This is a genomic window from Novilysobacter erysipheiresistens (assembly GCF_036663935.1).
GTDB lineage: Bacteria > Pseudomonadota > Gammaproteobacteria > Xanthomonadales > Xanthomonadaceae > Novilysobacter > Novilysobacter erysipheiresistens.
This window is the reverse complement of the sequence record NZ_JAXGFP010000002.1, coordinates 451,540-507,146: the sequence shown is the minus strand read 5'-3', so window position 1 is coordinate 507,146 and position 55,607 is coordinate 451,540. Positions and strand designations below refer to the sequence as shown.

56 protein-coding genes and 1 riboswitch (2 of these 57 only partly in view) are annotated in these 55,607 nt (G+C 67.8%); of the genes, 38 read left to right on the top strand and 18 right to left on the bottom strand.

Annotated elements, in window-relative coordinates; all coding sequences use genetic code 11:
- From SNE34_RS05490 to hutG, 3 genes are all read left to right on the top strand, one after another.
- On the top strand, positions 1 to 548 hold the end of the coding sequence (locus tag SNE34_RS05490; RefSeq protein WP_332615438.1) for an NAD(P)/FAD-dependent oxidoreductase. It extends 724 nt beyond the left edge of the window; the window shows 548 of its 1,272 coding nt (coding positions 725-1,272); its start codon lies beyond the left edge, outside the window; its stop codon occupies positions 546 to 548.
- A 78-nt stretch (positions 549 to 626) separates the two neighbouring features.
- Entirely contained in the window at positions 627 to 1,985 is a 1,359-nt protein-coding gene (gene gorA / locus SNE34_RS05485; protein ID WP_332615436.1) for a glutathione-disulfide reductase, read from the top strand.
- 131 nt (positions 1,986 to 2,116) lie between these two features.
- A complete protein-coding gene (gene hutG, locus SNE34_RS05480; RefSeq protein ID WP_332615434.1) occupies positions 2,117 to 2,920 on the top strand; it encodes an N-formylglutamate deformylase in 804 nt (267 codons plus the stop codon).
- 159 nt (positions 2,921 to 3,079) lie between these two features.
- Here the strand turns inward: hutG and parE are convergent, their stop codons facing one another.
- Positions 3,080 to 4,987 (bottom strand): DNA topoisomerase IV subunit B, encoded by a 1,908-nt coding sequence (parE, locus tag SNE34_RS05475; protein ID WP_332615432.1) that lies wholly within the window; start codon positions 4,985 to 4,987, stop codon positions 3,080 to 3,082.
- A 243-nt stretch (positions 4,988 to 5,230) separates the two neighbouring features.
- Between parE and SNE34_RS05470 the strand changes: the two genes are divergently transcribed.
- The 9 genes from SNE34_RS05470 (at position 5,231) to SNE34_RS05430 (ending at position 12,683) form a co-directional block, all read left to right on the top strand.
- Complete coding sequence (locus SNE34_RS05470) at positions 5,231 to 5,569, top strand: hypothetical protein (RefSeq protein WP_332615430.1); 339 nt, start codon at positions 5,231 to 5,233, stop codon at positions 5,567 to 5,569.
- 177 nt (positions 5,570 to 5,746) lie between these two features.
- Positions 5,747 to 7,417: a CTP synthase gene (gene pyrG / locus SNE34_RS05465; protein WP_332615428.1), complete on the top strand. Its 1,671-nt coding sequence runs from the start codon at positions 5,747 to 5,749 to the stop codon at positions 7,415 to 7,417.
- Positions 7,414 to 8,247: a 3-deoxy-8-phosphooctulonate synthase gene (kdsA, locus tag SNE34_RS05460; protein WP_332615426.1), complete on the top strand. Its 834-nt coding sequence runs from the start codon at positions 7,414 to 7,416 to the stop codon at positions 8,245 to 8,247. Before pyrG ends, kdsA begins: the two co-directional genes overlap by 4 nt.
- Positions 8,248 to 8,266: 19 nt before the next feature.
- Positions 8,267 to 9,553, top strand: a complete 1,287-nt coding sequence (gene eno, locus SNE34_RS05455; RefSeq protein ID WP_332615424.1) for a phosphopyruvate hydratase — start codon at positions 8,267 to 8,269, stop codon at positions 9,551 to 9,553.
- Between the two features lie 8 nt (positions 9,554 to 9,561).
- Positions 9,562 to 9,900 carry a cell division protein FtsB gene (gene ftsB / locus SNE34_RS05450; RefSeq protein ID WP_332615422.1) on the top strand — a complete coding sequence of 113 codons (339 nt, stop codon included), beginning with the start codon at positions 9,562 to 9,564 and terminating at the stop codon, positions 9,898 to 9,900.
- Positions 9,897 to 10,610, top strand: coding sequence for a 2-C-methyl-D-erythritol 4-phosphate cytidylyltransferase (gene ispD, locus SNE34_RS05445; RefSeq protein ID WP_332615420.1), 714 nt, complete (start codon positions 9,897 to 9,899; stop codon positions 10,608 to 10,610). Before ftsB ends, ispD begins: the two co-directional genes overlap by 4 nt.
- Before the next feature lie 168 nt (positions 10,611 to 10,778).
- Positions 10,779 to 11,258: a 2-C-methyl-D-erythritol 2,4-cyclodiphosphate synthase gene (ispF, locus tag SNE34_RS05440; protein ID WP_332615418.1), complete on the top strand. Its 480-nt coding sequence runs from the start codon at positions 10,779 to 10,781 to the stop codon at positions 11,256 to 11,258.
- On the top strand, positions 11,255 to 12,310 hold the full coding sequence (gene truD / locus SNE34_RS05435) for a tRNA pseudouridine(13) synthase TruD (RefSeq protein ID WP_332615416.1): 1,056 nt from the start codon (positions 11,255 to 11,257) through the stop codon (positions 12,308 to 12,310). Before ispF ends, truD begins: the two co-directional genes overlap by 4 nt.
- A gap of 148 nt (positions 12,311 to 12,458) precedes the next feature.
- Positions 12,459 to 12,683, top strand: a complete 225-nt coding sequence (locus tag SNE34_RS05430; protein ID WP_332615415.1) for a hypothetical protein — start codon at positions 12,459 to 12,461, stop codon at positions 12,681 to 12,683.
- A 2-nt stretch (positions 12,684 to 12,685) separates the two neighbouring features.
- Here the strand turns inward: SNE34_RS05430 and SNE34_RS05425 are convergent, their stop codons facing one another.
- A complete protein-coding gene (locus SNE34_RS05425) occupies positions 12,686 to 13,249 on the bottom strand; it encodes a Smr/MutS family protein (protein WP_332615412.1) in 564 nt (187 codons plus the stop codon).
- Between the two features lie 195 nt (positions 13,250 to 13,444).
- Here SNE34_RS05425 and surE point away from each other — a divergent pair, with 195 nt between their 5' ends.
- From surE to SNE34_RS05405, 4 genes are read left to right on the top strand one after another with little or no spacing between them, the layout of a single operon-like run.
- A complete protein-coding gene (surE, locus tag SNE34_RS05420; RefSeq protein WP_332615410.1) occupies positions 13,445 to 14,251 on the top strand; it encodes a 5'/3'-nucleotidase SurE in 807 nt (268 codons plus the stop codon).
- Positions 14,248 to 14,940, top strand: coding sequence for a protein-L-isoaspartate(D-aspartate) O-methyltransferase (locus tag SNE34_RS05415; protein ID WP_332615408.1), 693 nt, complete (start codon positions 14,248 to 14,250; stop codon positions 14,938 to 14,940). The genes surE and SNE34_RS05415 overlap by 4 nt, the downstream gene beginning before the upstream one ends.
- A gap of 5 nt (positions 14,941 to 14,945) precedes the next feature.
- Positions 14,946 to 15,623, top strand: a complete 678-nt coding sequence (locus SNE34_RS05410; protein ID WP_332615406.1) for an exopolysaccharide biosynthesis protein — start codon at positions 14,946 to 14,948, stop codon at positions 15,621 to 15,623.
- Between the two features lie 2 nt (positions 15,624 to 15,625).
- Positions 15,626 to 16,390, top strand: coding sequence for a peptidoglycan DD-metalloendopeptidase family protein (locus SNE34_RS05405; RefSeq protein ID WP_332615403.1), 765 nt, complete (start codon positions 15,626 to 15,628; stop codon positions 16,388 to 16,390).
- A gap of 167 nt (positions 16,391 to 16,557) precedes the next feature.
- Here SNE34_RS05405 and SNE34_RS05400 read toward each other — a convergent pair whose 3' ends face one another.
- Both SNE34_RS05400 and yhbY read right to left on the bottom strand, forming a co-directional pair.
- A complete protein-coding gene (locus tag SNE34_RS05400) occupies positions 16,558 to 16,932 on the bottom strand; it encodes an Mth938-like domain-containing protein (RefSeq protein WP_332615401.1) in 375 nt (124 codons plus the stop codon).
- Between the two features lie 78 nt (positions 16,933 to 17,010).
- Positions 17,011 to 17,316: a ribosome assembly RNA-binding protein YhbY gene (yhbY, locus tag SNE34_RS05395; RefSeq protein WP_332615399.1), complete on the bottom strand. Its 306-nt coding sequence runs from the start codon at positions 17,314 to 17,316 to the stop codon at positions 17,011 to 17,013.
- Positions 17,317 to 17,400: 84 nt separating this feature from the next.
- Between yhbY and rlmE the strand changes: the two genes are divergently transcribed.
- From rlmE to SNE34_RS05340, 11 genes are all read left to right on the top strand, one after another.
- A complete protein-coding gene (gene rlmE, locus SNE34_RS05390; RefSeq protein ID WP_332615397.1) occupies positions 17,401 to 18,033 on the top strand; it encodes a 23S rRNA (uridine(2552)-2'-O)-methyltransferase RlmE in 633 nt (210 codons plus the stop codon).
- 12 nt (positions 18,034 to 18,045) lie between these two features.
- Entirely contained in the window at positions 18,046 to 19,956 is a 1,911-nt protein-coding gene (gene ftsH / locus SNE34_RS05385) for an ATP-dependent zinc metalloprotease FtsH (RefSeq protein ID WP_332615395.1), read from the top strand.
- Positions 19,957 to 20,028: 72 nt separating this feature from the next.
- A complete protein-coding gene (folP, locus tag SNE34_RS05380) occupies positions 20,029 to 20,928 on the top strand; it encodes a dihydropteroate synthase (protein WP_332615393.1) in 900 nt (299 codons plus the stop codon).
- Between the two features lie 198 nt (positions 20,929 to 21,126).
- The gene (gene putP / locus SNE34_RS05375; protein WP_332615391.1) at positions 21,127 to 22,635 is read left to right on the top strand and encodes a sodium/proline symporter PutP; all 1,509 of its coding nucleotides are present in this window, start codon (positions 21,127 to 21,129) and stop codon (positions 22,633 to 22,635) included.
- Positions 22,636 to 22,709: 74 nt separating this feature from the next.
- Positions 22,710 to 23,663 (top strand): tRNA (adenosine(37)-N6)-dimethylallyltransferase MiaA, encoded by a 954-nt coding sequence (miaA, locus tag SNE34_RS05370; protein WP_332615389.1) that lies wholly within the window; start codon positions 22,710 to 22,712, stop codon positions 23,661 to 23,663.
- Positions 23,664 to 23,840: 177 nt separating this feature from the next.
- Positions 23,841 to 24,143: an RNA chaperone Hfq gene (gene hfq, locus SNE34_RS05365; protein ID WP_332615387.1), complete on the top strand. Its 303-nt coding sequence runs from the start codon at positions 23,841 to 23,843 to the stop codon at positions 24,141 to 24,143.
- A 108-nt stretch (positions 24,144 to 24,251) separates the two neighbouring features.
- A complete protein-coding gene (hflX, locus tag SNE34_RS05360) occupies positions 24,252 to 25,604 on the top strand; it encodes a ribosome rescue GTPase HflX (protein WP_332615385.1) in 1,353 nt (450 codons plus the stop codon).
- 117 nt (positions 25,605 to 25,721) lie between these two features.
- Entirely contained in the window at positions 25,722 to 26,849 is a 1,128-nt protein-coding gene (hflK, locus tag SNE34_RS05355; protein ID WP_332615383.1) for an FtsH protease activity modulator HflK, read from the top strand.
- Positions 26,846 to 27,709 carry a protease modulator HflC gene (hflC, locus tag SNE34_RS05350; protein ID WP_332615382.1) on the top strand — a complete coding sequence of 288 codons (864 nt, stop codon included), beginning with the start codon at positions 26,846 to 26,848 and terminating at the stop codon, positions 27,707 to 27,709. Before hflK ends, hflC begins: the two co-directional genes overlap by 4 nt.
- Before the next feature lie 28 nt (positions 27,710 to 27,737).
- Entirely contained in the window at positions 27,738 to 27,929 is a 192-nt protein-coding gene (locus SNE34_RS05345) for a DUF2065 domain-containing protein (RefSeq protein WP_332615379.1), read from the top strand.
- Positions 27,930 to 28,073: 144 nt separating this feature from the next.
- The gene (locus tag SNE34_RS05340) at positions 28,074 to 29,366 is read left to right on the top strand and encodes an adenylosuccinate synthase (RefSeq protein WP_332615377.1); all 1,293 of its coding nucleotides are present in this window, start codon (positions 28,074 to 28,076) and stop codon (positions 29,364 to 29,366) included.
- On the opposite strand, the gene SNE34_RS05335 is transcribed toward SNE34_RS05340, so the two are convergent.
- The 3 genes from SNE34_RS05335 to SNE34_RS05325 all read right to left on the bottom strand — a co-directional run bounded on the left by SNE34_RS05335 (position 29,363) and on the right by SNE34_RS05325 (position 32,458).
- A complete protein-coding gene (locus SNE34_RS05335) occupies positions 29,363 to 30,133 on the bottom strand; it encodes a transporter (RefSeq protein ID WP_332615376.1) in 771 nt (256 codons plus the stop codon). The two genes, SNE34_RS05340 and SNE34_RS05335, sit on opposite strands and share 4 nt — an antisense overlap.
- A 105-nt stretch (positions 30,134 to 30,238) precedes the next feature.
- Entirely contained in the window at positions 30,239 to 31,021 is a 783-nt protein-coding gene (locus SNE34_RS05330) for a hypothetical protein (protein ID WP_332615375.1), read from the bottom strand.
- A gap of 102 nt (positions 31,022 to 31,123) precedes the next feature.
- Positions 31,124 to 32,458, bottom strand: coding sequence for a S8 family serine peptidase (locus SNE34_RS05325; protein WP_332615374.1), 1,335 nt, complete (start codon positions 32,456 to 32,458; stop codon positions 31,124 to 31,126).
- Between the two features lie 111 nt (positions 32,459 to 32,569).
- Between SNE34_RS05325 and SNE34_RS05320 the strand changes: the two genes are divergently transcribed.
- The 3 genes from SNE34_RS05320 to SNE34_RS05310 are packed head-to-tail and all read left to right on the top strand — an operon-like array spanning position 32,570 to position 35,432.
- Positions 32,570 to 33,112, top strand: coding sequence for a sigma-70 family RNA polymerase sigma factor (locus tag SNE34_RS05320; RefSeq protein WP_332615373.1), 543 nt, complete (start codon positions 32,570 to 32,572; stop codon positions 33,110 to 33,112).
- Positions 33,109 to 33,861, top strand: a complete 753-nt coding sequence (locus SNE34_RS05315; RefSeq protein WP_332615371.1) for an anti-sigma factor family protein — start codon at positions 33,109 to 33,111, stop codon at positions 33,859 to 33,861. The genes SNE34_RS05320 and SNE34_RS05315 overlap by 4 nt, the downstream gene beginning before the upstream one ends.
- 50 nt (positions 33,862 to 33,911) lie before the next feature.
- Positions 33,912 to 35,432, top strand: coding sequence for a sensor histidine kinase (locus SNE34_RS05310; protein WP_425604455.1), 1,521 nt, complete (start codon positions 33,912 to 33,914; stop codon positions 35,430 to 35,432).
- A 3-nt stretch (positions 35,433 to 35,435) separates the two neighbouring features.
- Here SNE34_RS05310 and SNE34_RS05305 read toward each other — a convergent pair whose 3' ends face one another.
- A complete protein-coding gene (locus SNE34_RS05305; RefSeq protein ID WP_332615367.1) occupies positions 35,436 to 36,461 on the bottom strand; it encodes a magnesium transporter CorA family protein in 1,026 nt (341 codons plus the stop codon).
- A 93-nt stretch (positions 36,462 to 36,554) separates the two neighbouring features.
- Entirely contained in the window at positions 36,555 to 36,905 is a 351-nt protein-coding gene (locus tag SNE34_RS05300) for a nucleotide pyrophosphohydrolase (RefSeq protein WP_332615366.1), read from the bottom strand.
- Between the two features lie 36 nt (positions 36,906 to 36,941).
- On the opposite strand from SNE34_RS05300, the gene SNE34_RS05295 reads away from it, so the two are divergent.
- Positions 36,942 to 37,355: a VOC family protein gene (locus tag SNE34_RS05295; protein ID WP_332615364.1), complete on the top strand. Its 414-nt coding sequence runs from the start codon at positions 36,942 to 36,944 to the stop codon at positions 37,353 to 37,355.
- Here SNE34_RS05295 and SNE34_RS05290 read toward each other — a convergent pair.
- The 5 genes from SNE34_RS05290 to SNE34_RS05270 form a co-directional block, all read right to left on the bottom strand.
- Positions 37,336 to 38,364, bottom strand: coding sequence for a DJ-1/PfpI family protein (locus SNE34_RS05290; protein ID WP_332615363.1), 1,029 nt, complete (start codon positions 38,362 to 38,364; stop codon positions 37,336 to 37,338). The genes SNE34_RS05295 and SNE34_RS05290 overlap by 20 nt on opposite strands.
- Positions 38,365 to 38,466: 102 nt before the next feature.
- Positions 38,467 to 39,456, bottom strand: a complete 990-nt coding sequence (locus tag SNE34_RS05285) for a GlxA family transcriptional regulator (protein WP_332615362.1) — start codon at positions 39,454 to 39,456, stop codon at positions 38,467 to 38,469.
- 23 nt (positions 39,457 to 39,479) lie between these two features.
- Positions 39,480 to 40,940 (bottom strand): M64 family metallopeptidase, encoded by a 1,461-nt coding sequence (locus SNE34_RS05280; protein ID WP_332615360.1) that lies wholly within the window; start codon positions 40,938 to 40,940, stop codon positions 39,480 to 39,482.
- 62 nt (positions 40,941 to 41,002) lie between these two features.
- On the bottom strand, positions 41,003 to 41,797 hold the full coding sequence (locus tag SNE34_RS05275) for a dioxygenase family protein (protein ID WP_332615358.1): 795 nt from the start codon (positions 41,795 to 41,797) through the stop codon (positions 41,003 to 41,005).
- Positions 41,798 to 41,874: 77 nt separating this feature from the next.
- Positions 41,875 to 42,168, bottom strand: a complete 294-nt coding sequence (locus tag SNE34_RS05270) for a hypothetical protein (protein ID WP_332615357.1) — start codon at positions 42,166 to 42,168, stop codon at positions 41,875 to 41,877.
- Positions 42,169 to 42,253: 85 nt separating this feature from the next.
- On the opposite strand from SNE34_RS05270, the gene SNE34_RS05265 reads away from it, so the two are divergent.
- On the top strand, positions 42,254 to 43,162 hold the full coding sequence (locus SNE34_RS05265) for a LysR family transcriptional regulator (RefSeq protein WP_332615356.1): 909 nt from the start codon (positions 42,254 to 42,256) through the stop codon (positions 43,160 to 43,162).
- Positions 43,163 to 43,267: 105 nt separating this feature from the next.
- Complete coding sequence (locus SNE34_RS05260) at positions 43,268 to 43,540, top strand: hypothetical protein (protein WP_332615354.1); 273 nt, start codon at positions 43,268 to 43,270, stop codon at positions 43,538 to 43,540.
- A gap of 84 nt (positions 43,541 to 43,624) precedes the next feature.
- Here SNE34_RS05260 and gcvP read toward each other — a convergent pair whose 3' ends face one another.
- From gcvP to SNE34_RS05240, 4 genes are all read right to left on the bottom strand, one after another.
- Positions 43,625 to 46,540 (bottom strand): aminomethyl-transferring glycine dehydrogenase, encoded by a 2,916-nt coding sequence (gene gcvP, locus SNE34_RS05255; protein WP_332615352.1) that lies wholly within the window; start codon positions 46,538 to 46,540, stop codon positions 43,625 to 43,627.
- A 52-nt stretch (positions 46,541 to 46,592) separates the two neighbouring features.
- Positions 46,593 to 46,712: riboswitch (glycine riboswitch) on the bottom strand.
- 267 nt (positions 46,713 to 46,979) lie between these two features.
- Entirely contained in the window at positions 46,980 to 47,879 is a 900-nt protein-coding gene (locus tag SNE34_RS05250) for a pirin family protein (RefSeq protein ID WP_332615351.1), read from the bottom strand.
- Between the two features lie 26 nt (positions 47,880 to 47,905).
- Complete coding sequence (locus tag SNE34_RS05245) at positions 47,906 to 49,405, bottom strand: catalase (RefSeq protein WP_332615349.1); 1,500 nt, start codon at positions 49,403 to 49,405, stop codon at positions 47,906 to 47,908.
- 163 nt (positions 49,406 to 49,568) lie between these two features.
- Complete coding sequence (locus tag SNE34_RS05240; protein WP_332615348.1) at positions 49,569 to 50,015, bottom strand: hypothetical protein; 447 nt, start codon at positions 50,013 to 50,015, stop codon at positions 49,569 to 49,571.
- Positions 50,016 to 50,136: 121 nt separating this feature from the next.
- On the opposite strand from SNE34_RS05240, the gene SNE34_RS05235 reads away from it, so the two are divergent.
- The 5 genes from SNE34_RS05235 to SNE34_RS05215 all read left to right on the top strand — a co-directional run.
- Positions 50,137 to 52,551 carry a type I restriction-modification system subunit M gene (locus tag SNE34_RS05235; protein ID WP_332615346.1) on the top strand — a complete coding sequence of 805 codons (2,415 nt, stop codon included), beginning with the start codon at positions 50,137 to 50,139 and terminating at the stop codon, positions 52,549 to 52,551.
- Positions 52,542 to 53,852 carry a restriction endonuclease subunit S gene (locus SNE34_RS05230; protein ID WP_332615344.1) on the top strand — a complete coding sequence of 437 codons (1,311 nt, stop codon included), beginning with the start codon at positions 52,542 to 52,544 and terminating at the stop codon, positions 53,850 to 53,852. The genes SNE34_RS05235 and SNE34_RS05230 overlap by 10 nt, the downstream gene beginning before the upstream one ends.
- 92 nt (positions 53,853 to 53,944) lie before the next feature.
- Complete coding sequence (locus SNE34_RS05225; protein WP_332615342.1) at positions 53,945 to 54,196, top strand: AbrB/MazE/SpoVT family DNA-binding domain-containing protein; 252 nt, start codon at positions 53,945 to 53,947, stop codon at positions 54,194 to 54,196.
- Positions 54,193 to 54,540 (top strand): type II toxin-antitoxin system PemK/MazF family toxin, encoded by a 348-nt coding sequence (locus SNE34_RS05220; protein ID WP_332615341.1) that lies wholly within the window; start codon positions 54,193 to 54,195, stop codon positions 54,538 to 54,540. The genes SNE34_RS05225 and SNE34_RS05220 overlap by 4 nt, the downstream gene beginning before the upstream one ends.
- Before the next feature lie 47 nt (positions 54,541 to 54,587).
- A protein-coding gene (locus SNE34_RS05215; RefSeq protein ID WP_332615339.1) for a type I restriction endonuclease subunit R crosses the window boundary here: on the top strand, positions 54,588 to 55,607 show its 5' portion. It continues 2,112 nt past the right edge of the window; only the first 1,020 of its 3,132 coding nucleotides appear in the window; the start codon lies at positions 54,588 to 54,590; the stop codon falls past the right edge of the window.

Genomic DNA, 55,607 nt, shown 5'->3' with positions numbered 1-55,607 from the left:
GCCTGCATGCGCGCGAGATGGTGCTGGCCTCGGGCGCCTGGTCGCCGCGGCTGGGCGCGACGATCGGCCTGCCGTGGTTGCGCCGGGCGATGCAGCCGGGCAAGGGCTACTCGATCACCTACACCGCGCCGGCGCTGGTGCCGCGACGGCCGGTGGTGTTGCGTGACCGCTCGGTCTGCGTCACCGCCTGGGGCAACGACCATGGCGCCGGTGGCTTCCGCCTCGGCAGCACGATGGAGTTCTCCGGCTTCGACGACAGCCTCAACCCGCGTCGGCTCGGCGCGCTGGAGCGCGGCGCCGCCGAATTCCTGCATCAGCCGGTCGGGCCGCAAGTGCTGGAACGCTGGTGCGGCTGGCGGCCGATGAGTTGCGACGACATCCCGATCATCGGCCGTGCACCCGGGCACGATCACCTGTGGCTGGCGACCGGCCACGGCATGATGGGCGTGGGCATGAGTACGGGCACCGGCCAGCTGGTCGCCGACCTGCTTACCGCGCGCGCCCCGGCGATCGACCCCGCGCCGTACCGGCCCGATCGTTTCGCCTGAGGGTCGCGTCAGCCCCAGCTAACGCATGGCTGACGCGGCACCGTTCATGATGGGGTCGACTACGACACGGAGCGAGCCATGCATTTCGACTTCGACCTGATCGTGATCGGCGGCGGCTCCGGCGGCCTGGCCGGGGCGTTCCGCGCCGCCGAGCACGGTGCCCGCGTCGCCCTGCTGGAGCCGGCCGACCTCGGTGGTACTTGCGTCAATGCCGGCTGCGTACCGAAGAAGGCGATGTGGCTCGCGGCCGGGGTTGGGCGGCAGCTGGCGTTCGCCCAGGCGATCGGGTTCGCCGCCCAGGATTGCGCGCTCGACTGGCCGGTGTTCATCGCCCATCGCCAGCGCTACATCGGCAACATCCACGCCAGCTACCAGCGGCGGTTGGCCGAGGCCGGGATCGCGCTGTTGCCGATGCGCGCGCGGTTGATCGACGCGCACACGGTCGAGTGCGAGGACGGCGTGCGCCTGTGCGCGCCGCGGCTGCTGGTCGCCACCGGCGGCCACCCGATCAAGCCGGAGATACCCGGCGCCGAACTGGGTGGCGTGTCCGACGATTTCTTCCACTGGACCGCGCCGCCGTCGCGGGTCGCGCTGGTCGGCGGCGGCTACATCGCCGCGGAGCTGGCGGGGGTTCTGCAGGCGCTGGGCAGCCGGGTCGAGGTGTTCGTGCGCGGGCCGCGCCTGATCGAAAGCTTCGACGCCGAACTTGCCGACCAGTTGGCCGAGGATTACCGCCAGGCCGGTGTCCACCTGCATTTCAATTGCGAAGTGGGCGCGATCGAGCGCGACGGCGAGCGGCTGCGGGTGCGCGGCAAGGGAACGACAGACGAGCATGCCGCGGACGAGCGATTCGACGCGCTGCTGTTCGCCACCGGGCGCCGTCCCAATACAGCCGGGCTCGGGTTGGACGCCGCCGGCGTGGAGACCGACAAACGCGGGCATATCGTCGTCGACGCGCGCCACGCGACCAGTGTCGACAGCATATTCGCGGTCGGCGACGTCACCACCGACCTGCCGCTGACCCCGGTCGCGATCGCCGCCGCGCGACGCTTGATGGACCGCCTGTTCGCCGACCGCGACGAACCGCTCGACCCCGACGGCATCGCCACCGTGGTGTTCAGCCATCCGCCGATCGGCAAGGTCGGGCTGACCGAGGCGAAGGCGCGCGAACTCCACGGCGACGACGTCTACACCACCCGCGCCAGCTTCCGGCCGATGCTGCACGCGCTGGCCGACTCTCCGCAGCGAAGCCTGTTCAAGCTGGTCTGCCTCGGCGAGAAGCGCCGCGTGGTCGGCATCCACCTGCTCGGCGAGGCCGCCGACGAGATCCTGCAGGGCTTCGCGGTCGCAATGAAGCGCGGCGTCACCCTGGACGACCTGCACGACACCGTCGCGATCCACCCCACCAGCGCCGAGGAAGTGGTACTGATGCGGTAAGACTGCCCGTCCAGAATCGGCGCCGGCGACGGCAATGATGCTTTTTGTAGGAGCGGCTTCAGCCGCGATCTGGAATCGGACGCGCGACCAAACATTCGATCGCGGCTGAAGCCGCTCCTACAATGGGCGGCATGGACACCTACACCCTCCACCGCGGCACCGCGCCGCTGCTGATCAGTCTCCCGCACGACGGCAGCGCGATCCCCGCCGACCTCGCCGCGCGCATGACCGAAAGCGCGCGCCGCGCGCCCGATACCGACTGGCACGTGTCGAAGCTGTACGCATTCGCCCGCGAGCTCGGCGCATCGCTGCTGGTGCCCAGTCATTCGCGCTACGTGGTCGACCTCAACCGCCCGCCCGACGACACCTCGCTGTACCCCGGGCAGAACACCACTGGCCTGTGCCCGGCGGTGCAGTTCAGCGGCGAGCCGGTGTATCGCGACGGCGAGGCGCCGGATGCCGCGGAGATCGCCGCGCGGGTCGATCGCTACTGGCGTCCGTATCACGACGCATTGCGCGGCGAACTCGACCGCCTGCATGCGCAGCACGGTCGGGCGGTGCTGTGGGAAGGCCACTCGATCCGCGGCAGCGAACTGCCGTTCCTGTTCGAGGGCCGGCTGCCCGACCTCAACCTCGGCACCGCGGCGGGCAGCAGCTGCTCGCCGGCGTTGCAATCACGGCTGGAAGCGGTGCTGGGCGGGCAGGACGACTACGACTGGGTCGCCAACGGTCGTTTCAAGGGCGGCCACATCACCCGCCATTACGGCGAACCGGCGCGCGGGATCGACGCGGTGCAACTGGAGATCAGCCAGCGCAACTACATGGACGAGGATTCGTTCGGGTACCTGCCGGACAGGGCCGAACGGTTGCAGGTCGTGCTGCGCGGTCTGCTGCAGGTCGCGTTGCCGACTGATCGAAGCTGCGCGTCATTGTAGGAGCGGCTTTAGCCGCGATCTGAACGCCGGTCGCCCGCGCCGATTCCCGATCGCGGCTAAAGCCGCTCCTACAAATGCCTGGAATGGCGCCGGGGCCGTAACGTTCCTCCGCGACGATGCATGTGCCGTCGCCACGGCCGGCAGGAGAAAATCGCCGCCCTAGACCTCCAGCGTCGCCAGATCGCCCTTCGTCTCCAGCCACGCCTTGCGATCGCCGGCGCGCTTCTTCGCCAGCAGCATGTCCATCAGCTTGCGCGTCGCCTCGCCGTCGTCGACGGTCAGCTGCACCAGCCGGCGGGTGTCAGGATGGATCGTCGACTCGCGCAGCTGCGGCGGGTTCATCTCGCCCAAGCCCTTGAAGCGGGTGACGTGGACGCTGCCGGCCGAGCCCTTCTTCTTCTCGGCCTTCTCGCGCTCGATCTTCTCCAGCAGGATCCGCTTCTCTTCCTCGTCGAGGGCGTAGAACACCTGCTTGCCGAGGTCGATGCGGAACAGCGGTGGCATCGCCACGAACACGTGGCCGGCCGCGACCAGCGACGGGAAGTGCTGCAGGAACAGCGCGGTCAGCAGGGTCGCGATGTGCAGGCCGTCCGAGTCGGCGTCGGCGAGGATGATGACCTTGCCGTAGCGCAGGCCGGCGAGGTCGTCCTTGCCCGGGTCGCAGCCGATCGCGACCGCCAGGTCGTGTACCTCCTGCGAGGCCAGCACGCTGCCGGAAGCGACCTCCCAGGTATTCAGGATCTTGCCGCGCAAAGGCAGGATCGCCTGGAAATCCTTGTCGCGGGCCTGCTTGGCACTGCCACCGGCCGAGTCGCCCTCGACCAGGAACAGCTCGGTGCGCGACAGGTCCTGGCTGCTGCAGTCGGCGAGCTTGCCGGGCAGGGCGGGGCCTTGGGTGACCTTCTTGCGGGTGACCTGCTTCTCGGTCTTGAGCCGCGCGCTGGCGCGGTCGATCGCCAGCTGGGCGATCTTCTCGCCAAGCTCGACGTGCTGGTTGAGCCACAGCGAGAAAGCATCATGCGCGGCGCCCTCGACCATGCCGGCAGCCTGGCGCGAACTCAGCCGCTCCTTGGTCTGGCCGCTGAACTGCGGGTCGGTCATCTTCAGCGACAGCACGAACGACACCCGGTCCCAGACGTCCTCCGGCGCCAGCTTGACCCCGCGCGGCAGCAGGCTGCGGAAATCGCAGAACTCGCGCAGCGCATCGGTGAAGCCGGTGCGCAGGCCGTTGACGTGGGTGCCGTGCTGGGCGGTCGGGATCAGGTTGACATAGCTCTCCTGCACCAGCTCGCCATCGGGCACCCAGGCCACCGCCCAGTCGACCACCTCGGTGTCCTTGGTCAGCTGGCCGACGAACAGCTCCGGCGGCAGCAGCTCGCGGTCGACCAGCTCGCCGCGCAGGTAGTCGCGCAGGCCGTCCTCGTAGTGCCACTCGATCTTCTCGCCACTGGCGACGTCGTGCAGCTTGACGGTCAGCCCCGGGCACAGCACCGCCTTGGCCCGCAGCAGGTGCTTCAGCGAGCGCAGGTTGAACTTGGCGGTGTCGAAGTATTTCGGGTCCGGCCAGAACCGCAGCCGGGTGCCGGTGTTCTTCCTGCCGACGCTGCCGACCACGTCCAGCTCGGAGCTGCGGTCGCCGTTGCGGAACTCCATCCGGTACTCGTTGCCGTCGCGCTTGATGAACAACTCGACCCGGGTCGACAGCGCGTTGACCACGCTGACGCCGACGCCGTGCAGGCCGCCGGAGAAGGTGTAGTTCTTGCCGCTGAACTTACCGCCGGCATGCAGCCGGGTCAGGATCAGCTCGACCCCGGGGATGCCTTCCTCCGGGTGGATGTCGACCGGCATGCCGCGGCCGTCGTCGGACACCTCGCAGCTGCCGTCGGCGTGCAGGGTCACCTCGATGCTGCGGGCGTGACCGCCGAGCGCCTCGTCGACCGAGTTGTCGATCACCTCCTGCGCCAAATGGTTCGGCCGGGTGGTGTCGGTGTACATGCCCGGGCGGCGCTTGACCGGGTCCAGCCCGGACAGGACTTCGATATCGGCGGCGTTGTAGCGATTGTTCATCGAGGTGCTTCTGGACCTGGCAGGCGGTTGGAACGTGCGGCGAGGATGGCGACGGCGCGGAGAGCGGTCAAGCGCGGCAAGGCGGCCGAACGACTGTGACCGCGGCGTTAAGTTCCCGTTCGTTCAGTGGCGAGCATGGGTCCGGTCGCTAGGGTCGGCCCCGGTTGTCCAGCGCTCCCCTGTGCCCGGACGGCCCTTTGCAGGATTTGGAATCCCCCTTCAAGTTTCAGGAGACATACCACCATGAATACTCGCAAGCTCATGCTGCCGACCCTGGTTGCCGCCCTGATCGCCGCTCCGGCCGCGTTCGCCCAGAGCACCAACGCCAATGCCCAGGCCGAGGCCGCGCAGGCGACCAGCGCCCAGGCCCAGCTCAGCGACCAGGCTTCCGACACCGCGGCTGCCGTGACCAGCGCGGCCGGCGCCGGCACCGATACCGCGGCCGCCGCGACCGACACCAACGTCAACGCTGCGGCGAACGCCAACCTCGGCACCGCGGCCGATGCCGAGGTCGAGGCTGATGTCGACGCCGATGCCGAGGTCGACGGTGAGATCGAGCCGGAAGAAGAAGACGGCAACTAAGCCGGTCCTGACCTGATCGCAACATCGATCCAGAAGCGCCCCGGTTCGCCGGGGCGTTTTTTTTTTGTGGCGGCCACCACCCACGGCATCGCCAAGTCAAGCAGTCGCGGCCCGGGCGCCCAGCCGCTAAACTACGGCTTTCCAGCGGCAGTGAATCGCATGACACCCCCCCGTCCCATGACCCCGCTCGTCTTCGTCACCGGCGGCGTGGTGTCCTCGCTCGGCAAGGGCATCGCCGCGGCCTCGCTGGCGGCCATCCTCGAGGCGCGAGGCCTGCGCGTGACGATGATGAAGCTCGATCCCTACATCAACGTCGATCCGGGCACGATGAGCCCGTTCCAGCACGGCGAGGTCTACGTCACCGACGACGGCGCCGAGACCGACCTCGACCTGGGTCATTACGAACGCTACGTCCGCACCCGCCTGAGCCGCAAGAACTCGGTCACCACCGGCCGCATCTACGACAACGTGATCCGCAAGGAGCGCCGCGGCGACTACCTCGGCGGCACCGTGCAGGTGATCCCGCACGTCACCGACGAGATCAAGCGCGCGATCTTCGAGGCCACCGAGGGCTTCGACGTCGGCCTGGTCGAGATCGGCGGCACCGTCGGCGACATCGAGTCGCTGCCGTTCCTGGAGGCGATCCGCCAGATTCGCACCGAGCGAGGCCCCGACAAGGCGCTGTTCATGCACCTCACCCTGGTGCCGTGGATCGCCGCCGCCGGCGAGCTCAAGACCAAGCCGACCCAGCATTCGGTCAAGGAATTGCGCTCGATCGGCATCCAGCCCGACATCCTGCTGTGCCGCTCCGAGCAGCCGCTGCCCGATTCGGAGCGCCGCAAGATCGCGCTGTTCACCAACGTCTCCGAGCGCGCGGTGATCAACGCGGTCGACCTCGACAACATCTACAAGATGCCGCAGCGCTTCCACGACCAGGGTCTCGACGACCTGATCATCGAGCGGCTGAGGCTGGAAACCGGCCCGGCCGACCTGACCGAGTGGAACGCGGTGTTGGACGCGACCGAGAACCCGGTCGACGAGGTCACGATTGGCGTTGTCGGCAAGTACGTCGATCACCAGGACGCCTACAAATCGGTCGGCGAGGCGCTCAAGCACGGCGGCCTGCGCCAGCGCACCCGGGTCAAGCTGAAGTGGCTGGAATCGACCGACGTCGAGACCCTCGGCGGCAAGGCGCTGGAAGGCGTCGACGGCATCCTGGTGCCGGGCGGCTTCGGCGACCGCGGCTTCGAGGGCAAGGTCGAGACCGCCCGCTACGCCCGCGAGAACGGCATCCCGTATTTCGGCATCTGCTACGGCATGCAGGCCGCGGTGGTTGACGCCGCCCGCCACCTGGCCGGGCTGGAAGGTGCCAACAGCACCGAGAACGACAAGGCCAGCCCGCACCCGGTGATCGGCCTGATCACCGAATGGCGCACGGCCTCGGGCGACCTGGAGCGCCGGAGCGAGGAAAGCGACCTCGGCGGCACCATGCGCCTCGGCCTGCAGGACCAGCGGATCAAGCCCGGCACCCTGGCCCACGCGATGTACGGCAAGGACGTGGTCGGCGAGCGCCACCGCCACCGCTACGAGTTCAATAACCGCTACCGGACCCAGCTCGAGGACGCCGGCCTGGTGATCAGCGCCAAGTCGATGGACGACCTGCTGGTGGAGATGGTCGAGCTGCCGCGCGACAAGCATCCGTGGTTCCTGGCCTGCCAGGCCCATCCCGAGTTCCTGTCCACCCCGCGTGACGGCCACCCGCTGTTCGTCGGCTTCATCCGCGCCGCGCGCGAATACAAAGCCAACGAAGGCCAGGCCGGCGGCTTGTTGAAAGAGGCGAATGCATGAAGCTCTGCGGATTCGACATCGGTCTCGACCAGCCGTTCTTCCTGATTGCCGGCCCCTGCGTGATCGAGTCGATGCAGTTGCAGCTCGACACCGCCGGCACCCTCAAGGAGATCACCGACGAGCTCGGCATCCCCTTCATCTTCAAGTCCAGCTTCGACAAGGCCAACCGCACCTCGGTGTCGGGCTTCCGCGGCCCGGGGATCGAGGAGGGGTTGAAGGTGCTGGCCGAGGTCAAGAAACAGCTCGGCGTGCCGGTACTGACCGACGTCCACGAGTACACCCCGATGGACGAGGTCGCCAGCGTCGTCGACGTGCTGCAGACCCCGGCATTCCTGTGCCGGCAGACCGACTTCATCCAGAAGGTCGCCAGCGCCGGCAAGCCGGTCAACGTCAAGAAGGGCCAGTTCCTGTCGCCGTGGGAGATGAAGCACGTCGCCGACAAGGCGCTGGCGACCGGCAACCGCGACATCATGGTCTGCGAGCGTGGCGCCAGCTTCGGCTACAACAACCTGGTCAGCGACATGCGCAGCCTCGCGGTGATGCGCGACACCGGCTGCCCGGTGGTGTTCGATGCGACCCATAGCGTGCAGCTGCCCGGCGGCGCCGGCGGCAAGAGCGGCGGCCAGCGCGAGTTCGTGCCGGTGCTGTCGCGCGCGGCGATGGCGGTCGGCATTTCCGGCATCTTCATGGAAACGCACCCCAGGCCCGAAGAGGCGCTGTCGGACGGTCCCAACGCCTGGCCGCTGCCGAAGATGCGCGCGCTGCTCGAAACGCTGATGGCGATCGACGCCGTCACCAAGCGCAACGGCTTCCTCGAATCCCAATCCTGAGAACTGCAAAGAACCCGACATGACGACCATCGCCAAAGTCTACGCCCGCGAGATCCTCGACAGCCGCGGCAACCCGACCCTGGAAGCCGAAATCACGCTCAGTGATGGCAGCTTCGGCCGCGCGATGGTGCCGTCGGGCGCGTCCACTGGCTCCAAGGAGGCGGTCGAGCTGCGCGATGGCGACAAGACCCGCTACCTCGGCAAGGGCGTGCGCAACGCGGTCGACAACGTCAACACCACCATCGCCAAGGCCATCGCCGGCATGGATGCGGCCGACCAGGCCGGCATCGACAAGCGCCTGATCGACCTCGACGGCACCGAGAACAAGGGCCGGCTCGGCGCCAATGCGCTGCTGGGAGTCTCGATGGCCAATGCCCATGCGATGGCCGCGTCGCTGAAACTGCCGCTGTGGCAGCACCTCGCCGGTGACCGTCAACCGGTGCTGCCGGTGCCGATGATGAACATCATCAACGGCGGTGCACACGCCGACAACAACGTCGACCTGCAGGAGTTCATGATCCTGCCGACCGGCTTCGACACGTTCTCGGAAAGCCTGCGTGCCGGCACCGAGGTGTTCCACGCGCTCAAGTCGGTGCTCAAGGGCCGCGGCCTGAGCACCGCGGTCGGCGACGAGGGCGGGTTCGCCCCGGATCTGCGCAGCAACGAGGAAGCGCTGGAGACCATCCTGGAGGCGATCGGCAAGGCCGGTTACCACGCCGGCGAGGACATCCTGCTCGGCCTCGACGTGGCCAGCAGCGAGTTCTTCGACAACGGCAAGTACAACCTCACCGGCGAGGGCAAGCGACTGACCAGCGAGCAGTTCGTCGAGTTTCTTGCCAACTGGTGCGACCAGTATCCGATCATCACGATCGAGGACGGCATGGACGAGGGCGACTGGGACGGCTGGAAACAGCTGACCGCCCGGCTCGGCAACAAGGTGCAGCTGGTCGGCGACGACCTGTTCGTGACCAACCCGAAGATCTTCCAGCAGGGCATCGACCAGCAGGTCGCCAACGCGATCCTGATCAAGGTCAACCAGATCGGCACCCTGACCGAAACGCTGGAAGCGATCGCGATGGCCGACCGCGCCGGTTATGCGGCGGTGGTCTCGCACCGCTCCGGCGAAACCGAGGACACCACCATCGCCGACATTTCGGTGGCGACCAGCGCGACCCAGATCAAGACCGGCTCGCTGTCGCGCAGCGACCGCATCGCCAAGTACAACCAGCTGCTGCGGATCGAGGAACAGTTGGGCCGCGCTGCGCGCTACGCCGGCCGCGATGCGTTCGTCTCGCTGAAGCGCTGACCGCAACCATGCCGCGTCGCTGGCTCAGCGTGCTGTTGGTGCTGCTGGTCGCCATGCTGGCGTTCCTGCAGTACCGGCTGTGGCTGGGCGAGGGCGGCCGGCGCTCGGTCGCGGTGCTGGCCGAGCGCGTCGACCAGCAGACCCGCGAGAACGAGGGTTTGCAGCAGCGCAACGACGCGCTCGCCGCCGAGGTCGAAGACCTCAAGTCCGGCGAGGCCGCGGTCGAGGAACGCGCGCGCAGCGAACTTGGCATGATCAAGCCCGGCGAGACGTTCTATCGGGTGGTGGAGCCGGAAGGCAGCGCACCGCCGCCAGCGCCGGCCGACGGCGACCGCGAGGCGCCGTGACCGCGCCGACCATCTGGGCGGTGATCCCGGCGGCCGGTCGCGGCACTCGCTTCGGCGGCGACATCCCCAAGCAATACCTGGAGGTGGCTGGCCAACCATTGATCGCGTATGCGCTCGACGCGTTGCTGGCACACCCGCGGGTCGCCGGGGCGATGGTCGCGCTGGCCGCAAACGACCAGCGCTGGCCGGGCTGGACCGAACTGCACGGCAAGCCGGTGCTGCGCTGCGTCGGCGGTGGCGAGCGTGCCGATTCGGTACTCGCCGCGCTGCAGGCGTTGCCGGCCGACGTCGGCGGCGACGCGCTGGTGCTGGTCCACGACGCCGCGCGGCCGAACCTGCAGCGCGGCGACCTCGATCGCCTGATCGAGGCCGCGACCGGTGAAGCCGACGGCGCGATCCTCGCCGCGCCGGTCCGCGACACCCTCAAGCGCGCCGACGGCGGCGACCGCATCATGGCCACCGAGCCGCGTGAACACCTGTGGCGCGCGCTGACCCCACAGGCATTCCGCCGCGGCGCTTTGTCTGATGCCCTGCGTCGGGCGCAATCCGACGGAATCGTGGTCACCGACGAGGCGATGGCGATGGAGCGCGCAGGCGCCCATCCACGACTGGTCGAGGGCCGCGAGGACAACCTCAAGGTCACCACCGCGGCCGATCTCGCCCTCGCGGACTACCTGCTCTCCCATCGGCGCCGTGTAGGAGCGACGTAAGTCGCGACCCACTGACCGTGCAACCGCACTGCGTTGAACGCGCGGCATCGATCGCACGATCGTGAGTTCGATGTGGACCGGTCGTCGGTGGAGCAAATATCTGTCAGTGGGTCGCGACTCACGTCGCTCCTACAATGGCCCGACCTCTGCCACAACGATTGGACCACCATGAACATCCGCATCGGCCAAGGCTACGACGTCCATGCGTTCGGCGACGGCGACCACGTCGTCCTCGGGGGCGTGCGCGTGCCGCACGACCGCGGCGTCGTCGCCCACTCCGACGGCGACGTGGTGATCCACGCCTTGTGCGACGCAATCCTCGGGGCCTTGGCCTTGGGCGATATCGGCCGGCACTTCCCGCCGTCCGACCCGCAGTGGAAGGATGCCGACAGTCGCGCGTTCCTGCGCCACTGTCGGGCGCTCGCGGACCAGCGCGGCTGGCGCCTGGGCAACGCCGACGTCACCGTCATCTGCGAGCAACCCAAGGTCGGCCCACACGCGCAGGCAATGCGCGAATTGTTGGCGGCGGATCTCGGGGTTGCCGTCGATGCGGTCAGCATCAAGGCCACCACCAGCGAGAAACTGGGCTTCACCGGTCGTGGCGAAGGCATCGCGGCGATGGCGGTATGCCTGATGCTCGGCGCATGAACCTTCCGGCCCCAACCTTGCCGCGCGCACATGGCGCACCGGTGTTACTGGCACGGATTCGCACCACGCCGGAGGATTTCCGGGTCGAAGAGCTGCCCGGCTTCGAACCCAGTGGCAGTGGCGAACACCTGCTACTGACCATCGAAAAGCGCGGCATCAACACCGCGTTCGCCGCCCGGCGCATCGCCGAATGGGCCGGGGTCGGCGAAATGGCGATCGGCTATGCCGGCCTCAAGGACCGCCATGCGGTCACCCGCCAGCGCTTCAGCGTGCATCTGCCGAAGAAGGTCGCGCCGGACCTGTCGCTGCTCGACAGCGAGGATGGCGACGAGCGCCTGCGCGTGGTCGACCACGCCTGGCATTCGCGCAAGCTGCCGCGCGGCGCGTTGGCTGGCAATCGTTTCGTACTGGTGCTGCGGGAAGTGCAGGGCGAGCGCAAGGCGATCGAATCGCGGTTGCGCATGATCGGCGAACGTGGGGTGCCAAATTACTTCGGCGAGCAGCGCTTCGGTCGCGGCGGCGACAACCTCGGTGCGGCACTTTCGATGTTCGCCGGTCGGCGGGTCGGCCGGGAACAGCGCGGCATGCTGCTGTCGGCCGCACGCTCGGAATTGTTCAACCGGGTGCTGGGCCAGCGGGTTGCGGCCGGCAACTGGGACGCCAACGGCGGGGACGGCACGCTCGACGGTGAGGTCTGGATGCTCGATGGCAGTCGCAGCGTGTTCGGCCCCGAGCCATTCACCGAGACCCTTGCGCAGCGCCTGGCAAGCTTCGATATCCACCCCACCGGACCGCTTTGGGGGCGCGGCGGGTTGCGCAGTTCGACCGCGGTCCAGGCGCTCGAACTGGCGGCTCTGGCCGACGACGAATCCGCACGTTTGCGTGCTGGCCTCGAGGCGGCCGGGCTGAAGCAGGAGCGCCGCTCGCTGCGGTTGCGACCCGCGGACCTGGCCTGGAGCTGGTTGGCGGATGACGTGCTCGAGCTGGCGTTTGCGTTGCCGGCAGGGACTTACGCCACCGTGGTCCTGGCAGAGCTTGGCACGATTGCCTGAAAGCTCGGGCGGCCGCCGTACGTCGGAAACTGCCGGCCGGCACTGGCCGCGCCGGACCAGTGGCGTATACCGGGTCTTGCCCGTTCCCATCGGGCGCGGGGCGCGCTTGCGGCCTCGCAGCAGACCACTGTCTCCGCGGAGGTCGATCATGAACAGGTTGTCGCGGGTCGTTGTCGTGACGTTGTCGGTCGCCAGTGCAGCCGCCTGCGCCAGCATGGACGAACAGTCGGCGCGGATCTCGCCGCAACCGGCCGCCATCGATACGGATTCCGCTTACATGAGCCGGGTCGAACAGATCGCGCGTCGACGCGGCATCGAGGTCGTTTGGATCAATCCGCCCGGCACCGACGAACCCTTCGCCACCGAGGAATAACGTCAGCGCCGTTTCGGTGGCGCCAGCAGCACGAGCACCGCGCCGGTACCGCCCTGGGCCGGTGGTGCAGAGTGGTACGCCAGCACGCTCGCGCGCTGGCGGAGCATGCGGTCGACCAGGTTCTTGAGCACCGGCGCGCCGCTGCTGCCGACGTCGGCGCTGCCATGCCGGCCCTTGCCGTGGATGACCCGGACACAGCCGCTGCCATGCCGGGCCGCATCTCCCAGGAACGCGCGCAACAGCGCTTCGGCGGTCCTGGAGTCGGCGCCGTGCAGGTCGAGCTCCTCTTCGGCGGCGATCTCGCCGCGGCGCAGTCGCTGGTAGATCGCGACCGGCAGCCGTTCGTCGCGATGGGCGAGTACGTCGCCGGACTCCAGCAGGCTGGCGTCGAGGGCGTGGCGGAACTCCTCGCGGGCATTCGCCTCGTCCATTTCGGCCATGCGCGCACGTGGTTTCGGCTTCGGCGCGGCGGGCGGCGAAGGCTGTTCCGGAAGCTTGCGCACGGCACCGATCGCGGCACGGAACAGTGCCGCGTCGTCATCGTCGTCGTCGTGTGGCTCGCTCATCATCCGATCCCGCCGTCCATCGCCAAAGCCTAGCGCGATGCGACGACAGCGCAACTCCGCGGCGCATGCCGTGATTCGAGACCGTGGGCGGCTGAGTGGGTCGGCGCCTTCGGCTATCATGGCCGCATCATTGGGGCGGGTCGTCCGTCCTGTCTGTTCTCGGCCGTCCGGCCGCATTTTTCGCCAAGGGAGTCCATGCGAGTTCTGGTCAGTAACGACGACGGCGTCGACGCTCCCGGCATCCGGATCCTCGCCGACGGACTGCGCGCCGCCGGCCATGACGTGCTGGTGGTCGCTCCCGACCGCGACCGTTCCGGCGCCAGCAACTCGCTGACCCTCGACATGCCGGTGCGGGTGGTGCGGCAGGACGAGCGCAGCTGGCGCGTGTTCGGCACTCCGACCGACTGCGTCCACGTCGCTATTACCGGGATGCTCGAGGACGAGCCCGACATCGTGGTCAGCGGCATCAACAACACCGCCAACCTGGGTGACGACGTGATCTATTCGGGCACGGTCGCCGCGGCGATGGAAGGCCGCTTCCTCGGCCTGCCGTCGGTCGCGGTATCGCTGGTGACCGCCGACCACATCGGCCGCCATTACGAGACCGCGGCGCGCGCCGCCGCCGAGATCATCGCCCGCCTCAGGACCGATCCGCTGCCGGCCGACACCATGCTCAACGTCAACGTGCCGGACTTGCCGTGGGACGAGATCGCCGGTTTCGAAGTGACCCGGCTGGGCAACCGCCATCGCGCCGAGGCCTGCGTGCCGCAGACCGACCCGCGCGGACGCCAGTGGTGGTGGATCGGCGCCGCCGGGCCGGAGCAGGATGCCGGCGCCGGCACCGACTTCCATGCCGTGCGCAGTGGCCATATCTCGATCACCCCGATCCAGGTCGACCTGACCCGCTACCAGGCGCTGGAGCAGGTGGCCAGTTGGGTCGGTGGACTCGCCGACTCGCTGAGTCGCCCGGATCCGGCCTCGGCCGCGGAGCCGGTCCGATGAGCCTGCGGATGCGCTTGCAACCCGAGGCGCTCGGTTCGGGCATGACCTCGCAACGGGTGCGCGATCGCCTGGTCGAACGGCTGCGTGCGGGCACCCACGAAGGTGGCGGGATCCGCGACGAGCGCGTGCTCAACGCGATCCGCACGGTGCCGCGACACCTGTTCGTCGACGAGGCGCTGGCCACCCGCGCCTACGAGGACACGGCGCTGCCGATCGGCCACGGTCAGACCATCTCGCAACCGTGGGTGGTGGCGAAGATGACCGAAACACTGCTGCAGACCCGGCCGTCCAAGGTGCTGGAAATCGGTACCGGATCGGGCTACCAGGCGGCGGTGCTGGCCGCGCTCGGGCTGGAGGTGCATACGGTCGAGCGCATCGGCGAGTTGCTGCGCACCGCGCGCAAGCGCTTCCGCCAGCTCGGCCTGAACATCCGCAGCAAGCACGACGACGGCCGCATCGGCTGGCCCGAGAACGGCCCGTTCGACGCGATCCTGGTCACTGCGGCGGCGCCGGCGCTGGTCGAGGCACTTACTGCACAACTCGCCCCAGGCGGCAGCCTGGTCGCACCCGTCGGCCCGGCCTCGTCGCAGTCGCTGCTGCGGCTGAGCAAGGATGCCGACGGCTGCATCAGCCAGCAGGACCTCGGTCCGGTGGTGTTCGTGCCGTTGCTGTCGGGCATGATCGATTGAACGGCATGACGGGTCCGGGCGAACGCGAACCCATCGGCCGCGATCCGGGGCATCGCGATCCCGCGCGCGGTTCGCTTCGCGAACAACTGGCGGCGATCATCCACGACCTGCCCGAAGACAAGCTCACCCTGGGTGAATTGCTCGACGTGTTCGGCGACGAAGGCATGTTGCTGCTGACCATGTTGCTGACCCTGGTGTTCCTGATCCCGGTGTCGATCCCCGGTGTCAGCACCGTATTCGGCGCGGCGATCCTGCTGGTCGGCATCAGCCGCCTGCTCGACCGGCCGTTGTGGCTGCCGGCCCGGCTCATGGCCAAGGCGCTGCCCGCCGACAAGCTGCGTCCCGGCCTGGCCGGCGGCATGGTGTGGGTGCGGCGGCTGGAGAAGATCAGCCGGCCGCACCGGCTGCGCGTGTTCGTCGACGGGCGCGCGCAGGACCTGGTCAACAACCTCGCCTTCATCCTTGCCGCGCTGCTGCTGATGGCGCCGTTCGGATTCGTTCCGTTCAGCAATACGCTGCCGGCGCTGGCGTTGCTGTTTTACGCTGTCGGCCTGATCCAGCGCGACGGCGGGGCGATGTTGCTTGGTCACGTGGCGAACATCGGCACGATCATCTATTTCGGCGTACTGATCGGCGGCGGCGGCGTCGCGGTGCGCGAACTGTTCCAGTGGCTTTCAAGGTGAGCATGATCAGGACCACGAGTACGACCTCGATCTTTGCGGGCAAGGCCATCTTCCGCCTGTTTGCCGTCGCCGGCCTGGCGCTCGCGCTGGCCGCGTGTTCCAGCACGGTGACACGCGAAGGCGGCTCCACCGCCAGGCCGGGCGCCACCACCGTGGTCCAGCGTGGCGACAACCTGTACCGGATCGCGACCGAAAACGGCATCGCGCTGCGCGACCTGGCGGCCTGGAACGGAATCGCGCCGCCCTACACGATCTATCCGGGCCAGCGGCTGCGCCTGTATCCGGGCAGCCAGTCGCCGCGCGCGTCGACCGGCAACGCCACGCGTCCATCGCCGCCGCGCAGCACCGCGCTCCCGGCATCGACCCCGGCGCCGAGCGCGCCGCCGGTCAACAGTGGCGTGGCCTGGCGCTGGCCGGTCGACGGCCAGCTGCTGAGCCGCTTCGAGGCCGGCGAGCCGACCAAGCAGGGCATCGACATCGCCGGCACTGGCGGCGCGCCGGTGCGTGCTTCAGGCGACGGCACCGTGGTGTACTCGGGGTCGGGACTGGTCGGTTACGGCGAGTTGATCATCATCAAGCACAACGAGCATTGGCTGTCGGCCTACGGCCACAACCGCAACCGGCTGGTCAACGAGGGCGCCGTGGTCAAGGCCGGCCAGCAGATCGCCGAGCTCGGCCGCACCGGCGCCGCCCGCGACATGCTGCATTTCGAGATCCGTTACAACGGCAAGCCGGTCGACCCGCTGAAGTACCTGCCGCAGAAGTAAGCGGCGGGTGCTGTAGGACCGACGTAAGTCGCGACCCTCTGACCTTTCGACCTGCCGCGGGTCAACGCGCAGCTGCGATCGCACGGTTGTGGACCCTTGGCCGGCGGCACACACCTGCAATCCCTTGTCAGTGGGCCGCGACTACGTCGCTCCTACGAAAGCAGCGCCTAGCCCGGCAGGACGAACCCGGCCGCCACCCGTCGGCCCTCGCCGGCGAGGACGTTGAACGTGCGTGCGGCGGCGTCGTTGCTCATCACCTCGATGCCGATGCCACGTCCCATGCAGGCCGCCATCACCGCCGGCGGCGGGAACACCTGGCCGGCGCCGCTGCCGAGCAGCAGCACTTCGGGCTGCAGGGCCAGCAACGGTTCCAGGTCAGCGGGGGCGAGGGCTCGGGCATCGGTCACCGGCCAGTCCTCGACCAGCCGGTCGGGCGCGATCACGAAACTGCGTTGCAGCACGCGATCATTGACCCGCGCCGCCACGCCATCGGCACCGCGCAGGAAGAATTCGTGGTCGGGTTGTTCGAGCGTGAGTTGCATGGGCACATGCTAGCAAGCAGCCAGCCGGCAAGCGGGGGCTGGCGCTGCGGGGCGGCGAAGGCCGGCCGGCGGGCGGACTCAGGCCCGCGGCAACACGATCTGGCGCTTGTCCGTGCTTGGCCGATAGATCACAGCGGTGTGTCCGATCCGCTGGACCACCGCGGCCTCGGTCCGTTCAGCCAGTTCCCCGATCATCGCGTCGCGCGCTTCCCGGTCGGTCGCTGCGACCTTGACCTTGATCAATTCGTGATGCTCCAGCGCCAGGTCGATCTCGGCGACCAGGGCGTCGGTGATGCCCTTGCCACCGACCTGCAGCATCGCTTTGAGGTCGTGCGCCTGGCCGCGCAGGAAACGGGTCTGGGCGGAGGTCAGGACGGTCGGCATCGGGGCACGCGATCAAGGGAGGACAGGCAGCGCAGGGTATCATGGCGGCCCCGTCTCCCCGCGCCGCCGGTCCTCGTCTCCCTCATGGCCACCCGCAGCAAAAGCAGCCAGCGCTGGCTCAAGGAACACCATTCCGACCCCTTCGTGAAGAAGGCGCGGGCGGAAGGCCTGCGCTCGCGCGCGGCCTACAAGCTGGAGGAACTGGTCGAACGCGACCGCCTGCTCAAGCCGGGGATGGTGGTGGTCGACCTCGGCGCCGCCCCCGGGGGCTGGTCGCAGTGGGTCCGGCAGGAGCTCGGCGCGAGCGGCCGGGTGGTCGCGCTGGACATCCTCGACATGCCCGCCTTGGCCGGGGTCGAGTTCCTTCATGGCGATTTCAGGGAAGATGCGGTCTTATCGCAGCTGGAACAGACCCTCGGCGGCAAGCCGGTGGACCTTGTGCTGTCGGATATGGCCCCCAATAAGAGCGGTGTGGACGCGGTCGACATGCCGCGGGCGCTGTACCTGGCTGAACTGGCGATGGATTTCGCCGACCGCCACCTGCGTGTCGATGGTACGTTCCTGATCAAGCTGTTCCAGGGCGTGGGCTTCGACGATTACGTGCGCGACCTGCGGCGGCGCTATGCCAAGGTCTCGATCCGCAAACCGGCGGCCTCGCGCAAGCGATCGCCGGAGGTATACGCGCTGGCCCAGGGCAAGCGTGCCGAAATCAAATGAATTGAGAAACAAATGAACGATCTGGCCAAGAATCTGCTGCTCTGGGTAATCGTCGCCGTCGTGCTGATGGTGGTGTTCCAGGCGTTCGGGCCGCGTACCGCGGGCGGTGGCGGCAGCACCGAGCCGCTGGCCTACAGCCAGTTCGTCGAGCAGGTCCAGGCTGACGCCATCGAGAGCGTCAAGATCGGCGAGGATCGCACCACGATCACCGGCAAGCGCAAGAATGGTGAAACCTTCACCACCTACAAGCCGGAAGACAAGGACCTCATCACCGACCTGCTGCAGCACGACGTCGCGATCACGCAGACGCCGCCGGGCGGGCCGTCGTTCTGGTCGCTGCTGCTCAACTTCCTGCCGATCATCCTGATCATCGCGTTCTGGATCTTCGTCATGCGGCAGATGCAGCAGGGCGGCAGCAAGGGCGCGATGAGCTTCGGCAAGTCGCGCGCCAAGATGCAGGGCGAGGATCAGGTCAAGGTCACCTTGGCCGATGTTGCCGGTTGCGACGAGGCGAAAGAAGAAGTCGGCGAGCTGGTCGAGTTCCTGCGCGACCCGGGCCGCTTCCAGAAGCTTGGCGGCAAGATCCCGCGCGGCGTGCTGATGGTCGGCCCGCCGGGCACCGGCAAGACCCTGCTGGCGCGTGCGATCGCCGGCGAGGCCAAGGTGCCGTTCTTCAGCATCTCCGGTTCCGACTTCGTCGAGATGTTCGTCGGCGTCGGCGCCTCGCGCGTGCGTGACATGTTCGACCAGGCCAAGAAGCAGGCGCCGTGCATCATCTTCATCGACGAGATCGACGCGGTCGGCCGCCATCGCGGTGCCGGCCTCGGCGGTGGCCATGACGAGCGCGAGCAGACCCTAAACCAGTTGCTGGTCGAGATGGACGGCTTCGAGGGCGGCGAGGGCGTCATTGTCATTGCCGCGACCAACCGTCCCGACGTGCTCGATCCCGCGTTGCTGCGCCCGGGCCGCTTCGACCGCCAGGTCGTGGTCGGCCTGCCCGACGTTCGCGGCCGCGAGCAGATCCTGCGCGTGCATATGCGCAAGGTGCCGCTGTCGGACGACGTCGAGCCGATGACGATCGCCCGTGGCACCCCCGGTTTCAGTGGCGCCGACCTGGCCAACCTGGTCAACGAGGCCGCGTTGTTCGCCGCGCGCGAGAACGCCAAGGACGTGCGCATGGAGCACTTCGACAAGGCCCGCGACAAGATCATGATGGGCACCGAGAACCGCTCGATGGCGATGAGCGAGGACGAGAAGAAGCTCACCGCCTACCACGAGGCCGGCCACGCGATCGTCGGCCGCGTCGTGCCCGAGCACGACCCGGTCTACAAGGTCACGATCATTCCGCGCGGTCGCGCGCTGGGTGTGACCATGTACCTGCCCGAGGGCGACAAGTACAGCTACAACCGCACCGCGATCCAGTCGCAGTTGTGCTCGCTGTACGGCGGTCGCGTCGCCGAGGAGCTGATCTTCGGCAACGACAAGGTCACCACCGGTGCCAGCAACGACATCGAGCGGGCGACCAAGATGGCGCGCAACATGGTCACCAAGTGGGGCCTGAGCGACGAGATGGGTCCGATCGCCTACAGCGAGGAGGACGACGAGGTGTTCCTCGGCCGTTCGGTCACCCAGCACAAGAGCGTGTCGGACGACACCGCGCGCAAGATCGACGAGGTCGTGCGCGGCATCCTGGACAAGGCCTACAACCGCACCACCGAGATCCTCAAGGGCAACCTCGACAAGCTGCACGCCATGGCGGAGGCGTTGTTGCAGTACGAGACCATCGACGCCAAGCAGATCGACGCGATCATGGAAGGCCGCGACCCGGGTCCACCGGCGGACTGGATCAAGTCGGGCAAGACCTCCAAGGACGACCGCGGTGGCAGCGCCGGCGCGATCGGCGGGCCGGCGGCGCAGACCTGACGTCGCGCCGCGCTTGTCAGCGGTGAATCGAAAGGCCAGAGTCCGCTCTGGCCTTTTTTATTGAGCAGCGCGATGTTCGACACCGCCCCGACCCTGGACTGCAACGGCCGCGCGCTGGTGCTCGATCGCCCGCGGGTGATGGGCATCGTCAACGTCACCCCGGACTCGTTCTCCGACGGCGGTGCCCACGACACCCTGCAGGCCGCGGTCGCGCACGGCCTGCGGCTGGCGGGCGAGGGCGCCGACATCCTCGACATCGGTGGCGAGTCGACCCGTCCGGGCGCGGCCGACGTGCCGGTCGAGGAGGAGTTGCGCCGGGTGATTCCGGTGATCGAACGGCTGGCCAGCGAGACCGCGCTGCCGATCAGCATCGACACCTCCAAGCCCGAGGTCATGCGTGCCGCGATTGCCGCCGGCGCTGGCATGATCAACGACGTCTACGGCTTGCGCCGCGACGGCGCGCTCGACGCCGCCGCCGCGCTCGGCGTGCCGGTGGTGCTGATGCACATGCAGGGCGAGCCGCGCGACATGCAGGCGCAGCCGCGCTACGACGACGTGGTCTCGGAAGTGTTCCGCTTCCTCGCCGAGCGCATCTTCGCCGCCGAGATGTCCGGGATCGACAAGAAGCGCATCGTGGTCGACCCGGGCTTCGGTTTCGGCAAGACTCTCGACCACAACCTCGCGCTGCTGGCGCAGTTGCACCGTTTCGATGAACTCGGGGTGCCGCTGCTGGCGGGGCTGTCGCGCAAAAAGTCGATCGGTGAGTTGACCGGTCGCGACGACCCGCGCGAACGCGTGCACGGTTCGGTCGCCGCGCACCTGGTCGCGGCCCAGCGCGGCGCGCGGCTGCTGCGAGTGCATGACGTCGCCGCGACCGTCGACGCGCTCAAGGTGTGGAATGCGGTGGCGGCGCAGCCGATGCCCAAGCCACGAACCTCCGCGCCGACGATCCGCTGGCCCGACGAGGACTGACTGGCTGGCGAAGAATTCGCCACGGTAACCGGAAGGCCGGCGGGGCGGGGCCATCGGAAGTTGTCCACAGCTTGAGCCGACCCGTTGTCCACAGCGACTGTGAATAACCCGGGCTGAATCGAAGGCGCAGGTGCGTTAGGCTGGCCCATTCGCGGGTCGCCCGGCGGCCCCATTCGCAATACGGGGAGTTTCTTGCCTATGACCGCCAGCACGCCGCTACTTGTCACGTTCGGGATCTACCTGGGCGTGGTCGTCCTGATCGGATTCATCGCGTGGAAATCAACCAAGGATTTCGACGACTACATCCTCGGTGGCCGCTCGCTCGGCCCCTGGGTGGTGGCGCTCGCCGCCGGTGCGTCCGACATGAGCGGCTGGCTGCTGATGGGCCTGCCCGGCGCGATGTACGTCGGCGGCCTGTCCGAGAGCTGGATCGCGATCGGCCTGATCCTCGGCGCCTACGCCAACTGGCGCTGGGTGGCCGGGCCGTTGCGCATCTACACCGAACGCGCGGGTGACTCGCTGACCATCCCCGACTACTTCACCAACCGCTTCGCCGACCACGACCGCCTGCTGCGGGTGCTGTCGGCGATCGTGATCCTGGTGTTCTTCGCGGTGTATTGCGCCTCCGGCGTCGTTGCCGGGGCGCGATTGTTCGAGAGCGTGTTCGGCCTGCCGTACGAGCAAGCGCTGTGGTGGGGCGCGGCCGCGACCATCATCTACACCCTGGTCGGCGGCTTCCTCGCCGTCAGCTGGACCGACACCCTGCAGGCCGGCCTGATGTTCTTCGCGTTGCTGCTGGCGCCGAGCATCATCCTGATGAACAACGGCGGCTTCGAGGCCACCGTCGACGTGGTCCGCGCCTTCGACGCGAGCCGGCTCGACTGGTTCGACGGCGGTGCCCTGGGCCTGGTCGGCGTGGTGTCCGCGCTCGCGTGGGGCCTGGGTTACTTCGGCCAGCCGCACATCCTCGCGCGCTTCATGGCTGCCGACAGCGTCAAGAGCATCCCGGCGGCGCGCCGGATCGGCATGACCTGGATGATCCTGTGCCTGGTCGGCTCGCTCGGCGTGGGCTTCTTCGGCATCGCCTACTTCGCCAACAACCCGGGCCAGGCCGGCCCGGTCGACGCCAACTCCGAGCGTGTGTTCATCGAACTGGCGAGCCTGCTGTTCAACCCGTGGGTGGCGGGCGTGCTGCTGTCGGCGATCCTCGCCGCGGTGATGAGCACGCTGTCGTGCCAACTGCTGGTGTGCGCCAGCGTCATGACCGAGGACTTCTACCGCGGCTTCCTGCGCAAGGCCGCGAGCCAGCGCGAGCTGGTCTGGGCCGGCCGCGCGTCGGTGGCACTGATCGCGCTGGTGGCGCTGTGGCTGGCGCGCGATCCCGACAGCCGCGTGCTCGGGCTGGTCAGCTACGCCTGGGCCGGGTTCGGCGCCGCGTTCGGGCCGGTGGTGCTGCTGTCGCTGTTCTGGCAGCGCATGACCCGCAACGGCGCGCTGGCCGGCATCGTGCTTGGCGCAGCGACCGTGATCGCGTGGAAGCTGGTCGCGGTCGACCAGTTCGGCTCGGCGCTGTATGAAATCGTGCCGGGCTTCATCGTCGCCACCCTCGGCATCATCATCGTCAGCCGTCTCGGCCGCGAGCCGCCGCAGGACATCCAGGTACTGCACCAGCAGGTGCGTCAGAGCCTACGCGAAACCGGTTATTGATCGCCGGCAGCGCGTTGCCCTACGGGGCGGCGCGCTGCACCCATCCGCGGATCCCCGCTCACCAAAGCTCGGCCATGAACGACACGCGTCCGCTGGCGATCGCACTGATGGGGCCGACCGCCTCGGGCAAGACCGCGCTCGCGCTCGACTGGGCGCAACGTCTCGGCGGCGAGATCGTCAGTGTCGACTCGGCGCTGGTCTACCGCGGCCTCGACATCGGCGCTGCAAAACCCGACGCGGCCGAGCTGGCGCTGGTACCGCACCACCTCGTCGACATTCGCGAGCCGTGGCAGCCGTACTCGGCGGCCGCATTCGCGCTCGATGCCCGCGTGGCATTGGACGACATCGCCGCGCGCGGCAAGTTGCCGATCCTCGCCGGCGGCACCGGCCTGTATTTCCAGGCGTTGCTGCATGGCCTGTCGTCGATGCCGGGGGCCGACCCGGCGACGCGCGCACAACTGGCCGCCGAGGCCGAGACTCGCGGCTGGGCCACGTTGCACGCCGAACTGTCCGCGATCGATCCCGCATCCGGCGCCCGCATCCACGCCACCGACGTCCAGCGGATCCAGCGCGCACTCGAGGTCCATCGGTTGTCGGGTCGCACCATCACCGGTTGGCGTTCCGACCCGCCGCCACCGCGGTTGCCATTCAAGGTACTCAAGCTGGTGCTGGCGCCGCCGGACCGGGCGGTGCTGCACGAGCGCATCGAACGCCGTTTCGACCTGATGCTGGAGGCCGGCTTCCTCGACGAGGTCCGACGGCTGCGCGCGCTGCCGCAACTGCAGGCCCATCCCGATCCGCTGGAACTGCCGGCGCTGCGTGCGGTCGGCTACCGCCAGGCCTGGCAGCACCTCGACGGCGCCACCGACGCCGCCGAATTTCGCGCCCAGAGCATCTGGGCCACCCGGCAACTGGCCAAGCGCCAGTTCACCTGGCTGCGCGGCGAGCTGGACGCGCGGTGGTTCGACCCGTTGACCGAACGCGCGGGTCTGGAAACCGCGCTGTCGATGTTCCTGCCACGCGCCTAATCCGTCGACCCGGTCACGTCTCGCCACGGCCACCCGCAATGGGCCGCGAACAAACCGCCGCACGGCGCCAGTTGCGCTACCATCGCGGCATCGCCGCTGTGGGGACAGCTCCCGGCGATGCGACGGCCGGTGGAACGGGCGCCGCCCATAACTAGAAACCAAAGCGGGGAAAATTCGATGTCCAAGGGACAATCTTTGCAGGATCCTTTCCTGAACGCGTTGCGCCGTGAGCGCGTGCCGGTGTCGGTGTACCTGGTCAACGGCATCAAGTTGCAGGGCACGGTCGAGTCGTTCGACCAGTTCGTGGTGCTGCTGCGCAACACGGTCAGCCAGATGGTCTACAAGCACGCGATCTCGACCGTGGTGCCGGCGCGCAACGTCCGCGTCGGGCCGGGCGGCGGCTACGTCCAGCACGGCGAGGGCGGCGATGCCGGCCACAACGGCAACGGCAACGGCCACGAGAGCCACGACGACGAGTGATCGCGGCGGTGAACGGCGGTCCGGGCCGTCGGCGGTCTGCACTTGATTTGCGCCGGTGGCGCAACCATCTGCTGAACATGCCGAATTCGCGCCCAGAGACCTTCGCCCTTGTTTGAACGTTCCCGCAAGGGCGAACACGCCCTGCTGATCCAGCCCCACGCCGGCGGCCCGCCCGACGAGGGCTTGCTGGAGGAATTCGCCGATCTTGCCCGCACCGCCGGCGCCAGCGTGGCGGCGGTGCTGACTGCGCGGATCGACAAGCCCAATGCCGCGATCCTGATCGGCAGTGGCAAGCTCGAAGAGGTCAAGGCCGCCGCCGATGCCAGCGGCGCCGACCTGATCCTGGTCAACCATCCGTTGAGCCCGAGCCAGGAGCGCAACCTCGAGCGCGCGTTGCAGCGCCGGGTGGTCGACCGCACCGGGCTGATCCTCGACATATTCGCGATGCGCGCGCACAGCCACGAGGGCAAGCTGCAGGTCGAGCTCGCCCAGTTGCGCCACATGGCTACCCGCCTGATCCGCGGCTGGACCCACCTGGAACGCCAGCGCGGCGGTTCGATCGGCCTGCGCGGTCCCGGTGAAACCCAGCTCGAAACCGATCGCCGATTGCTGCAGAAGCGCCTGGAACAACTGCAGGTCCGCCTCGACAAGGTCCAGGTGCAGCGTACCCAGCAGCGCCGCGCCCGCGTGCGCAGCGAACTGCCGCGGGTCGCGCTGGTCGGCTACACCAACGCCGGCAAGTCGACCCTGTTCAACGCCCTCACCGGCGCCGAGGCCTACGCCGCCGACCAGTTGTTCGCCACCCTCGATCCGACCGTGCGCCGGATCGACCTGCCCGGCGGCGGCGTGGTGCTGGCCGACACCGTCGGCTTCGTCCGCGACCTCCCGCATGAACTGGTCGCCGCGTTCCGCTCGACCCTGAGCGAGGCCCGCGAGGCCGACCTGCTGCTGCACGTGATCGATGCCGCCGACCCGTTGCGTGACGAGCGCATCACCCAGGTCGACGAGGTGCTCGCCGAGATCGGCGCCGGCGACATCCCGCAGGTGCTGGTATTCAACAAGATCGACCGGCTCGACGACAACGGCGCCGGCCCGATGCAACCGCGCACCGACCGGCCGGCCGAAGGCCACCCGCGGGTGTGGCTGTCGGCGCGTGACGGCAGCGGACTGGACCTGCTGCGCGGCGCGATCGGCGAGGCGCTGGAGATGCGCCACGTGGTCGGCAGCATCGACCTGCCGGCCAGCGCCGGCCGCCTGCGCGCTCGCCTGCACGAGTTGGGCGCGGTGGTCGGCGAGCAGGCCAGCGAGGACGGCTGGCACCTGCAGCTCGACCTGGCCGAGGTCGACGCCCAGCGCCTCTACGTGCAGGCCCACGGCGAAGCCTTGCGACCGCTGCTGGACGGCGCGGCGCTGGATCGGTCGATGTCGGGCGAGCCCGATTTCGGCGTGGACGTGGTTTGACCAGGCGCGCCGGGTCCGGCTGGTTTGAGGCCCGGACAGCCTTCACCTAGAATCATCGGTCGCCTGCGCAATGGCAGGGACAGCGCAATCGTCGCACCCACCTTCTGAGGAGCAGGCATGGCCTGGAACACCCCTGGCAGCGACAACCCCGGCGGCTCCGCGGGCGGTCGTCCACCGCGACGCGGCACCGACGGCAATCCGCTGGACGCCATCATCGACCAGCTGCGCGGCCTGTTTGGCGGCCGTGACGGCGGTGGCGGCGGTGCCAACATCGGCCGCTGGGTACTGCTGGCGGTCGGTCTGTGGCTGGCTTTCAACTGCTTCGTGCTGATCACCGAACAGCAGCGCGGCGTGGTCCTGCGTTTCGGCGAGGTCAGCCGCGTGCTGCAGCCGGGCCCGCACTTCAAGCTGCCGTGGCCGATCGAGACGGTGACCAAGGTCAACGCGACCGCGATCAAGACCTTCAGCACCAGCGTGCCGGTGCTGACCCGCGACGAGAACATCGTCCAGGTCGACATCAACGTGCAGTACCGGGTCAGCGATCCGGTGAAATACCTGTTCGGCACCCGCGACGCCGACGCCGTGCTGCAGCAGGCGGCGCTGAGCACCGTGCGCGAGCAGGTCGGTCGCTCCACCCTCGACACCGTGCTGGGCGCCCGCGGCGCACTGGCCGCGTCGGCGCGTCAGCAACTGCAGGCCTCGCTCGAGGCCTACCGCACCGGCCTGGTGGTGACCGAGATGAACCTGCCGAACGCGCGTCCGCCGGAAGAGGTCAAGCCGGCGTTCGACGACGTCAACAGCGCCCAGCAGGACCAGGACCGACTGATCAGCGAGGCCCAGGCCTACGCCGCCCAGGTGGTGCCCGAGGCGCGTGGCCAGGCGGCCCGCATCCGCACCACCGCCGAGGGCTACAAGACCGCCGTGGTGGCGCAGGCGCAAGGTAACGCCGACCGCTTCTCGATGCTGGTCGAGGAGTACCAGGACGCTCCGCAGGTCACCCGCAAGCGCCTGTGGCTGGAGACCGTGGAAGAGGTGCTGGCCGGCAACCGCAAAATCGTAGGCGGCGATTCGCGCCAGCTGATCTACGTGCCGATGGAAGGCCAGGGCGGTTCCGCGTCCGCCCAGCCGCCGCTGCTGACGCCCGACGTGCTGGCGCCGGAGGTCACCTCGACCCCGCCGGCCGGTTCCGATAGCACCCGCAGCGGCCGCACCCCGCGCAGCGGCCGCGAGGAGGTGATCCGATGAAATTTTCCGTATGGATGGCAGTGGCCGTCGCCGTGTTGCTGGCGCTGATGGGATCGACTTATGTGGTCCGCGAGGGCCAGGTCGCGATGGTGCTCAACCTGGGCCGGGTCGACCGCACCGGGATCGACCCGGGCCTGCACTTCAAGTGGCCAATCATCGAGCGGGCGATGGTGTTCGATCGCCGCCTGCAGGTGCTCGATGCCGAACCCGAGCGCTACCTGACCTCCGAGCGCAAGGACGTCGCGGTCGACTTCTTCGCGGTCGGCATGATCGAGGACGTGCGCGCGTTCTACCGCGCCACCGGCGGTGACGAGAGCATCGCCATCGACCGCCTCGCGCCGATCATCAAGGACTCGCTGCGCAATGAGATCAACGCGCGCACCCTGACCGAGATCGTCTCGGGCGACCGCTCCGAGATCATCGGCCCGCAGCTGGAAGCCATCAACAAGGGCGCCAGCACCGTCGGCGTGGCGATCGTCGATTTGCGGATCAAGCAGATCGACCTGCCGACCGACAGCCAGGTGATCACCGATGTCTACCGCCGCATGCGCGCCCAGCGCCACGAGGTTGCCAGCCGTTTGCGCGCCGAGGGTGCCGAACAGGCCCAGACCGTGCGTGCGCAGGCCGACAAGCAGCGTGCGGTGATCCTGGCCGAGGCCGAGCGCGACGCCCAGCGCCTGCGCGGCGAAGGCGATGCCACCGCCACAGGCATCTATGCCGAGGCGGCGCAGAAGGACCCGGCGTTCTACGCGTTCCAGCGCAGCCTGGAGGCGTACCGCAAGTCGTTCGAGGACGGCAACGGCGTGATCGTGCTCGATCGCGACGATGCGTTCCTGCAGTACCTCGGCGACGACAACTGATCGCCGCGGCCGGGGCAGGGAGGCGTTGATGGTCGAGCTGCTGTCGGCGCTGTGCCTGGTCGCGGTGCTGGAGGGTCTGTTCCTGTTCGTCGCCCCCGGCGGCTGGAAGCGTGCCGCCGAGCAGTTGCAGTCGATGGGCGACCGTCAATTGCGGATCCTCGGCGGGGTTGTGCTCGGCGCCGGCCTGATCGCCCTGCTGCTGGTCCGCCGCCTGCTGTAACCGCCGGGCTGGCCCCCGCGCCCCAAAACCCGGATAATGCACAAAAGCCGGCTGGGGACATTCCCCGCCCGGCTTTTTCTGTGCGCGGAACCTTCCGCCCGGGCCGGTCCCCTCCGGCCTCCTCAATGCTTCAGGAGCATCGCAATGGGTCAGTCAGTCGTCGTTCTCGGTGCCCAGTGGGGCGATGAAGGCAAGGGCAAGATCGTCGACCTGCTGACGCAGGACATTGGCGCGGTCGTGCGCTTCCAGGGCGGCCACAACGCCGGCCACACCCTGGTCATCAACGGCAAGAAGACCGTGCTGCACCTGATCCCCTCCGGCATCCTGCGCGACGACGCGCTGTGCCTGATCGGCAACGGCGTGGTGCTGCACCCCGGCGCGCTGCAGAAGGAGATCGCCGAGCTCGAGGCCGAGGGCGTCGAGGTCCGCAGCCGCCTGAAGATCAGCCCGGCCACGCCGCTGATCATGCCGTACCACGTCGCCCTCGATCAGGCCCGCGAGAAGGCCGCCGGCGGCAAGGCGATCGGCACCACCGGCCGCGGCATCGGCCCGGCCTACGAGGACAAGGTCGCCCGTCGCGGCATCCGTATCGCCGACCTGCATTACCCCGAGCAACTGGCCGAGAAGCTGCGTGCCGCGCTCGATTACCACAATTTCGTGCTGACCAAGTACCTCGGCGTCGAGCCGGTCGACTTCCAGCAGACCCTCGACGAGGCGCTGGCGTTCGGCGACTACGTCGAGCCGATGAAGTCCGACGTCGCCGGCATCCTGCATGACCTGCGCAAGCAGGGCGCGCGCGTGCTGTTCGAAGGCGCGCAGGGCTCGCTGCTCGACATCGACCACGGCACCTACCCGTACGTCACCAGCTCCAACACCACCGTCGGCGGCGCGCTGGCCGGCACCGGCGTGGGCGCGGATTCGATCGACTACGTGCTCGGCATCGCCAAGGCCTACGCCACCCGCGTCGGCGGCGGCCCGTTCCCGACCGAGCTGCACGATGAAGTGGGCCAGGGCATCCGCGACCGCGGCCAGGAATACGGCGCCACCACCGGCCGCCCGCGCCGCTGCGGCTGGATCGACATCGTCGCGCTCAAGCGCGCGGTCGCGATCAACGGCATCAGCGGCTTGTGCATCACCAAGCTCGACATCCTCGACGGCATGCCGACCCTGAAGATGTGCATCGGCTACCAGTACCGCGGCAAGCAGACCGAATACGCGCCGTTGGACGCGCAGGGCTGGGACGAGTGTGTGCCGGTGTACCTGGAGTTCCCCGGCTGGGAGGAGAGCACCCACGGCATCACCGAATGGGACAAGCTCCCCGCCGCCGCCCGCGCCTACCTGCGTGCGCTGGAGGAGCTGTCGGGTTGCCCGCTGGCGATGGTGTCGACCGGGCCGGACCGTGACGCCAATATCGTGTTGCGGGATCCCTGGGCCTAGAACCCGGCGCTGACCGCAATTCCCGCACCCCAGTCCGGACCACCGTCGGACAGCCCGTGGCTGGCATACACCTGCAGCCGGCCACCGCTGGTCGTGGGCAGACTGTAGAAACCCACGGCCTCGCGCCGGTCGCCCAGTCCGCTCGCGGCGGCGGTGCGATGTTCGTACATCATGCCGAGCTTGCCGCGGCCGGCCTGCCGGCTGAGACCGAGGTTGCCGCCCTGGATGCTGTCGACGTCGATGAAGGTCGAACTGCCGAGCCAGGTATGGGCGACGCCGCCAAACACGACGGTGCCGTCGAAGTCGCGATACAGGTCGACGCTGACGCCGTAGTCGTTCGCGCCGGTGCCCAGGCCCTTGTCCTCGTCGGCGGTGGCGAGCTTGGCCTTGACCCCAAGGTCGATGCCGATCGCGCTGTCGGTGGGAACGGAGTAGGCGGCGACAACCGTGACGTCGCCGATACCCGATGCGCTGCCGCGTTCGGCTTCGGCGTCGGCGTCGGGTGTCGGGTCCAGCAGGCCGTCGCGACCGCGGCCGAGCGGATTGAGGTTCGGCACGGCGCCCACCGCAGGCAGTACGTTGGGATCGCCCGACACCCGCAGCCACGGCACGCTGGCGCTGAGTCGCCAGTTGCCGTTTTGCACGCGCGCGGTGACCGGGACGGACAGGATTTCGGTGTCGATGTCGCTGCCGTAGTCGCCGCGGCTGTAGTCCACGCCGACGCCGAGAGTGGTGTCGGTGGCGTAGGCGAAGCCAGCCGCTGCCATGGCGGCGAGGAATAAAGTCGTACGCATCATGTGTCTGGCCTTTGAAGGGGCAGGAAGCCGCCGGGCACCGATCGGCGCCCGGCGGATGTCATCGCGTGGCATGTATCAGAGCAGGCCGCCGCCGAGCAGGCCGCCACGCTCCGGGCGCACCGGGCGTTGCGGGAGGTCCACCCGACCCGATGCGCCCAGGTCCACGCCGATCCCCACGCCCGCTTCGGTGCCGGCCGGGCGGTCCTGGGCCGCACCGCGGGCACCGACACCGATGTCGACACCCGCATCGACGCGGGCACCGGCGGCGCGGCGCTCTACCTCGGTACGCGCGTTCGCCGCGCCCGAGCTCACGCCATCTACCGCGCCATTGACTGCGTTCGCAGCGCCGTCGAGCGCGCCATCGATGCCGGCCTGAGCCTGCCCGGCGACCGACAGTCCGGTCTCGGCCGCGCCGGTCGCCGACGAGGCGATGTCGACGCGGTGCGCGGTCGCGACTGCCGCGCCCAGGTCGACATCCAGCTCCTGCGCGATCCGGCCCCAGCCCATGCCTTCGGCGCGCAGGCCGGTCACGGTGTCGACGGCGGTGTCGAAGTTCGCCGCATTGCCGGACTCGACCAGCGCGCCCGACAGTGCCAGCGCGGTATCGATCTCGCCGTAGGCCATCGCGCGGCCGTCGGCGGCGGTGCCGTGCAGGCGCCCGACCAGTTCGGCCGCCGCCTCGGTGGAGCCGGCCAGCTGCGCATACCGCTGCGCCAGTCGCGCATCCGGCGCGGTGGCCTGGGCGGCGGCATCGGCGGTCGCGTTGGCGTTGGTGGAGGCATCCTGCGCGGCCGCCATCGGGCTGGCGGCGAGCAGGGCGGTGAACAGGACACTGGGCAACAGGATCTTGGAATTCATTGTTCGTACTCCTTTCGGCCGCGGCACATCCGCGGCTTTCGAGGGGATTACGAACGGGGTCGCGGGTTTCTTCCCACCCATCCGGCCCGGGTCAGGTTTCGTTCAGTCCGGCCCGGCCGATGCGATGGACGCGGCGGGCGCGAGCCAACCAAGCCCATAGGTGTCATCGCGACCTTGGTCGCCCAGGTCCAGCGCGCGCTCGGCCAACTGCGCACGGACCCGGGCGGCGCGGCCGTCGCCGGGCTCGCGGACCTGCGCGGCAGCCGCGCGGGCGACCAGCGGTGCGGCGAACGAGGTGCCACGCACCGTGTCCCAACCGCCGTCGAGCCGCGCCGCGCGCAGGTTGCTGCCCGGCGCGGCGAAGTCCACCTGCGTCCCGCGCACCGCTTCGGGCAATGCGCGCTTGCGCGGGTCGACGCCGGTCACCCCGATGACCCCGGGGTAGGCCGCGGGAAACAGCGGCGGCGCCGCCGGGCCGTCGTTGCCGACCGCGGCGACCAGCACGTGCCCGCGCGACACCAGTGCCGCCGTCGCGCGCTGCAGCAATGCATTCGGCGGCCCGACCAGGCTCAGGTTGATCACCCCGACCCCGTGCCGCGCCAGCCAGGCCATCGCCTCCGCATAACCCGTCACCGCGCCGCCGGTCGGTCGCCCGCAATAGATGTCGGCCGCGAACAGGGTGGTGCCCGACGGCGCCGGTCCATCGTTCGCGCCCACCAGCAGCGATGCGACCGCGCTGCCGTGCGCGGCGGGTACCGGTGTGCCGTCACAACCCCAGCTGCGGACATCGACCCCGGCCAGTGCGGGATGGTCGCGGGCCACGCCGCTGTCGATCAGGCCGACCCGGGCCGACGCGGTGGCCGTGGACGGGGCGTCCGGTGCTTGACCCGACCCGGACGCGGCACCGCCGGAGCCAAAGTAGAGATGGTTGAAATCATAGCTACCGGACGGATCGAGGGTGCGCAATCGCGCCAGCGCCGAGCGGGTGCCGACACCTTCGGGGCCATGCAGGACCACGATGCGCAAACCCAGCGGGTCCAGCGTGCGCGCGTCACCGATGCGGAAACCCGCGCCGAGCGCGCGTGCCAGTGCGGCGTCGGTGGGGTCGATCGCGACCACTTGGTTGCGTACCACCGGCGCGCCGGCGTGGTCGGTGTCGAGCACGTCGCGGTGGCGCCTGAGCAGGCGCTCGATCTCCGGCGTGCGGACCCGCGACGCCACGTCGCCCGCCGCGTCCGTCACCGCCTCGGGCACGGTTTCCGACACCACTTCGCGCACCGCCGGCGGCAGCCGGCGCCGGACCGGTGGCAGCGTCGACTGGATGGGCCCCGCGCCCGGCAAACCGCCCACCAGTTGCGCACGCGCCGGCATCGATGTCGCCAGCACCAACGCCGAAAGCAGCAACGACAACCAACGCACGTAGTGGGCAGCAAACATGGTGGACACGATATCCGGCAACGGAATGGACGAGTCGCAGGCAGCCCCGGTGCTAGCATCCGGCGCAACCCGCGGAGGCCAGCCTACCGCCCCCGACGATGTCCACGCTGAATGGAAGAAATCACCCGCTTCGGACGTATTGAACAGATGAAGGCCCCGGAAACCGTCCCCCCGATGCAGCAACGACTGTGCGAACTGCTGCCGCGGATGCGGCGATTCGCCCGCAGCCTCACCGGCCATCCGCAGGACGCGGACGACCTGGTGCAGATCGCGGTCGAACGCGCGCTGCTGCGATCGTCGCAGTGGCGCGAGGAGCAGGGCGGGCTGGAACCATGGCTGTTCGGCATCGTCCGCAACGCCTGGCTGGACGAGGCGCGCGCCCGCCAGCGACGTGGGCGGATGTTCGCCCCGGAAGAACAGGGCGAACACGTGGGCCATGCCCATGTCGACGCCCACGCGGTGGTGCTGTCGGTGGAGGCGGCGATGATGAAGTTGCCGGAGGAACAACGGGTCGCGGTGGCGCTGGTGCTGGTCGAGGGGCTGTCCTACAGGGAGGCCGCGGCCGCGCTGGACGTCCCGGTCGGCACCCTCACCAGCCGCCTCGCCCGCGGCCGCGACGCCCTGCAACGCATGCTTGGAGACACCCGCGAATGAAGGTATCCGACGAAACCCTGATGGCCTACGTGGACGGCGAGCTCGATGCCGAAGGCGTGGCCGCGGTCGAGCAGGCGATGCGCGAGGACCGGGCGTTGGCCAACGCCGTCGCCGCGCAACGCGGCTTGCGCCAGCGGCTGCAACAGACCTACGCACCGGTACTCGACGAGCCGGTGCCCGAACGGCTGCTCGCGGCGGCCAACGCCGGCGCCGCCCACGCGACCCCGGATGCCGAGACCACCGTGGTGCCGCTGCGCGCGTCCCGCGAGACCCGCATACCACGCCGCGGCTGGCGCTGGCCGGAATGGACCGCACTGGCCGCGTCGCTCGCGATCGGCGTTTTGGTCGCGCCTTGGCTGCGGCCGGACGCGCCGCCAGCGCTGCTGGAGATGTCCGGCGACGGCCTGGTCGCCCGCGCCGAACTCGCCCAAGCACTCGACAACCAACTGGCCAGCGAAGGCGCCGGGCCGGGGCCAGTCTCGGTCGGCTTGAGTTTCCGCGCCCGCGACGGCCACTACTGCCGCACCTTCGTGCTGGCACCGCCGCGCGCGGTCGCCGGGCTGGCCTGCCGCGCGGACGATGGCTGGCGCGTCAGCGCACTGGGCGAGGCCCCTCCCAGCGGTGGCGAGCTCCGGCTCGCATCGTCGCCGCTGCCGCCGGCGATACTGTCGGAAGTTGATGCGCGACTGCGGGGCGACCCGCTCGACGCGGCCGGCGAACGCCACGCCCGCGAGGCCGGCTGGCGTTAACCCGCATTCAACGGAGAATCGACTATCGTGGCAGGCCCATCGGGGATCAGATGCCGTTGAAACCTTCACTTGTCCCCGTGACCCACGGTTCCCCGCCACCCGTCGAGAACGCCGACTACCGCCTAATGGTGGAGTCGATCTCCGACTACGCGATCTTCCTGCTGGATCCTCACGGGCACGTGCGCTCCTGGAACGTCGGCGCGCAGAAGCTCAAGGGCTACCGCCCCGAGGAAATCATCGGCCGCAGCTTCGAAGTCTTCTACCCGCAGCAGATGATCGACATCGGCTTTCCCGCCAGGGAGCTGAGCGAGGCGGTACGGCTGGGGCGGTTCGAAGACGAGGACTGGCGCATCCGCAAGGATGGCAGCCGGTTCTGGGCCAGCGTCGTGATCACCGCGCTGTTCGACGAGAGCGGCCGGCATCGCGGGTTCGCCAAGGTCGCCCGCGACCTGACAGCGCGCCGCCGACACGAGGAAATGCTGCGTCGGAGCGAGGAGCGCTTCCGCCTGATCGTGGAAGGGGTCCGCGACTACGCCATTTTCATGCTCGACCCCGATGGCTATGTCGCCAGCTGGAACCTCGGCGCCCAGATCAACAAGGGGTATACCGCCGAGGAAATCATCGGCCAGCATTTTTCGGTGTTCTACCCGCAGGAAAAGATCGACGAAGGCTGGCCCGTGCAGGAATTGGAATACGCGCTGCGCGACGGACGCTTCGAGGACGAAGGCTGGCGTATCCGCAAGGACGGCAGCCGGTTCTGGGCGAGCGTGGTCATTACGTCGCTGTACGACGGACACGGCCGTCACTACGGCTTCGCCAAGGTCACTCGTGACCTCACCGACCGCTGTCGCATCGACACCCTGGAAACCCAGGAGCGCTATCTCTACCAGTTCCTCGCGCTGCTCGGCCACGAGCTGCGCAATCCGCTCGCGCCCATTGCCAATGCGGTGTCGATCATGCGGCTGGAGGAGTCCGTCTCCGAACCGATGCGCCGCACCCGCGACATCCTCGCCCGCCAGGTCGCGCACCTGGGGCGCCTGGTCGATGACCTGCTCGACGTAGGCCGCATCGTCACCGGCAAGGTCCACCTCGAACGCCAGCCGGTCGAAATGCAGCAGGTGGTGGCCGAAAGCGTGGAAGCAATGTCCTCGACGTTGCAGGCACGGAGCCACGGTCTTGAGGTGGAAGTGCCGCGGGAACCGCTGGTGGTGATGGGCGACCGCGTACGGCTGGTGCAGGTGCTCAACAACCTGCTGCACAACGCCGCCAAGTTCACTCCCGACGGCGGCCGGGTGTCGGTGACGCTGGTACCTCGCGGCGACCGCGTCGAATTGTCCGTCGCCGACAACGGGCCCGGTATCGCACCCGAGGAGCTGGCCTACGTCTTCAAGCTGTTCGCCCAGAGTGAGAAGAGCACCGTAGGACACCATGGCGGCCTGGGCATCGGCCTGAGCATGGTCCACCAAATGGTGCAGCGCCACGGCGGCGAAGTCAGTGCCTTCAGTAGCGGCGAGCCCGGCAAGGGCGTCGAGTTCGTGGTGCGGCTTCCGCTGATCCAGCGCGACGGGTAGCGGTCAGAACCAGTGCCGCGCGCGCCCGATGGCCAGCGCGATGATCCCCAGCAACAGCATTGCCCCCGCGGCCACCATGAACCCTGTGGTCTTGGTGTCGAAGAACGCGGCGTCGAAGTTCATCCCCAGTATCCCGGCCAGTACCGCGAGCATGCCCAGCACCACGGTCGCGAACGTCAGGATCGCCATCGACTTGTTGGTCTGCAGCGCGGCCTGGCTGCTGAACAATTCGAAGCTGCCCACCACCAGCTCACGGGCGTTTTCGACCACGTCCATCGCGCGCTCGAAATGGATGTCCAGCTTTTCGAAATGGCGGTCGGCATCCTTGCCCTCGGTCGGCCGGAAGTCCGGGCGCGACATGCCATCGAACACCACCCGGTGCTGCGCCAACATGCGGCGCAAGCGTGAGGCGCCCTTGCGCAACTGGCGCAACTGCGAGAGGCAATCGAGCTGGCGATCCGACAGGATGCTCACCTCCAGCCGTTCGATCTCCAGCTCGAAATCGCCCACCGCATCGAAGTAGGTCGACAGCTGCCAGTCCAGCAGCGCGACGGTGAAGCTCTCGGCCGACAGCGCGCCGACGTGCGAGTCGACATCCTCGCGGTTGCGTTGTTCGTCCAGGTGCTCCACCGGTTCGTCGTGGATGGTAAGCACGAAGCGCTTGCCCGCGATGATCGCCAGCACCACCCCCTTTGGCCGCGCCCGCGCCTCCCGGCGCGCCTTGGCGTCATCGTCCTGCCGATCCCGGGCGAGCGCCGCGACCCGGACCCAGAACACTTCGCCGTTCTTGCCCAGCGCCGGCTGGGTGACGTCCTTGGCGATCGCGGTTCGCGAGCGCGCGGGCAAATCGAACGCTTGCCACACCTTGTCCAGCATGTCGGAATCGGGTGCCCGCAAGTCGACCCAGAGCAATTGGGAGTCGTCCGGTTGCAACCCGGCGAGTTCGTCCAGCGCCAAGCGCCGGTCCTCGCCGTCGGCGTCGAACAGGATGGCGTAATGGCCGGTCGAAGCTGGCGGGTCGTTCGGCATGGCGGGATCGGGCGGGCGGACCGCGGGAACCCGACAATGTGCCGGGGTCAATAAAAGCAGGGTGAAGCACGCGCGGCGCGCGGGTGCGGGACGTCAAAGCTCGTTGTACTTCGTAATCCGCCCCTTCGACCGCGCCACCGGATACTTCTTCGCGTTGGCTTCCATCTTGCGCCACGCAGCATCCACCGGATCGATGCCCAGCTTGTCGGCCAGCTGCAACACGTAGATCAGCACGTCGGCCAGTTCCTCGGCGACCGGCCCGCGCTTGTCGCCCGGCAGATCGCGGCTCTGCGCCTCGGTCAGCCACTGGAAGTGTTCCAGCAGTTCGGCCGCTTCCACCGACAGCGCGGCGGCCAGGTTCTTCGGGGAGTGGAACTGCCCCCAATCGCGCTCGCGGGCGAATTCGCGCAGGGCGGTTTGCAGTGCATCGATGTCCTGACTCATGTGCGGGTCCCGGCGGTGTCCGGCTATCCTAAGCCCATGACCATCCCCTTCTCCCTCCAGCGTCTCGACCACGTGGTCCTGCGCGTCCGCGACGTGGCGGCGATGCAGGCGTTCTATTGCGATGTCCTCGGCTGCGCGGTCGAGAAGCGGCAGGAGGCGATCGGCCTGCTGCAACTGCGCGCCGGCGACTCGCTGATCGACCTGGTCGATGTCGAGGGCAAACTCGGGCGTATGGGTGGCGCCGCGCCGGGGGCGGAAGGCCGCAACATGGACCACCTGTGCCTGCAGGTGCTGCCGTTCGACCGCGAGACCATCGTCGCCCACCTGCAGGCGCATGGCGTGCAGGTGGGCGAGTTCGGTTCGCGCTACGGCGCGATGGGGGAGGGGCCGTCGCAGTACCTGTCCGATCCGGAAGGCAACGTGGTGGAGCTCAAGGGGCCGCCGGACTGACCGGCAGCGCGTCGTTCGCGTCCAGCGTCACTTCGAGCCCGAAGCCATCGGTGGTCTCGAACGGCGTGGGCGTGAAGCTCAGCACGACACGCCGGTTTTCCCTCTCGCCTTCCCAGCGATAGGTGCCGGCGCCCGGCATGCGGGTCCAACCGCCTTCGGACTGGATGCCTTCGATGATCAATTGCATCAGGGCGTCTCGAGTAGCCGGGCTGGTGACGTTGTAATGCATGCGCCATGCTCGCTCGTCCCCCACCGAGACGGTGCGATCGAACTCTGTGCCCTCGGGCCAGGCCACGCCCCGCAGCCCAGGCATGTAGCGGTCGGCCATGCGACTGCGCACGAAACCGCCTTTGGGCTGCCAGTCGTATTCCAGGTGCAGGGCAGTGCTGCGAGCCACGTCGGTACCGCGCAAACGGTCAACCACATGCAGGGCGGCATCAAGTCCGGATGACAGGCCAGCGGAAGTGATGATCTTGCCGTTGTCGGCCCAGCGCACGTCGCGAATCACGTTGATCTTGGGGTATTGCCGCGCGAGCTGATCGATGCGGGGCGTAAACGTCGTGGCTTTTAGCCCATCCAGCAGCCCGGCAGCACCAAGCACGTGCGCGCCGGTGCAGACCGACAGCACATGCTCGGCGTTTGCCGCGCGCGAGCGGATGAAGTCCAGCAGGGCCGGGTCCTGCTGCGCGTCGCCGACATCGCCGCCCGGCACCAGCAGCACATCGAACGCCGGGGCACTGGCGAAGTCATGGTCCGGGGTGACGCGAAGTCCCATCGCCGTGGTAATCGGCTTGCCGTCGCGCGTGAGGGTGACCACGCCGAACCCGGCCGTGCCAAAGACTTCGTAAGGACCGGCGAAGTCGATTATCTGCACGCCGTCGAACAACACGATTCCGACAGTCACTTCGGGCTGGGAAGTCGGCGCGTTCCCCGCAAAAGCCGGGCGGGTCAGTGCAGAAGAAAACATAAGGGCGAACACGATGCTGATTACCGCCACCGGACTACGCATGACTGATCTCCATATGACGCTTGGCCAAGTCCCATGATGGCGCCGCGCCACCGGCAGATGCGGACAAGCCGGTGGTCAATCCAGACACGTGGGCGGCGAGCGTCAGGCCGCGCTGAAGTGCTGCCGGTACTCGATCGGGCGGATGCCAAGTTGTTGCACGAACGCGCGCCGCAGCGATTCGCCGGAGGAAAAGCCACAGTCGATCGCGATCCGCTGGAGGCTCTTGCCGGTACTTTCCAGAAGCGGCTTGGCCTCTTCGACACGCAGGTGCTCGACGTATTTCTGCGGGGTCATGCCGAATGCGGCCTTGAACCGTCGGTTGAACTGGCGCGGGCTCATGTGCACTTGCTGCGCCAGCAGATCGACATCCAGCCGGGTGCGCAGATGGGCGCGGATCCAGTCGGCCAGTCGCGCGAAATGATCGGGCAGGTCAAGTTCGTCGAGTTGCCGGCTGAACTGGCTTTGTCCGCCCGAGCGTTTGCTGACCATCACCATGCGTTTGGCGACCTTTAATGCCAGCGGCTGGCCGTAGTCGGCGGCGACCATCGCCAGCGCGAGATCCATGCCGGCGGTGATGCCTGCGGACGTCCACACGTGTGCATCGCGAGTGTAGATGGCGTCGGGCAGGACCCGCACGCTGGGGTAGCGCAGCTTCAGTTCGGCCACATCGTCCCAGTGGGTGGTGGCTTGGCGGCCGTCGAGTACCCCGGCCTCGGCAAGCAGCAGCGCACCACTGCAGACCGACCCGATGCGACGGACTCGCGTAGCCGCCTGCCGCAACCACGCGAGCAGCCAGGTGTCTTCACGAACGCGGTCCAGCGAGTCGCCCATGCCACCGCTGACCAGCAGGGTGTCGACAGTCTCCTGCAGTTCGGCGCAGGTGATGTCGGGGAGGATGCGTATGCCCGAAGCGACGGTGATCGGCTGGGAGCTTCTGGCTACAACGCGCACTTCATACAGCGGCGGCTGACGCGGATCGTCTTCCTGGGCTTGTCGACTGGCGAGGGCGAATACCTCCATCGGGCCGATGATGTCGAGCGACTGGGCATCCGCATAGGCGAACATGCAGATCACGCGCGGCGAAGCGTTCACCGCCGTCACTGGACTGTCGGGATTCAACGAGTCCCCCGCGAATACAGGTCGATGATCTGCTCCACCGCGTCGCTGCAGACCTGGCAGTAGGCGTCGCTGCGGTCGAACATCAGGCATTGCATCTGCGGGCGGTAGTAGCCGGCCGCGGCGTAGTTGGCGCCCTCGAACGCACCGACGGCGTCCTTGTACGGTGCGTCGGCGAACAGCCGGTTGGTGTACGCGAGCTCTTCGCGGAACAGCGCTTCCATCTCCGACTCGGGCCGCTTGTCGGCGCGCAGCTGCGCGCGGGTCTTCTGGTACTCGCGTTGGTGGGCTTCGTACTCGGTCTTTGGCCACGGGGTCGGCACCGGCGTTTCGGCGCGCACGTGGTGGCCCCATTTCAACCGGGCCGGGTCGTGCAGGGCGGTGACGTTGGGTTCCCACGGTTCGACCTTGGCATCGGTGGGCGCGTAGGCCACCGGCGAGGTGTAGTACTCGTCGGCGAGACCGGCGAAGTGGTGGCTGAACTCGTGCACGAACAGGTAGTCGGCGAAGGCGTTGTCGGCCGCGGCGGTGCTGAACTGGCCGAAGATGCCGCCCCCGCCGTAGGTCCGGTTGTTGACCAGGATCTCGATGAACTCGTTGGGCGCGTGCTGGGCGATCTCGCGCAGCGCGCGGTTGTCGAGCGCGAGCACGTAGCGCTCGCTGCCGAAGATGTCGTAGCGCGCACCGAGCGCGGACGGCCGGTAGTCGCCGGTCGACGGACGCGAGATGCCAGACTGCGGGGTCGGCGCCATCAGTGCCCAGACGTTGAAGTCGGCGACGCGCTGCTTGAACGGGGCTACGGTGAACAGGTGGTCACTGAGGCGCTTGGCATCGGCGATGAACTTGTCGCGCTCGGCCTCGGTGTAGCCGTCGCCGAGTATCAGCAGGTCGACCTTGTGCGCCGAGGGGCCGTTGTCGCGGATCGCTACGGGCTCCAGTGTGGATGGCATGGTCGTGCGCTGGACGGTCAGGGCGGCGGGGTCGACGTCGATGCTCCAGACCGGCACGAAGGCGTTGGCGGCGTCGCGCTCGTGGATGCGCACGGTGACGGGCTTGGCCGGCGTCGGGAAACGCAACGACTCCTGGAAGCCACGCGATACGGTGCGGGCTTCCTCGGTGGTGCGCCATTCGGCGAATACGGTGCTGAAGCCGCGCGAGTACAGCAGCTCGCCGGTCGCGGCATCGAGCACTTCGAACCTGTTGTTGCCGCGGTTGCTGTCGTCGATCGGCCGCGCCGGATTGCCCGCCCACGGCAGTGGCTCGATGACGATGCGGTCGAGCGCGTAGTGCTGCTCGTCGGCATCGCCGGTGTGCATGTAGTCGAGCCGCATCGTCTGCGGCGCGTTGGAGACGGTCTCGGTCTGGCCTGCGGTCGCGGCGAACGCGAGCGGGAGGACGCACAGCAGGGCGAGACCAACGAGCAGTCGAGGGCACAGCCGAGTCGTGGTGTGGCGGATCATGGAATCACCCGGGTGATGGTTTCCCCGAGTCTATGGCCATGGCGCCGCGCGCGCTGCCTGGATCAGGATGCCGGCGCGGGCGACTCCCACGCATACGAGTCCATCGACAGCGTGTCGTAGGTCAGCCCGCCCTCGATCCTTCGTGCGCGGTCGTGTTCGTCGCTGGCGCCGAGCGCGACCAGCAGCGGCAGGTAGTGCTCCTCGGTCGGATGCGCGCGGGCCGCATGTGGTGCACGGCGGCGGTAGTCGACCAGCGCATCGATGTCGTTGCGGGCGACGGCGTCGGCGATCCAGTCGGCGAACTGCTGCGCGTACTCCGGGTCGTCGATGTGCTGGCGGAACTCGTACAGGTTGTGGGTCAGGCTGCCGGAGCCGACCACCAGCACCCCTGCATCGCGCAGCGGCGAGAGGGCGCGGCCGAGTTCGAGCGCGGCGTCGGTGGACAGGTCGTTGGGCATCGATATCTGGAACACTGGCAGGCGCGCGTCCGGCAGCAGGTGCCGCATCGGCACCCAGGCGCCGTGGTCGCGGCCGCGACGCGGGTCGAGCTCGACCTCGAAACCGGCGTCGCGCAACAGGCGCGCGGCCTCCGCGGCGTCGTCGGGGGCGCCCGGGGCGGGGTACTGCAACTCGTACAGAGGCGGCGGGAAGCCCCCGAAATCGTGGATGGTCTCCGGCTCGCTCGTGGCCAGCACGCGCACCTTGTGCAGCGTCTGCCAGTGCGGCGACACCATCAGCACCGCGCGCACGTCCCGCAGGCCGGCACCGAGCTGCTGCAGCTTCGGTCCGAGCAGGCCGGGCTCCAGCGCGAACATCGGCGAGCCGTGGGAAATGAAGAGGGCGGGGGTGCGGGTCATGGCGATCTCTGCGGGTCTCTGTGTGGCGTGGGGAAGCGCGCGGCCGGGGGCAGCCGCGTGCCGGGTGCCGTTGGCGGTCAGGCCTTCGGCTGGGTGATCGAGTAACGGCCGCCGCCGAGCAGGGCGACCACGACCGCGGTCGCGAGCAGGTACACCGGGTATTCCCAGCCGCCACCGGCGTTGGAGAAGCTCCAGCCGGCGCTGGCGTGCGGGATGATCGAGCCGGCCAGCATCGGCAGCGTCAGCAGCGCGATGAGGCGGTGTCGGTGGTGGTGGCTTGGGCGGCGGTGGCCGCGAGGGGAAGGGTGGCCGCGTTCATGGTGGTTGCCTGTTGTCTGGTGGGCGGATGGGCGCCCTGCATTGCCGGGCACGGGTCAACTTTATTGGCAACCTCATCTGTGATAAATAGCGTTAACAGTGACTTACTGTCTCTATATTCGAGACAAAGAGGCGGTGATGGACAAGGTCCAGGAAATGGCGAGCTTCGTGGCGGTGGTCGATGCGGGCAGCTTCGTCGGCGCGGCCGAGGCGCTGGGGCTGTCGAAGGCGGCGGTCTCGCGCCATGTCGGCGAGCTGGAGAAGCGGCTCGGCGTGCGCCTGCTGCAACGCACGACCCGGCGTCTGTCGCTGACCGCCGAGGGCCAGCAGTTCCAGCTGCGCTGCCGCGACCTGCTCGCGGCGATCAACGAGGCCGAATCCGAATTGAGCTCGCGCAGCGGCGAGACGCACGGCCAGTTGCGGATCAACGCGCCGCTGACCTTCGGCGTGCTGCACCTGGCGCCGCTATGGGGCCGGTTCGCCCAGGCGCATCCACGGGTGGCGCTGGACATCACCCTGAGCGATCGGATGGTCGACCTGGTCGACGAGGGCTACGACCTGGCGGTGCGCATCAGCACGCTGCCCAGTTCCAACCTGGTCAGCCGCCGGCTGGCGACCACGCGCATCGTGCTGTGCGCTTCGCCCGGATACCTCGCCGAGCACGGCACGCCGGTGCATCCGCACGAACTGGCCGCGCACCGGATCATCGGCTACAGCTACTGGGCGACACGGGACGCGTGGCAGTTCGATGGCCCCGAAGGCCCGGTCACGGTACGTATCCGCCCGATCCTGCACGCCAACAACGGTGACACCTGCCGCGCGGCCGCGCTCGACCACCAGGGCGTGATCCTGCAGCCCGACTTCATCGTCGGCGACGACCTGCGCAGCGGCGCGCTGGTCGAGCTGATGCCGGAGTACCGCTCGATCGAGCTCGGCATCCACGTCGTCTACCCCACCCGCAAGCAGCTGCCGCTGCGGGTGAGGCGGATGGTGGACTTCCTGGTGGAGGCGTTCGCCCATCCGTCGTGGGTGCAGGCGGGGCGGTGAGCCGTCCAGACACCGCGCTCTGTCGTTGCAGGCCAACCTGGGGGTTCACATCGGTTTCCGCACCGTCTTCGTACCTTCGGGTGAGTCCTCTCCCCGGGAGCCACCATGTCCGACGAAATCCCCAAGACCCCGCTCGACCACGTCACCGACCTGGCCACCCAGCTCAAGGAAATGCGCCATTACTCGAAAAACAACGTCGAGTTGCTCACCGCGCAGTGGCTGAAGTTCGACGAGGGCAAGCTGAAGAAGCTCGGCGAGTCGAAAACGATCGAGGATCTGATGACGCGCCAAGGCGAATTTCACGACGCGCTGGAGGCAGCGATTGCCGAGCTCGACGAACTGGCCGAGGAGCTCAAGCCGCCGCCGGAAGAACCGTGAGCCCCACCGACGTCGCTGTCGACGCAAAAAAAAAAAACGGGCCGCATCAGCGGCCCGTTTCCATTGCAACGTTTACGCGGCGTACTACGCCACGTTCGGCTCACTGAACGCCTCGATCTCGCCCTCGAACTCGTTGATCGGCACGCAGCTGCAGAACACGTTCTTGTCGCCGTAGACGTTGTCGACGCGCGCGACCGGCGGCCAGTACTTCTGCTGCTTCAGCACCGCCAGCGGGAACGCCGCCAGCTCGCGCGGGTAGGCGCGGGTCCACTCCGACGCCGACACCTGCGCGGCGGTATGCGGGGCGTGCTTGAGCGGGTTGTCCTCGCGGTCGAGCTTGCCGTCCTCGATCGCGCGGATTTCCTCGCGGATCTCGATCATCGCGTTGATGAAGCGGTCCAGCTCGTGCATCGACTCGCTCTCGGTCGGCTCCACCATCAGCGTGCCGGCGACCGGGAAGCTGAGGGTCGGTGCGTGGAAGCCGAAGTCGATCAGGCGCTTGGCGACATCCTCGGCCGACACGCCGGTGGCCTTCTCCAGCGGGCGCAGGTCGAGGATGCATTCGTGCGCGACCAGCCCATTGCGGCCGGTGTACAGCGTCGGATAGTGCGGAGCGAGACGCCTGGACACGTAGTTGGCGTTGAGCATCGCCAGCTGGGTCGCCTTGCGCAGGCCCTGGGTGCCCATCAGGGTGATGTACATCCAGCTGATCGGCAGGATCGAGGCGCTGCCGAAGGTGGCCGCCGACACCATCGCGCCGTCGCCGACGCCTTCCGTGCGCACGCCGCCGAAAGCCTTGGGCAGGTACGGCGCGAGGTGCGACTTGACCGCGCATGGGCCGACACCCGGACCGCCGCCGCCGTGCGGGATGCAGAAGGTCTTGTGCAGGTTGAGGTGCGACACGTCCGAGCCCCACTTGCCGGGCTTGGCCAGGCCGACCAGGGCGTTCATGTTGGCGCCGTCGGTGTACACCTGACCGCCGTGCTGGTGGACGATCTCGCAGATCTCGACCACGTCCTCCTCGAACACGCCGTGGGTGGACGGGTAGGTCATCATGATCGCGGCGAGGCGGTCGCTGTATTTCTCGGCCTTGGCGCGGATGTCGGCGACGTCGACGTTGCCATTGGCGTCGCACTTGGTCACCACCACCTTCATCCCGCACAGCTGCGCCGACGCCGGATTGGTGCCGTGGGCGGACTCGGGGATCAGGCAGATGTCGCGCTGCTCGTCGCCGCGCGCGCGGTGGTAGGCGCGGATCGCCAGCAGGCCGGCGTACTCGCCCTGGGCGCCGGAGTTGGGCTGCAGGCTGACGTTGTCATAGCCGGTGATCTCCACCAGCATCGCCTCCAGGCCCTCGATCAGTTCCTTGTAGCCTTGCGCCTGTTCGGCCGGCGCCAGCGGATGGAGGTTGGCGAACTCCGGCCAGGTGACCGGGATCATCTCGGCGGTGGCATTGAGCTTCATCGTGCAGCTGCCGAGCGGGATCATCGTGCGATCCATCGCCAGGTCCTTGTCGGACAGGGCGCGCATGTAGCGCAGCATCTCGTGCTCGCTGTGGTGGGTGTTGAACACCGGGTGGGTCAGGAACTTCGACTCGCGCCGCAGGGCGGTCGGCAGGGCGTCGGCGGTCGCGGCATCCAGCGCGTCGATGTCGGTAACCTCGGCGCCGAACAGCCCGGCGATCGCGACCACGTCCTCGCGGGTGGTGGTCTCGTCGAGGCTGATGCAGAGGCTGGCGTCGTCGATCGTGCGCAGGTTGATGCGCGCGGCCTTGGCGTTGGCGTGGACCGCAGCGGCGTCGATGTTGCTGACGTACAGGGTGTCGAAATAATCGCCATCGACATGCGCGCCGACGCCACGCAGCGCGCCGGCGAGGATCGCGGCGAGGCGATGCGTGCGGCGGGCGATGCGGGTGAGTCCTTCGGGACCATGGTAGACCGCGTACATCGACGCCATCACCGCCAGCAGCACCTGCGCGGTGCAGATGTTGGAGGTCGCCTTCTCGCGGCGGATGTGCTGCTCGCGGGTCTGCAGGGTCAGCCGGTAGGCGTTGTTGCCCTCGACGTCGAGCGAGACGCCGATCAGGCGACCCGGCATCGAGCGCTTGTAGGCGTCGCGGCAGGCCATGAACGCCGCGTGCGGGCCGCCGAAACCGAACGGCACGCCGAAGCGCTGGGTGTTGCCGACCACGATGTCGGCGCCCCATTCGCCCGGCGCCTTGAGCAGGGTCAGCGCGAGCAGGTCGACCGCGACGCAGACCAAGCCCTGGCGCGCGTGCACCGCATCGCTGATGGCCTGGTAGTCGGCGCTCGCACGGCCGAGGGTGTCGGGGTACTGCAGCAACACGCCGAACGACTCGACGCTGGCGGCATCGGCCTCGTCACCAACCACGACCTCGATGCCGATCGGCTCGGCGCGGGTGCGCACCACTTCGATGGTCTGCGGGTGCACGCCGTTGGAGACGAAGAACACGTCCGACTTCGACCGGGCCGAACGCTTGGCCAGGGTCATCGCCTCGGCCGCGGCGGTCGCCTCGTCGAGCAGCGACGAGTTGGCGATCTCCATGCCGGTCAGGTCGGCGCACATGGTCTGGAAGTTGATCAACGCTTCCATCCGGCCTTGCGAGATCTCCGCCTGGTACGGCGTGTAGGCGGTGTACCAACCCGGGTTCTCAAGGACGTTGCGCAGGATGACGTTCGGGGTGTGCGTGCCCGAGTAGCCCTGGCCGATGAAGCTGCGGAACACCTCGTTGCGGTCGGCGATCGCGCGGATCTTGGCGATGGCCTCGACTTCGCTGATGGCCCTTGGCAGAGCGAGCGGCTCGGGCGAGCGGATCGAGGCGGGCACGATGGCGTCGGTGAACGACTCCAGCGAGTCGTGCCCGACCGTGCGCAGCATCTGCGCGACCTCGGTGTCGTTGGGGCCGATGTGGCGCTCGATGAACGCGGCGTGGTGCTCGAGCGAGCGCAGGGTGTCGCGGCTGGCGGGGCTGTTTGTCATGGCAAGGAGTCCGGGTAGGGCGTCCGAAAGCTACGTGCGGTGCCGCACGCAAAGGCGCCCCTCTGTCCTTTTGCCTGAGAGTTTCGGAAGCGTGCTCCGTGACGGCAGCGGGGGAGGGTCGCTTCACGCACCTTCGGCGCCGGATTCAACCGGTCTCTCCAGAGTTTTTCCATCCGGTGGTTCTTGGGCCTGAGCGATTACGGGCGTTGCGCCTTCGGCAGCGGCCATGCCGTTCAGGCATGGGTCGCTTCTCCCACCGGGTGGGTGTCACCGCGCGATTATAGGCCCCGGGCGTCGCGAACCCAATGGTGCTCCGGGGGCTGTCCAGCCTTTGTAGGAGCGGCTTTAGCCGCGATCTGGAACCGGTGCGGGCGAACGATTCCACGATCGCGGCTAAAGCCGCTCCTACAAAAGCCCCGGCGGGCGAGGCTTCGCGGCGCTATGACATCGGGTTCGGCGGCGCCTGCGGATCGCCGGGCAGCGGGATGAACTCGCCGTCGTCCAAATCCGGCAGCTTCATCCGGCCGGCGCGCCAGTCGGCCTTGGCCTGCTCGATCCGCTCCTTCGACGACGACACGAAATTCCACTCGATGAAGCGTTGGCCCAGCGGCTCGCCGCCCAGCAGCATCAGCAGGCTGGGTTGCACCGCGCGGACCGTCGCCGCGCCGGCCTTGAACACCAGCATCTGGCCGGGCCCGTGGCGCTGGCCGTCGACTTCGACCTCACCCTGCACCACGTAGGCGGCGCGTTCGGCGTATTCGTCGGGGAGTGCAACCGTGGCGCCGGCGTCCAGTTCGCAGTGCAGGTAGAACAGCGGCGAATGGGTCTTCACCGGTGATACCAGGCCCCAGGCCTTGCCGGCGACCAGCCGTGCGCGCAGGCCTCCATCATCGAGTCGCGGCAACGCGGTGTCGTCGTAGTGGTCGAACGTCGGGTCGGTTTCCTCTTTGGCCTCCGGCAGCGCCACCCAGCTCTGGATGCCGTGCATCGGCCCGCCATGGGCGCGGGCCTGCTCGAAACGCTCGGAATGGGTGATGCCGCGGCCGGCGGTCATCCAGTTGACCTCGCCGGCGCGGATCGGCTGCTCGGAACCGACGCTGTCGCGGTGCATCATCTCGCCGGCGAACAGGTAGGTGATGGTCGACAGGCCGATGTGCGGGTGCGGGCGCACGTCGATCTCGCGCGGGATGCCCGGCGGGAAGTCGGTCGGCCCGATGTGGTCGAAGAAGATGAAGGGCCCGACCATCCGGCGCCCGCGCACGGGCAGGATCCGGCCCACCTCGAAACCGCCGCCCAGGTCCTTGCGGCGTTGGTCGATCACCATGTCCAGCATCGGCATTCCTCCGTCGGTTCTGTCGTCAGGGACTAGCCTTCGCCCATGCCCTCGGCAGGCTCGGGTGCGGCACCGGCGCGGACCTTGTCCTCGATTCGCTGGCCGACACCGGGGTCGATGTTCTTCCAGTATTCGAGCGCACGCTCCAGCACCGGGCTGCGCACGCCGCCGAGCAGGCTGGCGGCGACCTGGTCGACCAGCGCGTCGCGCTCGGCGTCGCCCAGCACCTCGCGTACCAGCGTGCCGGGCTGGCCGAAGTCGTCGTCATCAGCGTGCAGGGTGTAGGCGCTGCGCACCATCTCGCCGTCGGCCTCCCAGCCGTCCGCCACCGGCCCGGTCTCGTCGGCCCACGGGCGGCCGCCGCTGTTGGTGGCGTGCACCGGGGCGTTGCCGCTGTGGTGGTAGGCCATCTGGCCGTCGAACATGTAGCTGTTGACCGGGCACTTGGGCTGGTTGACCGGCAACTGGTGGAAGTTGGTGCCGATCCGGTTGCGCTGCGCATCGGCGTAGGCGAACGCGCGGCCCAGCAGCATCTTGTCCGGCGACAGGCCGATGCCCGGCACCGTGTTGCCCGGCGAGAACGCGGCCTGCTCGATCTGCGCGAAGAAGTTCTCCGGATTGCGATTGAGGGTCATCCGGCCGACCTTGATCAACGGGTAGTCCGCATGCGGCCAGACCTTGGTCAGGTCGAACGGGTTGAAGCGGTAGTTCTTGGCGTCGGCGTACGGCATCACCTGCACCGACAGAAACCAGCTCGGGTGGTCGCCGCGCTTGATGGCATTGAACAGGTCGCCGCGGTGGAAGTCCGCGTCCTGCCCGGCCATCTGCGCGGCCTCGGCGTTGCTGAAGTACTCCATGCCCTGCTCGGTATGGAAGTGGTACTTGACCCAGAACTTCTCGCCGGCCGCGTTGATCCACATGTAGGTGTGCGAGCCGTAGCCGTTCATGTGGCGCCAGGTGCGCGGCAGGCCGCGGATGCCCATGACGTAGGTGACCTGGTGCGCGGTCTCCGGGTTGTTGGTCCAGAAGTCCCACTGCATGTGGTTGTCGCGCAGGCCGGAGTCGGGCAGGCGCTTCTGGCTGCGGATGAAGTGGGGGAACTTCATCGGGTCGCGCACGAAAAACACCGGGGTGTTGTTGCCGACCAGGTCGTAGTTGCCCTCATCGGTGTAGAACTTCAGCGAGAAGCCGCGCACGTCGCGCCAGGTGTCGGGGCTGCCCTGCTCGCCGGCGACGGTGGAGAAGCGGGCGAGCATCTCGGTGCTCGCGCCCGGCTGGAACAGGGCCGCCTTGGTGTACTTCGACACATCCCCGGTGGTCTCGAACACGCCGAATGCGCCGGCGCCCTTCGCGTGCGGCTGGCGCTCGGGCACCTTCTCGCGGTTGAAGTGGGCCATCTGCTCGAGGAAGTGCACGTCGTGCAGCAGGATCGGGCCGTCCGGGCCGATCGTCAGCGAGTTGCGGTCGCTGGGCGCGGGGGCGCCGGTGCCGGTGGTCGAACCGCTCGGATGCTTCGGATCGTTCGTGCTCATGGGGGCTCCTTGGTGGCGGCGGCTGCCGGGACGCACAAAGATTGCCTTTGTCTATCGATTTACTCCATTCGATTTATCTTATGGATCCGATAGGCGGTGCCTTGCCGTACGTCCTGGCCATTGAACGTGGGCACCAGGAACCATAGCCGCATTTGTCGCGGCTTTATGTATCGCTCGCCGAAGGTTGCTCGTCGGTCGCACAGTGCGCTGTGTACCAACTGCCCAGCACGTCGACATCGCGCTGGTAGGGCTCCGACTCGGCCATGGCCCCGATGACCTCGGTGCTCTGGCCTTTCACCTTGTCCAGCCGGTCGGCGATTCTCAGGTACGCATCGCGCAGCGTGGGCTGGCCGGCATCGTCGAGCGGCAGCGCCCCGGCGCTGTCGCGCATGCCCTGCAGCAGCCCGGCGGTCTCCGGCGTGACCTTGGCGACACTGATCGGGCCGATGCTCGCACCGAGTGCCGCCCCATGCACGGTGATGCAATCCCTGGCCTGTTCGAGGCCCGTGGACCAGTTGGTGAGCTTGTCCTCGCCGTCCTCCATGAAGCCGCAGGCGGCGAGCGGCAGGAGCAGGGCGAGGGCGGTGAGGTGGCGGTGGTGTAAGCGCATGGGTCTTCCCTGAGCCGGAGTGGTACCCAGTGTCGGGGACGGGTGGCCGTGGCTCAACCGGGGCTCGCGGCCCAGCCGGTAAGATCATGCGCTTTCCAACACCTTCGGCGTCCCCGGATCCATGGCAATCAAGAAATCCGAACTCTATTCCTCGCTCTGGGCCAGTTGCGATGCCCTGCGCGGTGGCATGGACGCCAGCCAGTACAAGGATTACGTCCTCGTCCTGCTGTTCATCAAGTACGTCAGCGACAAGTACGCCGGCCAGCCCTACGCGCCGATCACCATCCCCAAGGGCGCCAGCTTCGCCGACATGGTCGCGCTCAAGGGCAAGAACGACATCGGCGACCAGATCAACAAGAAGATCATCGCGCCGCTGGCCGAGGCCAACCGGCTGTCGGATCTGCCGGACTTCAACGATGCCGGCAAGCTCGGCACCGGCAAGGAGATGGTCGACCGCCTGACCGACCTGATCTCGATCTTCCAGAACAAGGCGCTGGACTTCTCCAGGAATCGCGGTGACGGCGACGACATCCTCGGCGACGCCTACGAATACCTGATGCGCCACTTCGCAACCGAGAGTGGCAAGAGCAAGGGCCAGTTCTACACCCCGGCCGAAGTCAGCCGGATCATGGCGCAGGTGCTGGGCATCCGTGAGGCCGCCACCACCAACGCCACCACCGTGTACGATCCCACCTGCGGGTCCGGCTCTTTGCTGCTGAAGATCGCCGACGAGGCGCGCAACAAGCTGACCTTGTATGGCCAGGAGAAGGACGCCGCCACCGCCGGCCTGGCTCGGATGAACATGATCCTGCACGACAACGCCGAGGCGCAGATCGTCCAGGGCAACACACTCACCGACCCCAAGTTCACCGACGACGGCGCACTACGCACCTTCGATTACGTGGTCGCCAACCCGCCGTTCTCCGACAAGCGCTGGAGCACCGGCCTCGACCCGCTCAACGACCCGTTCAAGCGTTTCGACGGCTTCGGCGCACCGCCCGCCAAGCAGGGCGACTACGCCTACCTGCTGCACATCGTGCGCTCGCTCAAATCGAATGGGCAGGGTGCCTGCATCCTGCCGCACGGCGTGCTGTTCCGCGGCAACGCCGAGGCCGACATCCGCCGCAACCTGATCCGCAAAGGCTACATCAAGGGCATCATCGGCCTGCCGGCCAACCTGTTCTACGGCACCGGCATCCCCGCCTGCATCGTCGTCATCGACAAGCAGGACGCCCACGCAAGGAAGGGCATATTCATGGTCGACGCCAGCGCCGGCTTCATGAAGGACGGGCCGAAGAACCGCCTGCGTTCGCGCGACATCCACCGCATCGTCGACGTGTTCGGCAAGCGCGCCGACGTGGCCAAATACGCCCGCATGGTCCCGCTGGCCGAGATCGAAGCCAACGGCTACAACCTCAACCTGCCGCGCTACATCGACAGCCAGCCGCTGGAAGACCGGCAGGACATCGACGGCCACCTCAACGGTGGCATTCCACTGGCGGATGTCGATGCGCTGCAAGCGTATTGGGATGTCTGCCCGCAACTGCGCCAGGCGTTGTTCGCGCCCAGCCGCCTCGGCTACGTCGACCTCGCCGTGGACAAAGCGACGATCAAGCCGGCCATCCATCAGCACCCGCAGTTCGCCACCTTCATTGACGGCATGGCCGGCCACTTCGATGGCTGGCGCACGCGCAGCGCCGCCACGCTCAAGGCGCTGCAAGCGGGTTGCCACCCCAAGGACATCATCGGCAGCCTGTCCGAGGACCTGCTGACGCACTACCACGGCCAGCCGCTGATCGACGCCTACGCGGTCTACCAGCACCTGATGGACTACTGGGCGCAGACCCTGCAGGACGACGCCTACCTGATCGCCGCCGATGGCTGGAAGGCGAGCACCTACCGCGTCATCGAGCAGAAGAAGAACAAGGACGGCAAGGTCACCAGGGAGGTCGACAAGGGCTGGGCCTGCGACTTGGTGCCCAAGGCGCTGGTCGTGGCGCGCTACTTCGCCGCCGAGCAGGCCGCCATCGACCAACTCGTCGGCGAACTGGATGCCGTCGAAGCCAACCAGAGCGAGATGGAGGAGGAGCACGGTGGCGAGGATGCCGCATTCGCCGGCTTCGACAGGATCAACAAGGGCGCGATCAACGAGCGCCTTGCCGAGATTGGCGACGATGCGGAGGCCGCCGATGAGCTCAAGGTACTCCAGTCCTGGCTCAAGCTGGACCGTGAAAAAACTGCGCTGAAGAAGCGGATCAAGGACGCGGAAGCCGAACTCGACACGGCTGCCTACAACCAGTATCCGAAACTCACCGAAGCCGAGATCAAGACGCTGGTGGTCGACGACAAATGGCTGGCGACGCTGGACGCCGCCATACACGGCGAGATGGACCGCATCAGCCACGGCCTGACCCGCCGGGTGAAGGAGCTGGGCGAACGCTATGACGCCCGGTTGCCACAACTGATCGGTCGCGTGGACGAGTTGCAAGCCAAGGTGGATGCGCATCTGCAACGGATGGGCTTCGCATGGGCGTGAGGGAGGCCAGCGCGGTCTATGCCGACCTTTCGTTGGTCGAGGCTGATGGGGTTGATGCGATACGGCCAGGGTACAAGCAGACCGAAATCGGGGTGATTCCGGAGGATTGGAGCATTTCCACGGTCGGTAAGGAGTTTTCGATCCAACTCGGGAAAATGCTCGATGCGGAAAAGAATCATGGTGTGCCAAAGCCGTTCATCGGGAATCGAGCCGTTCAATGGGGGCAAATTGATCTGTCCAGCATTGGCAGCATCAAGCTGACATCTGCTGATCTCCAGCGCTACCGGCTTCGTGAAGGTGATTTGTTGGTCTGCGAGGGCGGAGAAGTTGGGCGTTCTGCTGCTTGGAGGGCGCCTGTCGACGAATGCTATTACCAGAAGGCGCTCCATCGATTGCGTCCGAAGCGTGGTTATGACGTCAGCGTGATGCTGAATGTCCTTTTTATGCATGCGTCAAGCGGTTTGCTCCAAAATTACGTCACCCAAACCAGCATTGCTCATCTCCCAAAAGAAAAGTTTGAACTCGTTCCGATTCCGCTTCCCAGCAAAGTCGAGCAGGAAGCCATCGCTGATGCCTTGAACGATGCGGACGCGTTGATCGAATCGCTGCAACAGCTCATCGCCAAGAAGCGCCAGATCAAGCAAGGCGCCATGCAGGCCTTGCTCACCGGCCAACAGCGCCTGTCGGGCTTCGCCAAAGCATGGGCATCGACACGACTGGGCGATGTAGTCAGCTTTTACAAAGGTAAGGGTCTTCCCAAGAGCGCGCTCGATCCATTTGGCGCACAGCCTTGTATCCACTACGGGGAGTTGTTTACGCGGTACGGCGAGACGATCCATAAAACAATCAGTCGCACGAATCTCACAGGGGATTGCTTCCGATCCAATGCCAATGATGTCGTGATGCCGACGTCGGATGTAACTCCAACCGGCTTGGCTAGGGCGAGCTGCGTTGACCTGGATGGGGTCATTCTTGGTGGTGACATACTCGTGATTCGAGCGGATTCACGGCTCATGAGTGGCACTTTCCTGAGCTACGTCATTCGCCATGAGCAAGAGCAGATTTTGCAGCTTGTCACCGGAACTACGGTGTTTCACCTGTATGCGTCAGATATGAGGAAATTCACGTTTCCGATGCCCACATTAGACGAGCAGAAAGCGATTGTGGGAGTGCTGGATAGCGTGGAAGCCGAAATCACCGCACTCGAAACCCGCCTGAGCAAAACCCGCGAGATCAAGCAGGGCATGATGCAGGCGCTGCTGACCGGCGCTATCCGGTTGCCGCTGGCGGAGGTCGCATGAACGCCCGGGGCGGTCCAGAGTGGGCGAGTTGCGACGGGGAGCGGAACCGCGTAAGTTTTACCCCAGTAAAACATTGAGTCGAGGCCTTCGCCATGACCTGCACCGCAATCCTCCGCCAATCCGGTGGATCCATCATCCTCTCGATCCCCAAGACCATCGCCCAGACTCTGGCGGTGGAGGTTGGCTCGGTGGTCGAACTTGCCGTGGAGGGTCGCCGCCTGTCGGTGACCCCGGCGCGCCGCAGCCTGGCCGACCGCCTGGCCGCCAGCCCGACATCGCCGGAGGCCTGGCAACGCGATGACGCGTCCCTGCACGACGGCCCGGTCGGGCGCGAACTGCTGTGAGCCACGGCATCCCAAGGAGGGGAGACATCCTGCAACTGAGCCTGGACCCGACCCACGGCAAGGAGATCCGCGGTTCGCGACCGGTGCTGGTGCTGTCGGCCGATGCCTTCAACAAGGCTTCGGGTCTGCTGCTGGTGGCGCCGATCACCCAGGGCGGGACGGCGGCCCGCGAGACCGGCTTCAGCGTGACCTTGATGGGGGCGGGTACGGCGACCCAGGGCGTGGTGTTGTGCGATCAGACCCGCACGGTCGACGCGCGCGCGCGCAGCTTCAAACGGGTCGAAAAGGCGCCTGCGGCGCTGGTGCAGGAAGCGCTGGACGCGGTACGTTCGATTCTGGAGTGACCCGTGGATACCGGTGCGACCGGGCGGCGGGACAGGGGAGCAGCGACATGGATCTGATCGGCAAGCCCGAACGTGCCACCCAGCGCCGCGTGATCGCGTTGTTCCGCGATGAGCTGGATTACCGCTTTCTGGGCGACTGGTCAGACCGGCCCGGCAACCGCAATGTCGAGGATGATTTTCTGACGGCATGGCTGGCGGGGCGCGGCCACAGCCCGGCGCAGATCGGCATGGTGCTGCACAAGCTGCACACCGAGGCCGACAACCCCAACCGCAGCCTGTACGACAACAACAAGGCGGCGTACTCGCTGCTGCGCTACGGCGTGCAGGTGCAGGCCGAGGTCGGCAAACCCACCGAGACCGTGGCACTGATCGACTGGACTGCGCCGGACAACAACGACTTCGCCATCGCCGAGGAAGTGACCCTCAAGGGCGGGCTGGAGCGCCGGCCGGACCTGGTGCTGTACGTCAACGGCATCGCCGTCGGCGTGATCGAGTTGAAGAACAGCCGGGTCAGCCTGGGCGATGGCATTCGCCAGAGCCTGTCCAACCAGGAGTCGATGTTCAACGCCGGGTTCTTCAGCACAGTGCAGTTCGTGTTCGCCGGCAATGACAGCGAGGGCCTGCAATACGGGGCCATCAAGACCCCGGAGAAGTTCTTTCTGAAGTGGAAGGAAGACGAAGCCGACAACGACGGTTACAAGCTCGACAAGTATCTGCGTCGGATGTGTCGCAAGGATCGGCTGATCGAGTTGATGCACGACTTCGTGCTGTTCGACGGCGGCATCAAGAAGTTGCCGCGGGTGCATCAATACTTCGGCATCAAGGCCGCGCAGCAGCACGTGCGCCAGCGCCGCGGCGGCATCATCTGGCACACCCAGGGCAGTGGCAAGAGCATCGTGATGGTGCTGTTGGCGAAGTGGATCCTGGAGCACAACGCCAATGCGCGGGTGGTGGTGATCACCGACCGCGACGAGCTGGACAAGCAGATCGAGCGGGTGTTCCGCGATGCGGGCGAGAACATCGCCCGCACCGGCAGCGGCCGCGAGTTGATGCGCCAGTTGGGGCAG

Bases quoted from the DNA above. Each gene is read 5' to 3' on its own strand.
- ftsH (WP_332615395.1), top strand. From the start codon at position 18,046: ATGAACGATCTGGCCAAGAATCTGCTGCTCTGGGTAATCGTCGCCGTC.
- SNE34_RS05400 (WP_332615401.1), bottom strand. From the start codon at position 16,932: ATGCAACTCACGCTCGAACAACCCGACCACGAATTCTTCCTGCGCGGT.
- SNE34_RS05275 (WP_332615358.1), bottom strand. From the start codon at position 41,797: ATGACCCGCACCCCCGCCCTCTTCATTTCCCACGGCTCGCCGATGTTC.
- SNE34_RS05470 (WP_332615430.1), top strand. From the start codon at position 5,231: ATGAATACTCGCAAGCTCATGCTGCCGACCCTGGTTGCCGCCCTGATC.
- SNE34_RS05405 (WP_332615403.1), top strand. From the start codon at position 15,626: ATGATCAGGACCACGAGTACGACCTCGATCTTTGCGGGCAAGGCCATC.
- yhbY (WP_332615399.1), bottom strand. From the start codon at position 17,316: ATGCCGACCGTCCTGACCTCCGCCCAGACCCGTTTCCTGCGCGGCCAG.
- SNE34_RS05225 (WP_332615342.1), top strand. From the start codon at position 53,945: ATGACCTGCACCGCAATCCTCCGCCAATCCGGTGGATCCATCATCCTC.
- SNE34_RS05300 (WP_332615366.1), bottom strand. From the start codon at position 36,905: ATGAGTCAGGACATCGATGCACTGCAAACCGCCCTGCGCGAATTCGCC.
- SNE34_RS05325 (WP_332615374.1), bottom strand. From the start codon at position 32,458: ATGTTTGCTGCCCACTACGTGCGTTGGTTGTCGTTGCTGCTTTCGGCG.
- hutG (WP_332615434.1), top strand. From the start codon at position 2,117: ATGGACACCTACACCCTCCACCGCGGCACCGCGCCGCTGCTGATCAGT.
- rlmE (WP_332615397.1), top strand. From the start codon at position 17,401: ATGGCCACCCGCAGCAAAAGCAGCCAGCGCTGGCTCAAGGAACACCAT.
- SNE34_RS05260 (WP_332615354.1), top strand. From the start codon at position 43,268: ATGTCCGACGAAATCCCCAAGACCCCGCTCGACCACGTCACCGACCTG.
- SNE34_RS05320 (WP_332615373.1), top strand. From the start codon at position 32,570: ATGGAAGAAATCACCCGCTTCGGACGTATTGAACAGATGAAGGCCCCG.
- hfq (WP_332615387.1), top strand. From the start codon at position 23,841: ATGTCCAAGGGACAATCTTTGCAGGATCCTTTCCTGAACGCGTTGCGC.
- gcvP (WP_332615352.1), bottom strand. From the start codon at position 46,540: ATGACAAACAGCCCCGCCAGCCGCGACACCCTGCGCTCGCTCGAGCAC.
- SNE34_RS05295 (WP_332615364.1), top strand. From the start codon at position 36,942: ATGACCATCCCCTTCTCCCTCCAGCGTCTCGACCACGTGGTCCTGCGC.
- SNE34_RS05340 (WP_332615377.1), top strand. From the start codon at position 28,074: ATGGGTCAGTCAGTCGTCGTTCTCGGTGCCCAGTGGGGCGATGAAGGC.
- SNE34_RS05415 (WP_332615408.1), top strand. From the start codon at position 14,248: ATGAGCCTGCGGATGCGCTTGCAACCCGAGGCGCTCGGTTCGGGCATG.
- pyrG (WP_332615428.1), top strand. From the start codon at position 5,747: ATGACCCCGCTCGTCTTCGTCACCGGCGGCGTGGTGTCCTCGCTCGGC.
- folP (WP_332615393.1), top strand. From the start codon at position 20,029: ATGTTCGACACCGCCCCGACCCTGGACTGCAACGGCCGCGCGCTGGTG.
- SNE34_RS05425 (WP_332615412.1), bottom strand. From the start codon at position 13,249: ATGAGCGAGCCACACGACGACGACGATGACGACGCGGCACTGTTCCGT.
- SNE34_RS05315 (WP_332615371.1), top strand. From the start codon at position 33,109: ATGAAGGTATCCGACGAAACCCTGATGGCCTACGTGGACGGCGAGCTC.
- ftsB (WP_332615422.1), top strand. From the start codon at position 9,562: ATGCCGCGTCGCTGGCTCAGCGTGCTGTTGGTGCTGCTGGTCGCCATG.
- ispF (WP_332615418.1), top strand. From the start codon at position 10,779: ATGAACATCCGCATCGGCCAAGGCTACGACGTCCATGCGTTCGGCGAC.
- kdsA (WP_332615426.1), top strand. From the start codon at position 7,414: ATGAAGCTCTGCGGATTCGACATCGGTCTCGACCAGCCGTTCTTCCTG.
- SNE34_RS05330 (WP_332615375.1), bottom strand. From the start codon at position 31,021: ATGAATTCCAAGATCCTGTTGCCCAGTGTCCTGTTCACCGCCCTGCTC.
- SNE34_RS05250 (WP_332615351.1), bottom strand. From the start codon at position 47,879: ATGCCGATGCTGGACATGGTGATCGACCAACGCCGCAAGGACCTGGGC.
- SNE34_RS05345 (WP_332615379.1), top strand. From the start codon at position 27,738: ATGGTCGAGCTGCTGTCGGCGCTGTGCCTGGTCGCGGTGCTGGAGGGT.
- hflK (WP_332615383.1), top strand. From the start codon at position 25,722: ATGGCCTGGAACACCCCTGGCAGCGACAACCCCGGCGGCTCCGCGGGC.
- SNE34_RS05230 (WP_332615344.1), top strand. From the start codon at position 52,542: ATGGGCGTGAGGGAGGCCAGCGCGGTCTATGCCGACCTTTCGTTGGTC.
- SNE34_RS05280 (WP_332615360.1), bottom strand. From the start codon at position 40,940: ATGATCCGCCACACCACGACTCGGCTGTGCCCTCGACTGCTCGTTGGT.
- eno (WP_332615424.1), top strand. From the start codon at position 8,267: ATGACGACCATCGCCAAAGTCTACGCCCGCGAGATCCTCGACAGCCGC.
- truD (WP_332615416.1), top strand. From the start codon at position 11,255: ATGAACCTTCCGGCCCCAACCTTGCCGCGCGCACATGGCGCACCGGTG.
- hflC (WP_332615382.1), top strand. From the start codon at position 26,846: ATGAAATTTTCCGTATGGATGGCAGTGGCCGTCGCCGTGTTGCTGGCG.
- SNE34_RS05245 (WP_332615349.1), bottom strand. From the start codon at position 49,405: ATGAGCACGAACGATCCGAAGCATCCGAGCGGTTCGACCACCGGCACC.
- gorA (WP_332615436.1), top strand. From the start codon at position 627: ATGCATTTCGACTTCGACCTGATCGTGATCGGCGGCGGCTCCGGCGGC.
- SNE34_RS05265 (WP_332615356.1), top strand. From the start codon at position 42,254: ATGGACAAGGTCCAGGAAATGGCGAGCTTCGTGGCGGTGGTCGATGCG.
- SNE34_RS05305 (WP_332615367.1), bottom strand. From the start codon at position 36,461: ATGCCGAACGACCCGCCAGCTTCGACCGGCCATTACGCCATCCTGTTC.
- surE (WP_332615410.1), top strand. From the start codon at position 13,445: ATGCGAGTTCTGGTCAGTAACGACGACGGCGTCGACGCTCCCGGCATC.
- SNE34_RS05235 (WP_332615346.1), top strand. From the start codon at position 50,137: ATGGCAATCAAGAAATCCGAACTCTATTCCTCGCTCTGGGCCAGTTGC.
- SNE34_RS05310 (WP_425604455.1), top strand. From the start codon at position 33,912: ATGCCGTTGAAACCTTCACTTGTCCCCGTGACCCACGGTTCCCCGCCA.
- SNE34_RS05335 (WP_332615376.1), bottom strand. From the start codon at position 30,133: ATGGCAGCGGCTGGCTTCGCCTACGCCACCGACACCACTCTCGGCGTC.
- SNE34_RS05290 (WP_332615363.1), bottom strand. From the start codon at position 38,364: ATGCGTAGTCCGGTGGCGGTAATCAGCATCGTGTTCGCCCTTATGTTT.
- SNE34_RS05410 (WP_332615406.1), top strand. From the start codon at position 14,946: ATGACGGGTCCGGGCGAACGCGAACCCATCGGCCGCGATCCGGGGCAT.
- SNE34_RS05240 (WP_332615348.1), bottom strand. From the start codon at position 50,015: ATGCGCTTACACCACCGCCACCTCACCGCCCTCGCCCTGCTCCTGCCG.
- parE (WP_332615432.1), bottom strand. From the start codon at position 4,987: ATGAACAATCGCTACAACGCCGCCGATATCGAAGTCCTGTCCGGGCTG.
- putP (WP_332615391.1), top strand. From the start codon at position 21,127: ATGACCGCCAGCACGCCGCTACTTGTCACGTTCGGGATCTACCTGGGC.
- SNE34_RS05430 (WP_332615415.1), top strand. From the start codon at position 12,459: ATGAACAGGTTGTCGCGGGTCGTTGTCGTGACGTTGTCGGTCGCCAGT.
- miaA (WP_332615389.1), top strand. From the start codon at position 22,710: ATGAACGACACGCGTCCGCTGGCGATCGCACTGATGGGGCCGACCGCC.